The sequence below is a fragment of the Micromonospora sp. NPDC047812 genome, from assembly GCF_040704175.1.
GTDB lineage: Bacteria > Actinomycetota > Actinomycetes > Mycobacteriales > Micromonosporaceae > Micromonospora.
The window spans coordinates 56,011-112,935 of sequence record NZ_JBEYRY010000002.1 but is presented as its reverse complement, the minus strand read 5'-3'; the positions used below and the strand labels follow the sequence as shown (position 1 = coordinate 112,935).

50 protein-coding genes and 1 pseudogene (2 of these 51 cut by a window edge) are annotated in these 56,925 nt (G+C 72.3%); 33 read left to right on the top strand and 18 right to left on the bottom strand.

Translation table 11 applies throughout. The features are described 5' to 3' along the window. From AB0883_RS08195 to AB0883_RS08185, 3 genes are all read left to right on the top strand, one after another. Nucleotides 1-232 carry the 3' end of a septum formation initiator gene (locus tag AB0883_RS08195; protein ID WP_366640501.1) on the top strand. Its footprint begins 254 nt before the window's first position, so only the last 232 of its 486 coding nucleotides appear in the window; the start codon falls outside the window, past its left edge; its stop codon occupies nucleotides 230-232. Nucleotides 233-475: 243 nt separating this feature from the next. Continuing rightward, the gene (locus tag AB0883_RS08190; protein ID WP_121399025.1) at nucleotides 476-868 is read left to right on the top strand and encodes a cupin domain-containing protein; all 393 of its coding nucleotides are present in this window, start codon (nucleotides 476-478) and stop codon (nucleotides 866-868) included. Nucleotides 869-913: 45 nt separating this feature from the next. Then, complete coding sequence (locus AB0883_RS08185; RefSeq protein WP_366640499.1) at nucleotides 914-2,710, top strand: glycoside hydrolase family 15 protein; 1,797 nt, start codon at nucleotides 914-916, stop codon at nucleotides 2,708-2,710. A gap of 26 nt (nucleotides 2,711-2,736) precedes the next feature. Here the strand turns inward: AB0883_RS08185 and AB0883_RS08180 are convergent, their stop codons facing one another. Both AB0883_RS08180 and AB0883_RS08175 read right to left on the bottom strand, forming a co-directional pair. After that, complete coding sequence (locus tag AB0883_RS08180; RefSeq protein ID WP_366640497.1) at nucleotides 2,737-3,930, bottom strand: threonine synthase; 1,194 nt, start codon at nucleotides 3,928-3,930, stop codon at nucleotides 2,737-2,739. Nucleotides 3,931-3,946: 16 nt separating this feature from the next. Beyond that, a complete protein-coding gene (locus AB0883_RS08175; RefSeq protein WP_366640496.1) occupies nucleotides 3,947-5,008 on the bottom strand; it encodes a DNA polymerase ligase N-terminal domain-containing protein in 1,062 nt (353 codons plus the stop codon). 94 nt (nucleotides 5,009-5,102) lie between these two features. On the opposite strand from AB0883_RS08175, the gene AB0883_RS08170 reads away from it, so the two are divergent. The 3 genes from AB0883_RS08170 to AB0883_RS08160 all read left to right on the top strand — a co-directional run bounded on the left by AB0883_RS08170 (nucleotide 5,103) and on the right by AB0883_RS08160 (nucleotide 7,197). Then, nucleotides 5,103-5,891 (top strand): aldo/keto reductase, encoded by a 789-nt coding sequence (locus AB0883_RS08170; RefSeq protein WP_366640494.1) that lies wholly within the window; start codon nucleotides 5,103-5,105, stop codon nucleotides 5,889-5,891. 176 nt (nucleotides 5,892-6,067) lie between these two features. Continuing rightward, complete coding sequence (locus tag AB0883_RS08165) at nucleotides 6,068-6,232, top strand: hypothetical protein (protein ID WP_165947736.1); 165 nt, start codon at nucleotides 6,068-6,070, stop codon at nucleotides 6,230-6,232. Next, nucleotides 6,232-7,197, top strand: a complete 966-nt coding sequence (locus tag AB0883_RS08160) for an N-acetylmuramoyl-L-alanine amidase (protein WP_366640492.1) — start codon at nucleotides 6,232-6,234, stop codon at nucleotides 7,195-7,197. Before AB0883_RS08165 ends, AB0883_RS08160 begins: the two co-directional genes overlap by 1 nt. A 71-nt stretch (nucleotides 7,198-7,268) precedes the next feature. Here AB0883_RS08160 and AB0883_RS08155 read toward each other — a convergent pair whose 3' ends face one another. Beyond that, on the bottom strand, nucleotides 7,269-8,420 hold the full coding sequence (locus AB0883_RS08155; RefSeq protein ID WP_366640490.1) for a cellulose binding domain-containing protein: 1,152 nt from the start codon (nucleotides 8,418-8,420) through the stop codon (nucleotides 7,269-7,271). Nucleotides 8,421-8,724: 304 nt separating this feature from the next. On the opposite strand from AB0883_RS08155, the gene AB0883_RS08150 reads away from it, so the two are divergent. Both AB0883_RS08150 and ctaD read left to right on the top strand, forming a co-directional pair. Then, the gene (locus AB0883_RS08150; RefSeq protein ID WP_366640488.1) at nucleotides 8,725-9,834 is read left to right on the top strand and encodes an FAD-dependent monooxygenase; all 1,110 of its coding nucleotides are present in this window, start codon (nucleotides 8,725-8,727) and stop codon (nucleotides 9,832-9,834) included. Nucleotides 9,835-9,991: 157 nt separating this feature from the next. Continuing rightward, nucleotides 9,992-11,752: a cytochrome c oxidase subunit I gene (ctaD, locus tag AB0883_RS08145; RefSeq protein WP_366640486.1), complete on the top strand. Its 1,761-nt coding sequence runs from the start codon at nucleotides 9,992-9,994 to the stop codon at nucleotides 11,750-11,752. A gap of 330 nt (nucleotides 11,753-12,082) precedes the next feature. Here the strand turns inward: ctaD and AB0883_RS08140 are convergent, their stop codons facing one another. The 4 genes from AB0883_RS08140 to AB0883_RS08125 all read right to left on the bottom strand — a co-directional run bounded on the left by AB0883_RS08140 (nucleotide 12,083) and on the right by AB0883_RS08125 (nucleotide 17,937). Beyond that, complete coding sequence (locus tag AB0883_RS08140; RefSeq protein ID WP_366640484.1) at nucleotides 12,083-13,300, bottom strand: MFS transporter; 1,218 nt, start codon at nucleotides 13,298-13,300, stop codon at nucleotides 12,083-12,085. A gap of 65 nt (nucleotides 13,301-13,365) precedes the next feature. Then, the gene (locus tag AB0883_RS08135) at nucleotides 13,366-13,947 is read right to left on the bottom strand and encodes an isochorismatase family protein (protein ID WP_366640483.1); all 582 of its coding nucleotides are present in this window, start codon (nucleotides 13,945-13,947) and stop codon (nucleotides 13,366-13,368) included. A gap of 11 nt (nucleotides 13,948-13,958) precedes the next feature. Continuing rightward, on the bottom strand, nucleotides 13,959-15,245 hold the full coding sequence (locus AB0883_RS08130; RefSeq protein ID WP_366640482.1) for a nicotinate phosphoribosyltransferase: 1,287 nt from the start codon (nucleotides 15,243-15,245) through the stop codon (nucleotides 13,959-13,961). Between the two features lie 16 nt (nucleotides 15,246-15,261). Continuing rightward, a complete protein-coding gene (locus tag AB0883_RS08125; protein ID WP_366640480.1) occupies nucleotides 15,262-17,937 on the bottom strand; it encodes a LuxR C-terminal-related transcriptional regulator in 2,676 nt (891 codons plus the stop codon). Between the two features lie 244 nt (nucleotides 17,938-18,181). On the opposite strand from AB0883_RS08125, the gene AB0883_RS08120 reads away from it, so the two are divergent. The 10 genes from AB0883_RS08120 (at nucleotide 18,182) to AB0883_RS08075 (ending at nucleotide 26,001) form a co-directional block, all read left to right on the top strand. Next, nucleotides 18,182-19,681: a hypothetical protein gene (locus AB0883_RS08120; RefSeq protein ID WP_366640479.1), complete on the top strand. Its 1,500-nt coding sequence runs from the start codon at nucleotides 18,182-18,184 to the stop codon at nucleotides 19,679-19,681. 148 nt (nucleotides 19,682-19,829) lie between these two features. Then, nucleotides 19,830-20,120, top strand: a complete 291-nt coding sequence (gene clpS, locus AB0883_RS08115; RefSeq protein ID WP_366641679.1) for an ATP-dependent Clp protease adapter ClpS — start codon at nucleotides 19,830-19,832, stop codon at nucleotides 20,118-20,120. 2 nt (nucleotides 20,121-20,122) lie between these two features. After that, the gene (locus AB0883_RS08110; RefSeq protein WP_192581321.1) at nucleotides 20,123-20,617 is read left to right on the top strand and encodes a DUF2017 domain-containing protein; all 495 of its coding nucleotides are present in this window, start codon (nucleotides 20,123-20,125) and stop codon (nucleotides 20,615-20,617) included. Between the two features lie 53 nt (nucleotides 20,618-20,670). Continuing rightward, nucleotides 20,671-21,159, top strand: coding sequence for a M67 family metallopeptidase (locus AB0883_RS08105; protein ID WP_366640477.1), 489 nt, complete (start codon nucleotides 20,671-20,673; stop codon nucleotides 21,157-21,159). A 73-nt stretch (nucleotides 21,160-21,232) separates the two neighbouring features. Then, a complete protein-coding gene (locus tag AB0883_RS08100; RefSeq protein ID WP_121396341.1) occupies nucleotides 21,233-21,586 on the top strand; it encodes a MoaD/ThiS family protein in 354 nt (117 codons plus the stop codon). 14 nt (nucleotides 21,587-21,600) lie between these two features. After that, nucleotides 21,601-22,566, top strand: coding sequence for a PLP-dependent cysteine synthase family protein (locus tag AB0883_RS08095; RefSeq protein WP_121396340.1), 966 nt, complete (start codon nucleotides 21,601-21,603; stop codon nucleotides 22,564-22,566). A gap of 287 nt (nucleotides 22,567-22,853) precedes the next feature. After that, nucleotides 22,854-23,600: an MBL fold metallo-hydrolase gene (locus tag AB0883_RS08090; protein WP_366640475.1), complete on the top strand. Its 747-nt coding sequence runs from the start codon at nucleotides 22,854-22,856 to the stop codon at nucleotides 23,598-23,600. Nucleotides 23,601-23,665: 65 nt separating this feature from the next. Continuing rightward, nucleotides 23,666-24,394, top strand: a complete 729-nt coding sequence (gene rph, locus AB0883_RS08085; protein ID WP_366640473.1) for a ribonuclease PH — start codon at nucleotides 23,666-23,668, stop codon at nucleotides 24,392-24,394. A 52-nt stretch (nucleotides 24,395-24,446) separates the two neighbouring features. Then, nucleotides 24,447-25,064, top strand: coding sequence for an RdgB/HAM1 family non-canonical purine NTP pyrophosphatase (gene rdgB, locus AB0883_RS08080; protein ID WP_121396337.1), 618 nt, complete (start codon nucleotides 24,447-24,449; stop codon nucleotides 25,062-25,064). Between the two features lie 22 nt (nucleotides 25,065-25,086). Beyond that, a complete protein-coding gene (locus tag AB0883_RS08075; protein ID WP_366640471.1) occupies nucleotides 25,087-26,001 on the top strand; it encodes an AEC family transporter in 915 nt (304 codons plus the stop codon). Nucleotides 26,002-26,079: 78 nt separating this feature from the next. Here the strand turns inward: AB0883_RS08075 and hutH are convergent, their stop codons facing one another. The 6 genes from hutH to AB0883_RS08045 form a co-directional block, all read right to left on the bottom strand. Further along, nucleotides 26,080-27,615: a histidine ammonia-lyase gene (gene hutH, locus AB0883_RS08070; RefSeq protein WP_366640469.1), complete on the bottom strand. Its 1,536-nt coding sequence runs from the start codon at nucleotides 27,613-27,615 to the stop codon at nucleotides 26,080-26,082. Further along, nucleotides 27,612-28,811: an imidazolonepropionase gene (hutI, locus tag AB0883_RS08065; RefSeq protein ID WP_366640467.1), complete on the bottom strand. Its 1,200-nt coding sequence runs from the start codon at nucleotides 28,809-28,811 to the stop codon at nucleotides 27,612-27,614. Before hutI ends, hutH begins: the two co-directional genes overlap by 4 nt. Then, nucleotides 28,808-30,160, bottom strand: coding sequence for a formimidoylglutamate deiminase (locus AB0883_RS08060; protein WP_366641678.1), 1,353 nt, complete (start codon nucleotides 30,158-30,160; stop codon nucleotides 28,808-28,810). The genes hutI and AB0883_RS08060 overlap by 4 nt, the downstream gene beginning before the upstream one ends. A 118-nt stretch (nucleotides 30,161-30,278) precedes the next feature. Continuing rightward, the gene (locus AB0883_RS08055) at nucleotides 30,279-31,478 is read right to left on the bottom strand and encodes an allantoate amidohydrolase (protein WP_366640466.1); all 1,200 of its coding nucleotides are present in this window, start codon (nucleotides 31,476-31,478) and stop codon (nucleotides 30,279-30,281) included. A gap of 114 nt (nucleotides 31,479-31,592) precedes the next feature. After that, nucleotides 31,593-33,251, bottom strand: coding sequence for a urocanate hydratase (hutU, locus tag AB0883_RS08050; RefSeq protein ID WP_366640464.1), 1,659 nt, complete (start codon nucleotides 33,249-33,251; stop codon nucleotides 31,593-31,595). Nucleotides 33,252-33,268: 17 nt separating this feature from the next. Beyond that, nucleotides 33,269-34,120, bottom strand: coding sequence for a MurR/RpiR family transcriptional regulator (locus AB0883_RS08045; RefSeq protein ID WP_366640462.1), 852 nt, complete (start codon nucleotides 34,118-34,120; stop codon nucleotides 33,269-33,271). Between the two features lie 161 nt (nucleotides 34,121-34,281). Here AB0883_RS08045 and AB0883_RS08040 point away from each other — a divergent pair, with 161 nt between their 5' ends. The 10 genes from AB0883_RS08040 to AB0883_RS07995 all read left to right on the top strand — a co-directional run bounded on the left by AB0883_RS08040 (nucleotide 34,282) and on the right by AB0883_RS07995 (nucleotide 48,338). Beyond that, a complete protein-coding gene (locus tag AB0883_RS08040) occupies nucleotides 34,282-35,628 on the top strand; it encodes a hypothetical protein (protein ID WP_366640461.1) in 1,347 nt (448 codons plus the stop codon). Nucleotides 35,629-36,102: 474 nt separating this feature from the next. Beyond that, a complete protein-coding gene (locus tag AB0883_RS08035; RefSeq protein WP_366640460.1) occupies nucleotides 36,103-37,551 on the top strand; it encodes an O-antigen ligase family protein in 1,449 nt (482 codons plus the stop codon). Further along, a complete protein-coding gene (locus AB0883_RS08030) occupies nucleotides 37,538-38,977 on the top strand; it encodes a hypothetical protein (RefSeq protein WP_366640458.1) in 1,440 nt (479 codons plus the stop codon). Before AB0883_RS08035 ends, AB0883_RS08030 begins: the two co-directional genes overlap by 14 nt. Then, nucleotides 38,974-40,083: a polysaccharide pyruvyl transferase family protein gene (locus tag AB0883_RS08025; RefSeq protein ID WP_366640457.1), complete on the top strand. Its 1,110-nt coding sequence runs from the start codon at nucleotides 38,974-38,976 to the stop codon at nucleotides 40,081-40,083. The genes AB0883_RS08030 and AB0883_RS08025 overlap by 4 nt, the downstream gene beginning before the upstream one ends. Continuing rightward, nucleotides 40,083-41,234: a glycosyltransferase gene (locus AB0883_RS08020; protein ID WP_366640455.1), complete on the top strand. Its 1,152-nt coding sequence runs from the start codon at nucleotides 40,083-40,085 to the stop codon at nucleotides 41,232-41,234. Before AB0883_RS08025 ends, AB0883_RS08020 begins: the two co-directional genes overlap by 1 nt. Further along, nucleotides 41,231-42,061 (top strand): glycosyltransferase family 2 protein, encoded by an 831-nt coding sequence (locus tag AB0883_RS08015; RefSeq protein WP_366640453.1) that lies wholly within the window; start codon nucleotides 41,231-41,233, stop codon nucleotides 42,059-42,061. The genes AB0883_RS08020 and AB0883_RS08015 overlap by 4 nt, the downstream gene beginning before the upstream one ends. After that, nucleotides 42,058-43,230, top strand: a complete 1,173-nt coding sequence (locus AB0883_RS08010; RefSeq protein WP_366640452.1) for a glycosyltransferase family 4 protein — start codon at nucleotides 42,058-42,060, stop codon at nucleotides 43,228-43,230. The genes AB0883_RS08015 and AB0883_RS08010 overlap by 4 nt, the downstream gene beginning before the upstream one ends. A 509-nt stretch (nucleotides 43,231-43,739) precedes the next feature. After that, nucleotides 43,740-45,641, top strand: coding sequence for a S8 family serine peptidase (locus tag AB0883_RS08005; protein WP_366640450.1), 1,902 nt, complete (start codon nucleotides 43,740-43,742; stop codon nucleotides 45,639-45,641). A gap of 170 nt (nucleotides 45,642-45,811) precedes the next feature. Then, nucleotides 45,812-47,077, top strand: a complete 1,266-nt coding sequence (locus AB0883_RS08000) for a DUF1800 family protein (RefSeq protein ID WP_366640448.1) — start codon at nucleotides 45,812-45,814, stop codon at nucleotides 47,075-47,077. A 1-nt stretch (nucleotide 47,078) separates the two neighbouring features. Further along, on the top strand, nucleotides 47,079-48,338 hold the full coding sequence (locus AB0883_RS07995; RefSeq protein ID WP_366640446.1) for a DUF1501 domain-containing protein: 1,260 nt from the start codon (nucleotides 47,079-47,081) through the stop codon (nucleotides 48,336-48,338). A gap of 69 nt (nucleotides 48,339-48,407) precedes the next feature. Here AB0883_RS07995 and AB0883_RS07990 read toward each other — a convergent pair whose 3' ends face one another. Continuing rightward, nucleotides 48,408-48,854 (bottom strand): helix-turn-helix domain-containing protein, encoded by a 447-nt coding sequence (locus tag AB0883_RS07990; protein WP_366640444.1) that lies wholly within the window; start codon nucleotides 48,852-48,854, stop codon nucleotides 48,408-48,410. Between the two features lie 132 nt (nucleotides 48,855-48,986). On the opposite strand from AB0883_RS07990, the gene AB0883_RS07985 reads away from it, so the two are divergent. Both AB0883_RS07985 and AB0883_RS07980 read left to right on the top strand, forming a co-directional pair. Then, complete coding sequence (locus AB0883_RS07985) at nucleotides 48,987-49,859, top strand: aldo/keto reductase family oxidoreductase (RefSeq protein ID WP_366640442.1); 873 nt, start codon at nucleotides 48,987-48,989, stop codon at nucleotides 49,857-49,859. Between the two features lie 90 nt (nucleotides 49,860-49,949). Then, a pseudogene (locus AB0883_RS07980) lies at nucleotides 49,950-50,276 on the top strand (transposase); the annotation flags it as partial. 134 nt (nucleotides 50,277-50,410) lie between these two features. On the opposite strand, the gene AB0883_RS07975 reads toward AB0883_RS07980, so the two are convergent. After that, nucleotides 50,411-51,034, bottom strand: a complete 624-nt coding sequence (locus tag AB0883_RS07975) for a dTDP-4-dehydrorhamnose 3,5-epimerase family protein (protein ID WP_366640440.1) — start codon at nucleotides 51,032-51,034, stop codon at nucleotides 50,411-50,413. Continuing rightward, nucleotides 51,031-51,918, bottom strand: a complete 888-nt coding sequence (gene rfbA, locus AB0883_RS07970) for a glucose-1-phosphate thymidylyltransferase RfbA (protein ID WP_366640439.1) — start codon at nucleotides 51,916-51,918, stop codon at nucleotides 51,031-51,033. The genes AB0883_RS07975 and rfbA overlap by 4 nt, the downstream gene beginning before the upstream one ends. A gap of 86 nt (nucleotides 51,919-52,004) precedes the next feature. On the opposite strand from rfbA, the gene rfbB reads away from it, so the two are divergent. Together rfbB and rfbD are read left to right on the top strand one after the other, a co-directional pair. Next, nucleotides 52,005-53,018 (top strand): dTDP-glucose 4,6-dehydratase, encoded by a 1,014-nt coding sequence (rfbB, locus tag AB0883_RS07965; protein WP_366640438.1) that lies wholly within the window; start codon nucleotides 52,005-52,007, stop codon nucleotides 53,016-53,018. Next, entirely contained in the window at nucleotides 53,015-53,896 is an 882-nt protein-coding gene (rfbD, locus tag AB0883_RS07960; RefSeq protein WP_366640436.1) for a dTDP-4-dehydrorhamnose reductase, read from the top strand. Before rfbB ends, rfbD begins: the two co-directional genes overlap by 4 nt. Before the next feature lie 66 nt (nucleotides 53,897-53,962). Here the strand turns inward: rfbD and AB0883_RS07955 are convergent, their stop codons facing one another. Then, a complete protein-coding gene (locus tag AB0883_RS07955) occupies nucleotides 53,963-55,513 on the bottom strand; it encodes a sugar transferase (RefSeq protein WP_366640434.1) in 1,551 nt (516 codons plus the stop codon). Between the two features lie 111 nt (nucleotides 55,514-55,624). After that, nucleotides 55,625-56,674 carry an LCP family protein gene (locus AB0883_RS07950; RefSeq protein WP_366640433.1) on the bottom strand — a complete coding sequence of 350 codons (1,050 nt, stop codon included), beginning with the start codon at nucleotides 56,672-56,674 and terminating at the stop codon, nucleotides 55,625-55,627. Nucleotides 56,675-56,839: 165 nt separating this feature from the next. Here AB0883_RS07950 and AB0883_RS07945 point away from each other — a divergent pair, with 165 nt between their 5' ends. Beyond that, nucleotides 56,840-56,925, top strand: the beginning of a protein-coding gene (locus AB0883_RS07945; protein ID WP_366640431.1) for a class I SAM-dependent methyltransferase. It continues 748 nt past the right edge of the window; the window shows 86 of its 834 coding nt (coding positions 1-86); it begins with the start codon at nucleotides 56,840-56,842; the stop codon falls past the right edge of the window.

Here is a 56,925-nt window from a genome sequence, read left to right as displayed (position 1 = left end):
CGTGGGAGCACGTCGGGCCTTCGCCACGACGGGCGGCAGCGCGGTGGCCGAGTGCGGGCCGGGCGGGGTGCGGCTGGTCTCCTGGACGCCCGCCCAGGGCTACCGGGTCGCGGACGCGGAGCGGGGGCCGGACGACGACGTGGAGGTCGCCTTCGCCGGCCCGTCCGGGGAGGTCGAGCTGAAGCTGCGTTGCGTGGGCCTGGAGCCGGTGGCGGTCGAGGACGACGACTGAGCCGGGAACGAGCGCGCGGCGCCGTTCGGATCCCGGGGATCGGAACGTCGCCGCGCTCTGGCCGTCTCCCACCACCGCAGCCGTACGGCGGTACGCCGGCGGGGACCTGGCTCGACCGGCCACCGTGCGCCGGCTACTCACTCGATCCCCGCCCACCGGCAATCGAAACCCTGCACGAGTGGCGAATTCCACCATCTGCGAGTCCCGGCGTGGCGTCGGGCCGCAGCGGGTATGTGCGTCGGCATGGAGCATTTCACTATCGCGACCGTCGCCGAGAAGAGCCCGGATTTCCGGCGGGTGCTGTGGACCGGTGAGCACACCCAGCTGGTGATCATGACGATCCCGCCGGGTGGCGAGATCGGCGAGGAGGTCCACGAGGACATCGACCAGATCCTGACCTTCGTCAGCGGTACGGGCGAGGCCCAGGTGGCGGGGGAGAAGCGCGAGGTCGTGCAGGGCGACCTGGTGGTGGTGCCGGCCGGCACGAAGCACAACTTCGTCAACACCGGCCCCAACCCGCTGGTGCTCTACACGGTCTACGGGCCGCCCGAGCACGCCGACCAGGCGGTGCACCGGACCAAGGAGGAGGCCGACGCCGCCGAGGCCGCCGGCGAGGACGAGCCGCCCACCTCCTGACCGTCGGCGCCGCCTGAGGCGGCCGGAACGGGGTACCCGCAGCGGGTGGACCAACTGGCGATCTCCGACTACGGGTTCCTCTCCGACTGCCGTTCGGGCGCCCTGGTCGGTCGGGACGGCTCGATCGACTGGTGGTGCCCGGACCGGTTCGACTCCCCGTCGGTCTTCGGCCGCCTCCTCGACACCGAGGCCGGCCACTGGCGGCTGGCGCCCACCGCCGCCGGGCTTCCCGGGCACCGGGTCGAGCGGGCGTACGTGGCCGACACGCTGGTGCTGCGCACCGTGCACCACACGCCGGAGGGGAGCGTCGCGGTCACCGACGCGCTCGCCGCCGAGTTCGGCGCCCGTGGCCACCAGCTGGGGATGAACTCCCCGGCGGTGCTGCTACGGGTCGTGGAGGGACTGACCGGGCGGGTGCGGATGTCGCTCGACTTCCGCCCCCGTCCGGAGTACGGCCTGCTCACCCCGTACCTGCACGAGCAGGCCGACGGCGGGGTGCTGGCCGCGGCCGGCCCGGTGGTGCTGACCCTGCACACCGGTGGGATCCCGCCGCACGTCGACCGGGACCGGGTCCGGCAGGAGTTCGAGGTCTGCGCCGGGCAGGTGGTCGGCTTCGACGTGGCGTACGGGCAGGCGTACGGGACGGCGCCGGCCCGGCTGGAGCCGGTCGTCGCGCTCGCCGAGACGGTGCAGGCCTGGCAGGCCTACCGCGAGTCGCACCACTACGACGGCCGCTACCCGGAGCAGGTCCGGCACAGCGCGACCGTGCTCACCGGCCTCACGTACGCCCGCAGCGGCGCGGTGGTCGCGGCCCTCACCACGTCGCTGCCGGAGCGGATCGGCGGCGACCGCAACTACGACTACCGCTACTCGTGGCTGCGCGACTTCGCCATGACGCTGCGCGCTCTCTGGGTGGCCGCCTGCCCGTCCGAGGCGTCCCGGCTCTTCGCCTGGGCGGCCCGCTCGATCGGCCGGGTCGGCCCCGACCCCGTGCCGGTGCTCTTCGGCCTGGAGGGGGAGCGGGACGTCTCCGAGCACGAGTGCGCCCACCTGCGCGGCTACGGCGGCAGCCGGCCGGTACGGGTCGGCAACGACGCCTGGCGGCAGCGTCAGCTCGACGTGCCGGGCGAGGTGGTCTCGGCGGTCTGGCAACTGCGCGACCACCTGGGGGAGGCGTTCGACACGGAACTGCGCGAGATGCTGCTCGGCCTGGCCGAGCAGGTGGCCGCCACCTGGCACCTGCCCGACCGGGGCATCTGGGAGACCCGGGACACCGACCGGCACTACCTCACGTCGAAGGTGCTCTGCTGGGTGGCGCTGGACCGGGCGGTGCGGCTCGCGCCCCGGCTCGGCGACCGGGCCGACCCCCGGCGGTGGGCGAGGATCCGCGACGAGATCCGGGCCGCCGTGCTGCGCGAGGGCTGGCACGAGCGGACCGGCGCGTTCGGCGGCGCGTTCGGCTCGCCGGAGCTGGACGCCTCCGTGCTGCTGTTGCCGCTGGTGGGGTTCCTGCCGGCGACCGACCCGCGGATGCGCGCCACCATCGAGGCGGTCGAGCGCGGGCTGGGTGCCGGCGACGGGCTCGTCCGTCGCTGGGAGACCGACCCGGCGGGCTTCCTGCCCTGCTCGTTCTGGTTGGTGGAGTGCCTGGTCATGACCGGTGAGCTGGGCCGGGCCGAGGCGCTCTTCGAGCGGCTGCTCGGGCACGCCAACGACGTCGGCCTGTTCAGCGAGCAGATCGACCCGCGCTCCGGCGCGCAGCTCGGCAACACCCCGCAGGCGCTGTCGCACATCGGCCTGGTCAGCGCCGCCTGGCGGCTGACCGACCCCAGCACGGACTGACGGTGGTGCGGGGAGGGGCCGCCGGGTCAGGCGGGCAGCACCGGCACGTCGGTGACGTCCACCGTTTCCGGGTACTTGACGCCGGCCCCGGTGTTGAGCACCACCACGCGTTCGCCGGCCCGGATCCAGCCGCCGGCGCGCAGGTGCCGGGCGGCGGTCAGGCAGGCGGCCCCCTCCGGGCAGAGCAGCAGCCCCTCGCGGGCGGCGAAGTCCTTCAGGTCGGCCAGGATCTCGGCGTCGTCGACGGCGATCGCGGTGCCGGCGCTGGCGCGCAGCGCGTCGAGGATCAGCTCGTCGCCGAGCGGGGCCGGCACGGTGATGCCGAACGCCACGGTGTGCGCGTCGGCCCAGGGCCGCGCCCGCTGTTCACCGGCGGCGAAGGCGCGGACGATCGGCGCGCAGCCCGTCGACTGCACCGCGACCAGGCGGGGCAGCTTGTCCTCGATCCAGCCCAGCTCGCGCAGCTCGTGCAGCGCCTTTTGGATGCCGATCAGGCCGACCCCGCCGCCGGTGGGATAGATGATCACGTCGGGCACCTGCCAGCCGAGCTGCTCGACGATCTCGTACCCCATCGTCTTCTTGCCCTCGAGCCGGTACGGCTCCCGCAGCGTGCCGGCGTCGAAGATCGCGCCGCCGGAGCCGGCGACGAGCCCCGCGACGTGCCGCCCGGCGTCGCTGATCAGCCCGTCGACCAGGCGCAGGTCGGCCCCGGCGGCCACACACTCGCGCCGGCAGATGGCCGGGGCGTCCAGCGGCATGACGATGGTCGCGCCCAGCCCGGCGCGCGCGGCGTAGGTGGCCCAGGCCGCGCCCGCGTTGCCGTTGGTGGGCATGGCGATCCGCGTCACGCCCAGCTCGCGGGCCCGGCTGACGCCCACCGCCGCGCCGCGCGCCTTGAACGAGCCGGTGGGGGTCAGCCCCTCGTCCTTGACCATCAGGTCCGCGATGCCGATCTCCGCGCCGTAGGTCGGGGTGCGCAGCAGCGGCGTCCAGCCCTCGCCCAGCGTGGTCTCGTGCCGGGGGTCGGCCACCGGCAGCAGCTCGCGGTAGCGCCACAGGTCGGCCGGGCGCAGGGGGAAGCGTTCCGGGGTGAGCACCTTCGCCACCGCCGCCAGGTCGTAGCGGGCCAGCAGCGGGGATCCGCAGTCGCAGAGGTTGGCCAGCTTGCCGGCGTCGTGCTCCCGCCCGCAGCGCGGGCACTCCAGGTGCGTCAGGTACACGATGCTCCTCGCCGTCTCAGCTCGTGTCTCGGCCGGCGTCGATGCTCAGCCAGCGCCGGCTGCGCCCGCCCGGCTCGTAGACCGAGTCCAGGCGCTTCGCCACCACCCCGGGCAGCCCCTGCTCCCGGCCGGTCCGCAGCGCCTCCCGGCCGGCACCGGGGAACCACGGCGGAGTCTGCCAGTGCGGGCCGGCGAGCGCCAGACCGTCGAGCAGCTCCCGGCGCTGCGCGTACGGCAGGTCGAGGCTGGTCACGCCCTCCATCCAGAGCAGATCGAAGATCAGGTACTGGGCGTCGGGGGTCCGGCGTCCGCCGCGCGCCGGGCGGACCCGGCCGGCGCGGTCGATGCGGACCAGGACGCCGTCCAGCACGGCCTCCGTGGGCGCCAGATCCTCGGCCAGCTCCCGCAGCCAGGGGTACGTCCCGGAGACGTCATCGTCGTCCTCCGCGAGCAGCCGCAGCCGACCACCCGAGACGTACGCGACCGCGCGCACCCCGTCCCAGCGCAGCTCGTAGCCCCACTGGGCCTCGTCCCCGGGCAGCCTGGTCGCGCGGGTGGGGTGCATCGGGCGGACCAGCTCCGGCATGCTCGTCCAGCCCTCCGGGGGCGGGTCGGTGCGCCGGACCATCCAGTCCCGCCCGCTCCTGCCGCCGGTGGCGAAGAGGACGTACCGCCCCGAAGTGCGCTCGCCGTCGAGCACCACGACCACCTCGTCGTCGCGCCACTTCTCGCACCGGTAGGTGCCCCGGTCGTGGACGGTCATCTTCCCGCCGCCGTACTCGCCGGCCGGGATCTCGCCGTGGAAGTCGAGGTATTCCATCGGGTGGTCCTCGGTGTGCACGGCGAGGTGATTGCGACCGGTGTCGCGGGGCAGCCCGCGCGGCACCGCCCAGGAGGCCAGCACCCCCTCGTGCTCCAGGCGCAGGTCCCAGTGCAGGCTCCGGGCGTGGTGCTGCTGGATGACGAACCGGGCCGTGCCGTCGGCGGGCCGCTTCCTCCCCGGGGGGCGCTTCGGCACCGGCTCGGGGGTGCGCGCCGCGTCCCGTCTGCGCCGGTACTCCTCCAGCGGGTCAGCCACATCCGCATTCTCCGGCAATCCGCGCCGGCCCGCCGGCCGCCCGCGTGTCCGGTTCGGCGGGCATGTCGTGGGTCATCGGGGGTAAGACCGCGGCATGGACCACGAGGACCAGCCCACCGTCGCGCTCCCGGGCGAGGTGCGGATGCCCCTGCTCGGCTTCGGTACCTGGCAGGCCACCGGCCAGGCCGGGTACGACGCGGTGCTCGCCGCGCTCGACGCCGGCTACCGGCACGTCGACACCGCCACGATGTACGGCAACGAGGAGGAGGTCGGCCGGGCGGTCCGGGAGAGCGGGCTGCGCCGCGAGGACGTCTTCGTCACCACCAAGCTGCCGCCGGACCGGGTCGGACGGGAGCGGGAGACGATCGAGGCCAGCCTGACCGCGCTCGGCACCGACCACGTCGACCTGTGGCTGGTCCACTGGCCGCCGGCGAACCCCGGGGACAGCATCCCCGTCTGGCGCGAGATGCTCGCCGCCCGGGACGAGGGGCTCGCGCGCGCGGTGGGGGTGAGCAACTACAGCACCGGCCAGATCGACGAGCTGATCCAGGCGACCGAGGAGAACCCGGCCGTCAACCAGATCCGGTGGAGCCCCTCGCTGTACGACCGGCAGCGGCACAAGGAGCACCGGGACCGGGGAGTGGTGCTGGAGGGTTACAGCCCGTTCAAGACCAGCGACCTCGCAGATCCCGTGCTGACCCGCATCGCCGCCGCGCACGACGTCTCCCCGGCCCAGGTGGTGCTCCGCTGGCACGTCGACCACGAGATCGTGGTCATCCCCAAGTCGGTGACCCCGGAGCGGATCCGCGTCAACGCCGACATCTTCCGCTTCTCGCTGACCGCCGAGGAGATGCGCGACATCGACGCCCTCGGCAACCCCTGACGGACCCCTTCCGGCACCCGGACCGAGCCCCGGTCCGGGGTCCGTTGTTGCCAAATTCCTTCAGCCTGAATAGGGGCGATGAAGGGTATCGACATAGATGCTCGTGACGATATACCGTGCGCGTCACCAGTTCATCGATGAGTCGGAACCCCTCCGCCCTTGTCTGAAGGAGCGCCATGAACGCGTCACGACCCGCCCGCCTCCCCCGACGCGGGGTGCTGGGCATGTCGGCCCTGGTGGCCACCGCGGTGGCCGTAGCCGCCAAGCCCGCCACGGCGAGCGCCGCGCCGCTCGCCGCGCCGAAGGCCGAGTGCCTCGCCGACCTGCTCGGGGAGTCCTGATGGCCACCATTCCCTGGCTGGTGGACGTCCTGCGGGGGGCGGGCGTCCAGGTCGTGACCCACGGCGACTGGGTCAACCGGATGCGCCCAGGCGACTTCAACCCGATCGGCGTGCTCTGGCACCACACCGCCGCCACCTCCAGCGCCAGCAACCCGCACCCGGCGCTCAACATCTGCATCAACGGCCGGTCCGACCTGCCCGGCCCGCTGTGCCAGGCGCTGGTCGACTACCACGGCGTCTTCCACGTCATCTCCGCCGGGCGCTGCAACCACGCGGGCGTCAGCCGGGGCAGCGGGCCGATCCCCGCCGGCGACGGCAACACGCTGATGATCGGCTGGGAGATCGACTACAACGGCGTCAACCAGGAGATGACGGCGGCGCAGTACAACGCGTCGATCGCCGCCACGGCCGCCGTGCTCAAGCGGCTGGGCAGGGACGCCAGCTACGCCCGGGGCCATCGCGAGACGAGCACCACGGGCAAGATCGACCCGTCCTTCATCGACCTGAACACGATGCGCGCCGACGTCGCCGCGAAGATGGCGGGCGGCGGCACCCCGTGGAGCGCGGTGGTGGACAACTCCACCGCCGGGCGCTTCACCGCCAGCGCCAACTGGGGCACCTCGGCGTACTCCGCCCAGCGCTACGGGACCGACTACCGCTTCGCGGACCCGGTCGCCGCCAGCGACGCCGCCTGGTACAAGTTCAACGTCCCGACGACCGCGAACTACCGGGTCGACGCGTGGTGGCCGGCCGTCAGCGGCTACAACTCCGCCACGCCGTACATCGTGTCCACCACCACCGGGAACCGGACGATCATCGTCGACCAGCGGATCACCGGTGGACAGTGGCGCACCCTCGGCACCTTCACGTTGCCGGCCGGGGACGCCAACCGGGTCGCGGTCAGCCGGTGGAGCTCGGCCCCCGGCCTCGTCATCGCCGACGCCGTCCGGCTCACCCGGGTCTGATCCGGCCGGCCCTCTCACGCGCGACGTCCGCCGGGCACCGGGGTGGCCCGGCGGACGTCGCGTCCGGCGTCTCAGGAGCGCGTGCAGGCCACTCCGTTGAGGGCGAAGCTCGTCGGTGACGCGTACGCGCCGCTCAGCGTGCCCTGGTAGCCGAAGCTGGCCGTGCCGCCCGGGGCGAGCGAACCGTTCCAGCTGATGTTCCGCGCGGTCACCGCCGACCCGCTCTGGCTGACCGTGGCGTTCCACGCGCTGGTCACCTGCTGCCCGGCGGGCAGGTTGTAGGCCAGCGTCCAGCCGTTGACCGTGCTCGACCCGGTGTTGGTGATCTGTACGTCGGCGGTGAAGCCGTTGCTCCAGGAGTTCGGCGTGTACTTCACCGCGCAGCCCGAGCCGCCCGGCGGCGGGGTGGTCGGCGGGGGAGTCGTCGGCGGCGGGGTGGTGGGCGGCGGGGTGGTCGGGTTGCCGCCGCCGTTGACCGCGGCGCTGAACGAGGTCACGGCCAGCCCGGCGCCGCCCTGCCACGGCTCGAAGCCGGCCTGGATGCTGGTCAGGTACCAGGAGTTGGTGATCGCGCCCCGGTTGCGGGTGTCGTTGATGAACGCCAGCAGGTTGAGGTTGGCGCTGCTGATCGCCGACGGCGCCAGGTACGAGATGACGTTGTTCGAGCCGTTGCTGCCCCGCCACACCTCCCAGCTGCGCCCGTCGATGGTGGCGGTGCCGACCGGGGAGCCGATGGGCTGGATCGGCCCCTGCCGGTTGAGCCAGATCATGATCTCCATCTGGTTCACCCCGTCGCGCTTCGGCGAGGGGTCCAGCCAGATGTCGTACGAGGCGTTGTAGATCGCGTTGCTGACGTACCGGTAGGCGATGTTGCTCGTGGCGCTGCTGATCTGGCTGACCTGGATCGGCAGGTTGGTGCCGGGGGAGCAGTTGGTGTAGTGGCAGCCGAGGAAGATTGACGGGTACGCGGTGGGCGCGCCGTTGGTCGGGTTGCTGCCGTTCTGGGTGGTGATCTCGAAGCCGCTGTCGGTGACGTTGATGCACTGCTGGGCGGTGGTGCCCCAGCGGTTGTTCTGCACCACGTAGCGGCCCTGGATGGTGGTGGAGCCGTACTGCTCGCAGATCTGCGTGTCGGCGCTGGCGGTGCCGCCGAGGGCCACGGCGACGATCGAGCCGGTGGCGAGCAGCGCGGCTGCCGCGAGGGCCCGGAGTGGACGTTTCATGATGCTCCTTCGGCTTCGGCGCGGAACGCCGGACGGAGTCGGGCGGTGGACGCGGGAGCGCTCCCACAACTTCTTCGACACATTTACATCTCTGAAACCACAGCGCAACGGGCCTGGGGTATTGGAGAGGTAAGTGAGGTTTGTCACGCCCGGACCGGTCGGCGGGCAGGTGATCCACCGAAGCAGCGGCGACAGCCGCCGAGGAATGTTTCGTCTGGGACGATTGACTCTGGTGTGTGCCGATTGCGCCGAGTAGTGTCTTGCCTCCAACGCGTGCCGAACCCCTCCGGAGGCGTACACCACCATGGGTGGCTCTCCCCTGCGCATCCTCGTCGTCGGCGCGGGCATCGCCGGCCTGGCCGTGGCCCGGGCGCTGCGGATGGCGGGCTACCGCCCCGACGTCACCGAGAGGCTGCCCCCGGGCGAGAACACCGAGACCGGTCTCTTCCTGCCCGGCAACGCGGCCCGGGCGCTGTGCCGGCTCGACCTCCACGGGCCCGTACGCCCGCTCGGGCACGTCATCCACCGGCAGCGGTTCCTCGACGCGACCGGGGCGCCGCTCTGCGAGGTGGACCTCGACGCGCTCTGGTCCGGGGTCGGCGAGTGCCGGGCGCTGCCCCGGACGGAACTGCACCGGGTGCTGCTCACCGGCGCGGGCGGCGCCGTCCGGCACGGCACCGAGGTACGCGGCGTCGACCTGCTGCCGCACTCCGTCGGCGTCACCTTCGTCGACGGCACCGCCGCCGAGTACGACCTCGTCGTCGGCGCCGACGGGCCGCGCTCCTCGATCCGGGCGCTGGCCGCGCTCGGCGGTCCGCCCCGAGGAGCCGGCCAGGTCGTCTACCGCGCCGTGGTGCGCGACGGACCCCCGGTCACCGAGTGGACCGCCCTGCTCGGCCAGCGCGCCGGCTTCCTGGTCGTGCCGATCGGCGCCGGGCGGCTGCACTGCTACGCCGACGAGGCCGGTACCGCTGCGCCGGCCGACCCGGCGGCCCGGCTGCGCGAGCTCTTCGGCGACTACGGCGGACCGGTGCCGGCCGTGCTGGAGGCGCTGGACCGGGTGCACGTCGGGGTCACCGAGGAGGTGGAGCTGGGCTGCTGGTCGCGGGGGCGGGTGCTGCTCGTCGGGGACGCCGCGCACGCCACCGCGCCGACGCTGTCCCAGGGCGCGGCGATGGCGCTGGAGGACGCCGTGGTGCTCGCCGAGTCCCTCCACGCGGCCGGCGGCGACGTCGAGGCGGCACTGGCGGCGTACGAGAGTCGTCGTCGCCCGCGTACGCGATGGGTGCGGGACCGGACCCGGGACCGCAACCGGACCCGGGACGTGCCGCCGGCGCTGCGCGACCCGCTGCTGCGCGGGCGCGGCGACCGGATCTTCGGCGAGCACTACCGGCTGCTGCTCGGCCCGCTGTAGCGGCCGGCGGTCGAGGGCCCCGCGCGCCGGGGTCGCGCAGGCTACCCGACCACCCCACGCGGCGCAGCCACCTGCCGGGGACTATCCTCCTTGCGGATGACGGCCCGCAGATAACCAGCGCGTGCCGAGCGGGACAACCCAGAACCGGAGGCCACTCGTGACCACCGTCGCACCCAAGCCGGTCGTGACCCGGCCCTGGCCGGTCCGAGCGCCGGTCAAGGGGTCGGCCATCGCGCGGCTGCTGCGTACCACGGACGCGAAGCAGATCGGGATCATGTACATGGTCACCGCGTTCGCGTTCTTCATGATCGGTGGCCTGATGGCCCTGATCATGCGGGCTGAGTTGGCCCGGCCCGGGCTGCAGTTCCTGTCGCCCGAGCAGTACAACCAGCTGTTCACCATGCACGGCACGATCATGCTGCTGTTCTTCGCGACGCCGATCGTGTTCGCCTTCGCGAACTACGTGGTGCCGCTGCAGATCGGCGCGCCCGACGTGGCGTTCCCCCGGCTGAACAGCTTCGCCTACTGGCTGTTCCTCTTCGGCGGCTCGATGACCATGGTCGGCTTCCTCACCCCGGGTGGCGCGGCCGACTTCGGGTGGACCGCCTACGCGCCGCTGAGCTCCGTCGAGCACTCGCCCGGCGTGGGCGCGAACCTGTGGGTCGTCGGCCTGGTCATCTCGGGTCTGGGCTCGATCCTGGGTGCGGTCAACGTGATCACCACGATCCTGACCCTGCGCGCGCCCGGCATGACGATGTTCCGGATGCCGATCTTCACCTGGAACATCCTGGTCACCGGTCTCCTGGTGATCCTGGTCTTCCCGCTGCTGGCCGCCGCGCTGATGGCGCTGGCCGCCGACCGGCTCCTGGGCGCCCACGTCTACGACCCCGCGACCGGCGGGCCGATGCTCTACCAGCACCTCTTCTGGTTCTTCGGCCACCCCGAGGTGTACATCATCGCGCTGCCGTTCTTCGGCATCATCTCCGAGATCATCCCGGTCTTCTCCCGTAAGCCGATCTTCGGCTACAAGGGCCTGGTCGCCGCGACCATCGCCATCGCCGGCCTGTCGATGAGCGTCTGGGCGCACCACATGTTCTCCACCGGCCAGGTGCTGCTGCCGTTCTTCAGCTTCCTGAGCTACCTGATCGCCGTGCCGACCGGTATGAAGTTCTTCAACTGGATCGGCACGATGTGGCGCGGCCAGATCAGCTTCGAGACGCCGATGCTCTTCTCGATCGGCTTCCTGGTCACCTTCCTCTTCGGTGGTCTCACCGGCGTGCTGCTGGCCAGCCCGCCGATCGACTTCCACCTGCACGACTCGTACTTCGTGGTGGCCCACTTCCACTACGTGCTCTTCGGCACGATCGTGTTCGCCGTCTTCGCCGGCATCTACTTCTGGTTCCCGAAGATGTTCGGCCGGATGCTCGACGAGCGGCTGGGCAAGGTGCACTTCTGGCTGACCATGATCGGCTTCCACACCACGTTCCTGGTGCAGCACTGGCTGGGCAACGAGGGCATGCCGCGCCGGTACGCCGACTACCTGCCCGGCGACGGCTTCACGACGCTGAACATGGTCTCCACCATCGGCGCGTTCATCACCGGCATCTCGACCCTGCCGTTCATCTGGAACTGCTGGAAGTCGTACAAGGCCGGCCCGGTGGTCGAGGTCGACGACCCGTGGGGTCACGGCAACTCGCTGGAGTGGGCGACCAGCTCCCCGCCCCCGCTGCGGAACTTCGACCGGATGCCGCGGATCCGCTCCGAGCGGCCGGCGTTCGACCTCAAGTTCCCCGAGCTGGCGGCCGGCGGCCAGAGCCTGGCCGGCCCGCCGGAGGGCGGCGCCAAGCCGCTGACCAGCGAGTCCGACGGCGGCGCCAGCTACCGCGAGGACACCGCGAGCGACGTCGACCGACGCTGACGCTCCGCACCACGTACGACGGGCGCCACCCCACCCGGGGCGGCGCCCGTCGGCGTTACGAGAAGTACGCCCCGCCGCAGCGGAACCCGGCGCCGACGATCCGGACCGGGGCCGCCCTGACCTCCGCTGCCGCCCACCCGTCGCCCCTTGCCCAGCCCCACCGTGTCCAGCGCGGCTCCGCGCGGCGCGACTCTGTGCGGCGCGGCTCTGCGCCGCGCCGCTCCGGGGCAGCGCGACCCAGCCGTAGCCTGAGCGCGGACCTCATGATCGGTTGACGGAAAACCGGGTCAGAAGCGCCGGGCCAGAGGCGCGCCGGGTCGGGGCGGTCGGTCAGGTGGCGGGGGCCGGGACGAGTTCGGGGGTGGGCGGGAGGGTGGCGGCGGTACGGCGACGGCGCAGCTCGATCGGGAGCACGGCCAGCGCCACCAGCGCCCCGACCGCCCCGGTGACCGCGAATCCCCAGGCCGGCGCGGAGGCGTCGATGACGGCGCCCGCGAGGGGCGCGCCGACCGCGATGCCGACCGTGACCGCCGAGCCGTGCAGGCCCATGGCCTCGCCGCGTACGGAGGCGGGGACCAGCCGGCTGACCGCGTCCGAGGTGGCCGCGATGGTCGGCGCGCAGAGCGCCCCGGCGGGGAGCAGTGCCAGGCAGAGCAGCCACCAGTGCGCCCCGCCCAGCCCGACCGGGATGGTGCAGAGGCTGAGCGCGGCCATCAGGACCAGCGGCGAGAAGGAGCGGGTGACCGCCCCGTACGCGAAGCCGCCGACCAGCGACGCGACCGCCCAGACGGCGAGGACGGCGCCCGTCCACCCGACGTCGCCGCTCTCCCGCAGCACGGCGACCACGGCCACGTCGGTGCCGCCGAGCACCAGCGTGCCGGCGGCGCTGACCGCCAGCACGGCGAGCAGGCGCGGGGTGAGCCACGACCGGCGGGGCACCCTCGGCTGCGGCCCGGTCGGCTCGTTGCCGCCCCGGGTGGGCGGGTCGAGCACCCAGAACGCGACGCCGGCGGCGACGATGCCGGCGCCCACGAGGTAGAGCGTGGTCCGCGCGGAGATGGCGGTGACCGCCGCCACGGCCAGCGCGGGGCCGACCATGAACGACAGCTCCACCGCCATCGAGTCCAGCGCGTACGCGGGGCGGCGCCGCTCCGGCGGCACCATCGCGGCGATGGACTGCCGGACCACCGAGAAGATCGGCAGGGCGAGCGACCCGGCCAGGAAGGCGGCGGGCAGCAGCACCGGGTACGGCAGCATCGGCGCGGTGGACCAGAAGACGGCCTCGGCGATCCCGGTCAGCACGAGCACCGGCCGCAGGCCGCGCCGGTCGACCAGACGGCCGAGCAACGGGCCGCCGATCGCGGCGCCCACGGTGATCGCCGCGCCGACGAGCCCGGCCGCTCCGTAGCCGCGCCCGAGGTCGAGCACGACGTAGAACGTCAGGGTCACCCCGGTGGCGGTGAGCGGGACGCGGGCGAGCACCGACACCAGCAGCAGCGACCGGAGGCCGGGCAGGGCGAGGGCCTCACGGTAAGGCTTCATGTTCATGTCGGTGCGTACCTCCGCCGGACATCCTCGGCCGGGAGGTACGACACCGCCAACGAATTACGGCCTCATGCGGCCCTGATCACAGGCTCCCCGCGCAGGGTCACCCCGGCACCGTCCATCGCCCGCAGCGCGACGTCCGTGGTGGGCGGGGCGACGGCGGCGGTGAGGTCCAGCAGGACGGTGGTGGCGAAGCCCTCCCGGGCGGCGTCCAGGGCGGTCGCCCGTACGCAGTGGTCGGTGGCGATCCCCACCACGTCGACCCGGTCCACGCCGTGCCGGCGCAGCCAGTCGGCCAGGCACTCGCCGTCGTCGGCGTGCCCCTCGAAGCCCGAGTACGCGGCGGCGTGCTCGCCCTTGTGGAAGACCGCCTCGATCCGGTCGGTGGCCAGCTCCGGGTGGAACTCCGAGCCGGGGGTGCCCACCACGCAGTGCCGCGGCCAGGAGTCCACGAAGTCCGGCGGGTCGCCGAAGTGGGCGCCCGGGTCGACGTGGTAGTCCTTCGTCGCGACCACGTGGTCCCAGCGGTCCGGCTCGGCGGCGAGCAGCCGGGTGATCCCGGCCGCCACGCCGGCCCCGCCGCCCACGGCCAGCGAGCCGCCCTCGCAGAAGTCGTTCTGCACGTCCACGATGATCAGTGCGTTGCCCACTGGTGCTCCTTTCAGTCGGCCGGGACGACCGTGACCGGGATGGCCGGGTCGCCGGCGGAGAGCTTCAGCCCCTCCCAGGGGATGGAGATCAGGCACTGCCGCAGGTGCTCCCGCGACTCGTCCAGACTCGGCCGCTCGACCGGCTCGCCGCCGGCCAGGAACGAGTGCTGGAGCAGCCGGTCGTTGGGCCGGGGGTCGGGCACGCCCTGCGGCACGACGATCTCCTCGGTGGCGGTGCCGGTCGGCTTGTGCCGGCGTACGGCCACCTTCCGGCCGCCGATGGTGGCCTTGTGCTCGGAGCGCTTGACCACCGGGCGGCCCTCGACCTCGACGAGCTTGTAGACCAGCCCGGCGGTGGGCGCGCCGGAACCGGTGACCACGGCGGTGCCCGCGCCGTACATGTCGACCGGCTCGGCGGCGAGCGAGGCGATGGCGTGCTCGTCGAGGTCGCCGGAGACGATGATCTTGGTCTCGGTGGCGCCCAGCGAGTCGAGCAGCTCGCGGGACTGCTGCGCGATCACCGCCAGGTCGCCCGAGTCGATCCGTACCGCCCGCAGGTCGGGCCCGGCCACCGCGATCGCGTTGCGGATGCCCTGGCTGATGTCGTACGTGTCGACCAGCAGCGTGGTGTCCTTGCCCAGCGTGGCGACCTGCGAGGCGAACGCGGCCCGCTCGTCCTCATGCAGCAGCGTGAACGCGTGCGCGGCCGTGCCGGCGGTCGGGATGCCGTAGCGCCGCCCGGCGGCGAGGTTGGAGGTGAACCGGAACCCGGCCAGGTACGCGGCCCGCGCCGCGGCCACCGCCGCCTCCTCGTGCGCGCGCCGGGAGCCCATCTCGATCAGGGTCCGCCCGCGGGCGGCGGTGACCATCCGCGCGGCGGCGGCGGCGACGGCGCTGTCGTGGTTGAGCACGGAGAGGATGAGCGTCTCCAGCACCACGCACTCGGCGAAGCCGCCGGAGACGGTGAGGATCGGCGAGTTGGGGAAGAACAGCTCGCCCTCGGCGTAGCCCTCGACGTCGCCCGTGAAGCGGTAGTCACGCAGCCAGGCGGCGGCCTGCTCGTCGACCACCCCGGTGCGCCGCAGGAAGTCGACCTCGTCGGCGTCGAAGCGGAAGTCGCGGATCAGCTCGATCAGCCGGCCGGTGCCGGCGACCACGCCGTAGCGCCGGCCGGCGGGCAGCCGGCGGCTGAACACCTCGAAGACGCAGCGGCGGTCGGCGGTGCCGTCGCGCAGGGCGGCACTGACCATGGTCAGCTCGTAGTGGTCGGTCAGCAGCGCGGGGCGAAGGGTGCTCACCTCCCCAGCCTAGGGTTCACCCGCTCTCGCCGCCCTCGTGGCCCGGGATCGCCCGCAGGGCGGCCCGTAGCTCCGCCCGCCCGGCGACGCCGAGCTTGCCGTAGATGCGCTGCAGGTGGTTCTCCACCGTGCGGGCGGAGAGGAAGAGCCGCTCGGCGATGGCCCGGCTGGTCACCCCGTCGGCGGCGAGGCGCGCCACCTGCCACTCGCGTTCGCTCAGCGCCGGGGAGCCGGCCTGCAACGCCGGGGTACGGATCAGGTCGCAGCGGCCGAGCAGCGCGGCGAGGCGTTCCCGGGCCGTGGCCGCCGCCGGGGACCGCCGCCGGCGCAGCCGGTCCAGGGCGGTGGCGGTAGCCTCCGCCGCGTAGACGGCCAGGTCGAGCGCGTCGAAGCTGTCGGCGACCGCCAGCAGTTCGTCGGCGGAGCCGCCCGCGGCGGCCCGGGCGTGCCGGGCGAGCAGCGGGGGCAGCAGCCCGTCGACCCGTTCGGACAGCTCGGTGAGCCGCTGCGCGACGGTGCGCCGGCTGCCGTCGGAGCAGGTCGGGCCGAGCGGCGCCGTCGCCTGGTCCAGCCGGACCAGGTCGTGCAGCACGTGCACCTCGTGGCCGGCGAAGCCGTCCGCGCGCAGCCGGTCGGCCAGCCCGGTCAGGTGCTTGACGGCGCCGGACACGTCGCCACCGGCGGCGAGCACCGCGCCCCGGGCCTGCTCCAGCCACGGGTACAGCACGGCCATGCCCGGGGCGTGGGTGCGGTCGGCCTCCGCCATCGCCTCGGCCGCCTGCGCGGCGTCGCCCCGCAGCGCCGCCGCCTGGGCCCGCTCGGCCTGGGCCAGTCCCGCGTAGACCCGGCTGGTGGCGAGCACCGCGCAGGCGCCGAGGCTGGTCCGCAGCGCCGCGTCGCTCTGGCCGCGCAGCCGGGCCGCGTACGCCTGGAGGACGGCCAGGTAGCCGGTGCCGAGCCGGAAGTCGCCGGCCCCGGCCAGGTCGGCGAACTCGTCGGCCACGATCGCGTCGATGCCGGCCAGGTCGCCGGCGAGCGCCAGCCGGGTCCCCCGGGCCAGCTCCAAGGCCAGTTGCAGGTACGGCATGTCCGCCCGCCACCGACCCGCCTCGGCCTGCACCTGGTTGATCGCGGTGGCGCTGCGGCGCAGCTGCCCCTGCGCGGCCTGAAGGTGGGCGATGGTGCTGCGGGCCAGCTCCCGGGCGGCAACGCTCGCGGCCGGCCGGTCCAGCACCGTCTGCCCGAGCCGCAACGCGATGCCGGTGTCCAGCCGGTGCAGCCGCATGATGCCCTCGAAGGCCAGCACCCGGGCCTGGTCGGCGGAGTCCGTGAGGGTCGACCTGCGGGCGGCGATCTCCTCCACGGTGGACTCCCGGCTCAGGCCCCAGTAGCTGACCATGCCCCGCACCGTCAGCCAGCGGCTCAGCCGCCGGTCGCCCTCGATGTCGCCCGAGACCGCGTCGAGCACCCCGATCGCCTCGTCCGGCCGGTCGGCGAACATCAGGATGGTGGCCAGCAGCTCCGCCGCGTCGAAGCCGCCGCCCGCGTCGAGCGCCGCGCGGGCCAGCCGGGTCGCCAGCGGTACGTCGTAGCGGGCGAACGCCTGCCGGGCCGCGTCGAGCAGCAGGGCCGGATCCTGCGCGGTGCCCGAGTCGAGCCGCCAGACGGCCACCCGGAGCAGGTCGTCGCGGCGTCGCTTGCCGGCCAGCTCCAGCAGCTCGGCGAGGCGGGCCTGCAACCGTCGCGTCCGGCTGACGGGGCAGCGGCGGCGCATCACCTCGCCGTAGAGCGGGTGGGCCAGCCGCACGTTCGCCCGGCGGTCGTCGTGTTCCACGGCGATCAGCCCGCGTTCCTCGGCGGTCTCCACGTCCACCGGGTCGGCGGCCTGGTTGAGCAGGTGCAGGCCGAGCGGTTCGCCGAAGGCGACCAGCTCCACCACCCCGCGTACGTCCGGCGTGAGCTGGCCGATCCGGACGTCGATCAGGTCGGTCAGGTTGGGAGCCAGCTCCAGCCGGCCGGTCCACTTCCAGATCCCGTACGTGCGGGTCAGCTCCCCGCGGTCGGCGGCGAACACCAGCTCGCGCAGCAGCAGCGGGTTGCCCTCGGAGAGCCGGCCCAGCCGGTCGGCGGAGGTGGCGTCGACCGGTCCCTCCAGGATCCCGGAGAGCAGCCGCGTGGTCTCGGCCGGCGGCAGCGGCTTCAGCTCGACGTGGTCGACCAGGCCGTCGGTCCACAGGGCCCGGATCGGCAGCGGGAGCTGCTCGCCGTCGCGCGACGTGCCGACGACCGTGGCGTTGTCGGACCGGGCCACCAGGTGCACCAGCGCCGCCGACGGCGGGTCGAGCAGGTGCGCGTCGTCGACCGCGAGCACGATCCGGCGGCCGGCCGCCTGCTGTTGCAGCACGTCCACCGCCCAGCGCAGGATGCCGGCGGGGGAGAGGCCCTGCGGCTGCTCGGTCGGGAGCACCTGGACGAGGCCGCCGAAGGGGAGCGCCGCGGTGGTGGCGCTGGCCGCGATCGACCAGACGGCGTACCCGTCGCGGGGGAGGGCCGCCATCCCCTCGCGCAGCAGGCGGCTCTTGCCGATGCCCGCGTCGCCGCTGAAGAAGATGCCCCGCCCCTCCGTGCCGGTCACCGCCGACAGCAGACGGTTGAGCTCATCCGTTCGGCCGACGAACCCCCACCGACTCATCGGGGCAGCATATCGACCGGAATCCGTCCGCGTGCATACCGTCACGCACCGAAGTTGAGTAATCTCGTGGTTACCCCTGAGTATTCGAAGTGTTCGGTCCGGGGGCCTGGTCGCCCGTACTCTTCCGGCATCCGGGTGCCGCCACCGGACGATTCCATGCGGCCGGCCGCTGCCGGTCGCCTGCCACGGGAGGCCGCTTTCGATGAAGCCCGGTCCTCTCCCTGCCGTCGACAGGCCCGACGACATGGCCGGAGCCGCAGAGCTGCCCCGTCGGGACCGGCTGCCCGTCCGGCTCGGGGTGACCGAGCCCCGCCCGGAGGAGCCGCTGGCCGTGATTGGCGTCGGCCCGGCCGGCGCGGGGCGGCGCGAGGTGCTCGCCCGCCTGCTCCAGCTCGATCCGGCCATGCTCGCCGTGCCCGCCGGCAGTTGGCTCGTGGTGCGCCACTCCCAGGTGCCGACGCGGGCCGCCTACGTGCCCGGCTACCGCCAGCCCCACTCCTACGGGGCCGACCGGCTGGCCGCCGGGCCGGCGCTCGCGCGCCCGCCGCGCCGGGTCGAGCTGAGCCTGCCCGAGCCCCTGCTGCGGCACTTCAGCCTCGTCGACACGCCGGACACCGGCACCCTCGGGGTGGCCGGCGGTCAGCTGCTGCTCGACGCGGCTGGCCGGTCCGGGGCGGTGCTCTTCGTGATCGCCGCCGACCAGGCCTTCACCGCGGTCGAACTCCACCTGCTCGCCGACCTGGCCCGCGCCGGCGTCAAGGTCGCCTTCGCGGTCACCCCGGGCGCGGGCGGCTGGGCCCCGGTGCCGGAGGGCGCGGCGACGACGGAGGGCACGGGGGCGTCCGTCGGGTCGGCTCAGGCGCCGGTGGATCCGGTCGCGGTCACCGTCGAGGCGCACCGGGCGGCCCTGCTGGCCGCCGTTCCCGGGCTCGCCGACGCCCGCTGGTTCCCGCTCGACGCCGCGGCTGACGGGGCGGACCTGCGCCGGGCCCTGGTCGGCTGGGCCGCCGACGAGGGGCTGCGACGGGCGAGCGCCGAACCGCCGGTGCTGCCCGGGGCGCACGGCCGGGTGCCGGTGGTGGCCGACCCGGGCGGCTGGTCGGAGCAGCTCGACCGGCAGGCCCGGTCGTCCTCCCGGCGCATCCGCCAGCACCTCGCCCTGGAGGTGGCGAACATCCACCTCCGCGTGGTGCAGGAGATCGTCTTCGGGGTCGGCTGCGCCGGCCTGCCGCAGCTGCTCGACCGGGAGATGGAGGCGCTGTCGCTGCTGGCCACCGCCCAGTGCGACGAGGCGGTGCGCGGGCTCCTGGACGAGGCCGCCGGGCGGGTCTTCGGCGCGCCGCTGCCGGCGGGCGTCCGGCGGCGCCTCTACGCCCCCGTGCGCTGGGGCCTGACGGAGCACCGGGGCGAGCACGAGCTGGACCGCGTGCTGCTCGTCACCAGCACCGGCGGCGTGGCGGGGCTGACGGGGGCCGGCGCGACCGACACACTGGCGAGCTACCCGGGCGTGGCGCGCGTGGAGGTGCTCCCGCCGGTGGCCGTGGCCCTCTCGGGCGGCTGCTGGCAGCACTGGCGCAGCCCCGGCAACCACGATGCCAACGCCGCCCGAGCCTGGGCGCAGCGCGCGCTGCGCGAGGTCGAACTGGAACTGTCCCGGGAGGTGTCCCGGCGGTTCGAGGTGGTCCGCCTCTCGCTGGACGGGGTGCTCTCCGATGCTGTCGACCACGGCATCCTGCTCGCCTGAGGGCGATCCGGTCGCCCGCGGCGTCGGCACCGCGCCGAGGCCGCCGCTCGCCACCGCCGATGCCCTTGACCAGGCCGGACGCGGCGATCCGCGCCGGGCCGGCGTTCCGGTTCCTCGGTTCGGCGAATCCGGTGGCACGATGGGGGGCATGGCGGCTCCGCAGGTTGCACCTGTCGAGACGTCGGACACCGATGAGGTGCCGGCGTCCGACCGGCCGTGGGTGACGATCGTGTGGGACGACCCGGTCAACCTCATGACGTACGTGACCTGGGTCTTTCAGAAGCTCTTCGGCTACAGCCGCGAGAAGGCGGAACAGCTCATGCTCGACGTGCACCACAAGGGTCGCGCCGTGGTCTCCAGCGGCGCCCGGGAGCGGATGGAGCACGACGCGTCGCAGTTGCACGCGTACGGGCTGTGGGCGACGGTGGACCGGTCGTGAGCATGTTCCGTCGCCAGGGCGACCGCTACGTCGTCACCTTCGCCGTCGACGAGGTGCGGGTGCTGCGGAAGGTGGCATCCGAGGTGGTCGGGCTGCTCACCGACGGCTTCGACCACACCGACCCCGTGGTGGGCCGGCTCTTCCCCGAGGTCTACCCGGAGGACCCGTCCGGCACGGCCGAGTTCCGCCGCTACACCGAGGGCGACCTCAAGACCGCCAAGATCGACCAGGCCGGCGCGATCCTCGCCTCGCTGCCCGACGAGGCCGGCGGCGAGGTGCGCCTCGACGCGGAGGCGGCCGAGGCGTGGCTGCGGGCGCTCAACGACGCCCGGCTGGCGATGGGCGTCCGGCTGGAGATCAAGGACGGCACCGACCTGGGCGAGGAGCTCGACGACGCGGTCGCCGAGGACCCGACCTCCAGCCGGGTGTTCCAACTGTCGGTCTACGCGTACCTCGGCTACCTCCAGGAATCCCTGCTCAACGCCTTGATCGACTAGGCGTGACCGCCGCCACCTTAAGGTCGCGGCGGGTACGCGTTAGGCTGGACCACGTGCTGAGCATCGACCGGTCGATCGTCGACGCGATCGTCGCCCACGCCCGTCGGGACCACCCCGACGAGGCGTGCGGCGTGGTCGCCGGTCCCGCCGGCAGCGACACCCCCACCCGGCACATTCCGATGGACAACGCCGCCCGTTCCATGACGTTCTACGAGTTCGACTCGATGGAGCAGCTGCGGGTGTGGCGCGAGATGGACGACCGGGACGAGGAGCCCGTCGTCATCTACCACTCGCACACCGCCACGGAGGCGTACCCGTCCCGCACGGACATCTCGTTCGCCGGTGAGCCCGGCGCGCACTACCTGCTGGTCTCCACCCGCGACGCCGACACGGAGGAGATCCGCTCCTTCCGGATCGTCGACGGCGTGGTGACCGAGGAGCCGGTCCGGATCGTGGACGCGGGGGTGGACCCGCACGCCGTGCAGTCCTACATGTTCGGGCAGAGCCCGGCGACGGTCGACTACGAGTGTTCCGGCCGCTGATCCAGCGCCGTCACACCCGTCCACGTCCCGTCACCTTCCGGCACGCCCGACCATCATCGAGGAGCACGACATCATGGCCATTGAGGTTCGCATCCCCACCATCCTGCGCAGCTACACCGGCGGCGCGAAGGTCGTCGAGGGCGCCGGCGACACGCTCGCCGACCTGCTCGCCGACCTGGACTCCCGGCACGCCGGCCTGAAGGCCCGGCTGGTCACCGACGCCGGCGCGCTGCACCGCTTCGTCAACGTCTACGTCAACGACGAGGACGTCCGCTTCCTCGGCGCGCTGGACGCCAAGCTCAACGACGGCGACAGCGTGACCATCCTGCCGGCCGTCGCCGGGGGCGCGTTCGGCTTCGCCGCGGCCGCCGCGATCGCCCAGCACGGCGCCGCGGTCGCCGCGCGGTCGGCCGCCGCCGCCCGCTGACGGCGGCGGTCACCATGGCGCGGTACGACAGCCTCCTCGACGCCTGCGGGGGGACGCCCCTGGTCGGGCTGCCCCGGCTCTCGCCGACGGTGCCCGCCGGGGCGCCGCCGGTGCGGCTCTGGGCGAAGCTGGAGGACCGGAACCCCACCGGCAGCATCAAGGACCGGGCGGCCCTGTTCATGGTCCGGGCGGCCGAGGAGGCCGGCCGGCTCCGGCCGGGCGACACCATCCTCGAACCGACCAGCGGCAACACCGGCATCTCGCTGGCGATGGTGGCCAAGCTGCGCGGCTACCGGCTGGTCTGCGTGATGCCGGAGAACGTCTCGACCGAGCGGGTGCAGCTGCTCCGGATGTACGGCGCGGAGATCATCTTCTCGCCGGCGGCGGGCGGCTCCAACCAGGCGGTGGCCACCGCCAAGCAGATCTCGGCCGAGCACCCCGACTGGGTCATGCTCTACCAGTACGGCAACGACGCCAACGCCCGGGCGCACTACGAGACCACCGGTCCGGAGCTGCTGCACGACCTGCCCACGATCACGCACTTCGTGGCGGGTCTCGGCACCACCGGCACGCTGATGGGCACCGGACGCTACCTGCGCGAGAAGGTCGACGGCATCCAGGTCGTCGCGGCCGAGCCGCGCTACGGCGAGCTGGTCTACGGGCTGCGCAACATCGACGAGGGCTACGTCCCCGAGCTCTACGACGCGTCGGTGCTGTCCCGCCGCTTCTCCGTCGGCACCCGCGACGCGGTGCTGCGGACCCGGCAGCTCGTCGAGGTGGAGGGCATCTTCGCCGGCTTCTCCACGGGGGCGATCCTGCACGCCGCGCTCGCGGTGGCGCACGAGGCCGTCCGCGCCGGCCAGCGGGCCGACGTGGCCTTCGTGGTCGCCGACGGCGGTTGGAAGTACCTCTCCACCGGGGCGTACGGCGGCACCCTCGCCGACGCGGAGGAAGCCCTGGAGGGCCAGCTCTGGGCGTGACGTCCCGTGGCCGGGCCGCCGACACGCGTCGGTGGCCCGGCCGCCCCGTCACGGCTTCCGGGACGCGGCCGGTCCACTCACCCAGCGCTACCGGCGGACGCCGTCTCGTCACGGGATCCGGACGGGCGGCCCGGGCGGGTGTCACGTTGGTGACAACTTCCCGTGGATGACTCTTGTCGTCGCGCGGGCGCGCGTAGGCTGCCCTGCGTGGCGTACGCGTCGGTAGAGATCATCCACAGCGGGACCGTCGGCGCGGAAACTACGCATAGCTACAGTGAGACAACTCGATGCGACTGACCGTCCTGGGCTGCGCGGGCAGTTTCCCCGGTCCCGAGTCTCCCTGCTCGGCCTACCTCGTCGAGGCCGACGGTTTCCGGCTGCTGGTCGACTTCGGCTCCGGGTCGCTGTCCAACCTCCAGCGCTACGCGGGGCTGCACGCCCCGGACGCCATCATCCTCACCCACCTGCACTGCGACCACATCCTCGACGCGGCGTCGTACGTGGTGGTCCGCCGCTACGCCCCGGACGGCCCCTACCCGTCGCTGCCCGTCTACGCCCCCGCCGGCGCACCGGACCGGCTGGCCGCCGCGTACGGGCAGGAGGACAGCACGGTCGAGGACGTCTACCAGTTCTACGCCCTCGAACCCGGCACCTTTCCGATCGGCCCGTTCGCGGTCACCGTCGACCGGGTGAACCACCCCGTCGAGACGTACGGCGTCCGGCTGGAGCACGGCGGCCGGGTCCTCTGCTACTCCTCGGACACCGCACCCTGCGACGCGCTGCTGCGACTGGCCCAGGACGCCGACACGTTCCTCTGCGAGGCGAGCTACCTCGACGGCGTGGACAACCCGCCGGACCTGCACCTGACCGGCCGGGAGGCCGGCGAGGCGGCGACCAAGGCCGGGGTGGGCCGGCTGCTGCTCACCCACCTGGTGGCCGCCTGGGGCAGCGAGGCGCACACCGTGGAGTCGGCCGGCGCCGCCTTCGACGGGCCGCTGGAAGTCGTCCGGCCCGGCGCCAGCTACGAGATCTGACCGGCCGGCGCCCGGGGCGGGACACCCCGGGGCGCACCGATCGGGGCACCGCATAGGGTGCAGGGATGGCACGACCTGACGGGCGGCGACCCGACGAACTCCGACCTGTGACGTTGACCCGGGGCTGGAGCACCCATCCGGAGGGCTCGGTGCTCGTGGAGTTCGGCGGCACCCGGGTGCTCTGCACCGCCAGCGTGACCGAGGGCGTGCCCCGCTGGCGCAAGGGCTCCGGGCTCGGCTGGGTCACCGCCGAGTACGCCATGCTGCCCCGGGCCACCAACACCCGCTCCGACCGGGAGAGCGTGAAGGGCCGCGTCGGCGGGCGTACGCACGAGATCTCCCGGCTGATCGGCCGGAGCCTGCGGGCGTCCATCGATCTCAAGGCCCTCGGCGAGAACTCGATCGTGCTCGACTGCGACGTGCTCCAGGCCGACGGCGGCACCCGTACCGCCGCGATCACCGGCGCGTACGTGGCGCTGCACGACGCGGTGACCTGGCTGGCCGGGCGCAAGGCGCTGGCCGGCAAGCCGGAGAAGGTGATGCACCGCTCGGTGGCCGCGATCAGCGTCGGGATCATCGACGGCGAGCCCCGGCTGGACCTCGACTACACCGAGGACGTCGCCGCCGAGGTCGACATGAACGTGGTGTGCACCGGCACCGGCGAGTTCGTCGAGGTGCAGGGCACCGGGGAGGCGGGCGTGTTCGCCCGCGCGCAGCTCGACGCCCTGCTCGACCTGGCCGTCGCCGGCTGCGTGGAACTGGCCGAAGCCCAGCGGAAGGCGCTCCTCCCGTGAGCGCGAGGAGTGAGCTTGCGAGCCACGCAGTCGCGAACAAAGGTGGATTCAGATGAACAAGGTGCTGCTCGCCACCCGTAACCGCAAGAAGCTCGTCGAGCTCCAGCGGATCCTCGACGGCGCGCTCGGCGCGCACCGCGTCGCCCTGATCGGGCTCGACGACGTCGAGGAGTACCCGGAGCTGCCCGAGAGCGGCCTGACCTTCGGCGAGAACGCGCTGATCAAGGCGCGGGAGGGCTGCCGGCGCACCGGCCTGCCGACGATCGCCGACGATTCCGGGCTCGCCGTCGAGGCGCTCAACGGCATGCCGGGGGTGTTCAGCGCCCGCTGGGCCGGCCGGCACGGCAACGACGAGGCCAACCTCCAGCTGGTGCTGGACCAGATCGCGGACCTGCCCGACGAGCACCGGGGCGCGTCGTTCGTCTGCACGGTGGCCCTGGTGCTGCCCGGCGGCAAGGAGCACCTGGTCGACGGCCGGCAGACCGGCCGGCTGCTCCGGTCGCCGCGCGGCGACGGCGGGTTCGGCTACGACCCGATCTTCCTCGGCGACGGCCAGGACCGCACCAACGCCGAGCTGACGCCGCAGGAGAAGGACGCGGTCAGCCACCGGGGCAAGGCGCTGCGGGAGCTGGCCAAGCTGGTCGCCAAGGTGCTGCCGCCCGCGAGCTGACGGACCCGCCCCGGTGCCAGGGGTGCTGACGGGTTTCGCCGTCATCGTCACCGTCATCGCCGTCGGCTACGCGCTCGGCCGTGGCGGGGTGCTGGGGCCGGACGCGGCCACCGTCCTCTCCCGCGTCGCGTTCTTCGTGGCGACTCCGGCGCTGCTGTTCGAGACGGTGGCCCGGGCCGACGTGCCCGCGGTCGTCTCGTCCGCCCTCGTCGTCACGGTGGTGAGCACCACCGCCGTGGCGTCGGTGTTCGTCGCCGTCGCGAGGCTCTGCTGGCGCCGCTCCGTCGCGGACGCGACGGTCGGCGCCCTGGCCTCGTCGTACGTCAACGCGGCGAACATCGGCATCCCGGTCGCGGTCTACGTCCTCGGGGACGCCTCGTTCGTCGCGCCCGTCCTGATGTTCCAACTGGTCGTCATGACGCCGGTCGCGTTCGCCTTCCTCGAGGCGGCCACGGCGGGCCGCAGACCGTCGCTCGGCACGGTGGTGCTCCAGCCGGTCACCAACCCGGTCACCATCGCGTGCGCGCTGGGCGTCGGGGCCAGCCTGACCGGCTGGCTGCCGCCGGAGCCGGTCCTGCGGCCGATCGAACTCGTCGCGGCGATGGCGGTTCCCGCCACACTGATCGCGTACGGCCTCTCCCTGCACGGCGCGCCGCGGCCCGGCACCGGCGACACCGGGCGGGACGTACGGCTCGCGGTCGTCCTCAAGACGGTGGTCCAGCCCACCGTCGCCTATCTCGTCGCCCGCTTCGCGATGGGCCTGCCGCCCAACCTCGTGCTGGCCTGCACGGTCACCGCCGCCCTGCCGACGGCGCAGAACGTCTTCGTCTACGCGATCCGCTACGGCCGGGGCACCGTCCTGGCGCGCGACTCGATCCTGCTGTCGACGGTGGCCGCCGTGCCCGTGCTGGTCGGCGTGGCGGTGCTGGCGGGCTGATACCGCCGCGGGCGACGCGGTACGGCCGCCCGCGCGGCACCCCGGGCCACCGCGGCGCGACGGTGGCCCGGGGTGTCGTCAGTCGAGGGGCCCGATCTCGCGTTCGATGGCGGCGCGCAGCTCGGGCCCGGCCAGCACGTCCCGGGCGGCCTCCATCAGCGGGGCCAGGAAGACGTCCGGCCCGGGTTCCCCGGCGATCCCGCCGAGCGCCGCGACGGCCGCCCGGCCGGCCGGCGACGGGTCGAGCGGGGCGCGCAGCTGGAGCCCGCGTACGCCGGCGAGCAGCTCGACGGCGAGCAGGCTGGTCAGGTTGTCCAGCACGGTGCGCAGCTTCTTGGCCGCCGCCCAGCCCATCGAGACGTGGTCCTCCTGCATGCCGCTGGTGGGCAGCGAGTCCACCGACGCCGGGGCGGCGAGCCGGCGGTTCTCCGCGACGATCCCGGCCGCCGTGTACTGGGCGATCATCAGCCCGGAGTTGACCCCGGCGTCGGGGGAGAGGAACGCCGGCAGCTCCCGGGACCGGGTCACGTCGAGCAGCCGGTCCACCCGGCGCTCGGCGATCGCGCCCACCTCGGCGGCGGCGATGGCCAGGAAGTCCGCGGCGAAGCCCAGCGGCGCGCCGTGGAAGTTCCCGGTCGACTCGACGCGGCCGTCGGGCAGCACCACCGGGTTGTCCACCACCGAGACCAGCTCCCGGCCGGCCACCGTGCGGACGAAGTCCAGCGTGTCCCGGGCCGCGCCGGCGACCTGCGGCGCGCACCGCATCGAGTACGCGTCCTGCACCGCGTGCGCGAGGTCGTCGCGGTGCGAGTCCATCACCCGGGAGTCCTGTAGCAGCCGGTGGATGTTCGCCGCCGAGGCAGACTGCCCGGGATGCGGCCGGATGGCGTGCAGCTCCGGCAGGAACGGCCGCTCCGAGCCGAGCATCGCCTCGATGGCGAGGGCGGCGGTGACGTCGGCCATCGTGAACAGGTGCGCGGCGTCGTGGATCGCCAGCAGCAGCATGCCGAGCATGCCGTCGGTGCCGTTGATCAGCGCCAGCCCCTCCTTGGCGGCCAGCCCGATCGGCGCCAGCCCCGCCCGGCGCAGCACGTCGGCGGCGGGCAGCCGCTCGCCGGCCGGGCCGAGCACCCAGCCCTCGCCGAGCAGCACCAGCGCGCAGTGCGCCAGCGGCGCCAGGTCGCCGGAGGCGCCCAGCGAGCCGTGCTCCGGCACCCACGGCGTCACGTCGTGGTTGAGCAGGTCGACCAGCGCCTCGGCGACCAGGGGCCGGACCCCGGAGCGGCCGAGCGCCAGCGAGCGGACCCGCAGCAGCATCATGGCCCGGACCACCTCGCGCGGCATCGGCGCGCCCACCCCGGCGGCGTGCGAGCGGATCAGCGCGTGCTGGAGCTCGGCCCGCCGCTCGGGCGCGACGAAGGTGTTCGCCAGTGCGCCGAAGCCGGTGGAGACGCCGTAGACCGGCCGGCCGGCGGCCTCGATGCCGTCGACGATGGACCGGCTGGCGGTCATGGCGTCGACGGTGGCCGGGTCGAGGACGACCTTGGCGGTGCCGCGCGCGACGGCGAGCACGTCGGCGGGGGAGATCCCGGTGGGCAGGATGGTGACGGTCATTGGGGCACTCCGTTGCGCAGGACCTGGCGGATCAGTGGCACACCGGGCCGGTAGGCCAGGTGCAGGTGAGACGGGGCGTCGAGGATCATCAGATCGGCCCGGGCCCCGGGCCGCAGCACCCCGACGTCGTCGCGGCGCAGCGCCCGCGCGCCCCCGGCGGTCGCGGCCCAGACGGCCTCCGCCGGGGTCATCCGCATCTCGCGTACGGCGAGCGCGACGCAGAACGGCATCGACGAGGTGTACGACGAACCGGGGTTGCAGTCGGTCGCCAGCGCCACGATCGCGCCGGCGTCGAGCAGCCGGCGGGCGTCCGGGTAGGGCGAGCGGGTGGAGAACTCGGCGCCGGGCAGCAGGGTCGCGACGGTGGTCGGCTCGAATCCGGAGACCCACGTCTCGCCGGTCGAGGCCAGCGCGTCGACGTCGGCGTCGGTCAGGTGGGTGCAGTGGTCGACGCTCGCCGCGCCCAGCTCGACGCCGAGCTGGACGCCCGGCCCGGGGCCGAGCTGGTTGGCGTGCACCCGCACGCCCAGACCGACGGCCTGCCCGCAGGCGAGGATGGCGCGGGCGTGGTCGACGTCGAACGCGCCCCGCTCGCAGAAGACGTCGATCCAGCGGGCGTACGGCGCGGCGGCGGCCAGCATCGGCCCGCAGACCAGGCCCACGTAGTCGTCGGGGCGGTCGGCGTACTCGGCGGGGACCACGTGGGCGCCGAGGAAGGTGGTCTCCTCGCTGACCTCGGCGGCGATCGCCAGCGAGCGGGCCTCGTCGGCGACGGTGAGGCCGTACCCGCTCTTGATCTCCATGGTGGTGGTGCCCTGCCGCATCGCCTCGCCGCGCAGCCGGCGCACGGTGGCCCGCAGCTCGTCGTCGGTGGCCGCCCGGGTCGCGCCGACGGTGGTCCGGATGCCGCCACCGGTGTACGGCTGCCCGGCCATCCGGGCGGCGAACTCGGCGGCCCGGTCCCCGGCGAAGACCAGGTGGGCGTGGCTGTCCACGAAGCCGGGGAGCACGGCGGCGCCCCCGGCGTCCAGGCGCCGGTCGGCGGCCGGCGCGTCGCGGGACGGCCCGATCCAGGCCACCCGCCCGTCCTCGACCAGCAGCGCGGCGTCGCGCCGGATGCCCAGCGGGCCGCCCTCGTCGCCGGGCGGGTCGTTGGTCACCAGCTCGCCGATGTCGTCGACCAGCAGACTGCTCATGAGGTCACCTCCTCGATCGCCGCGGTCAGTTCGGCCGGCACGTCGACGGTCAGGTGCCGGCCGTCACGCACCACCGTCCGGCCGTCCACCACGACCTGCGCGACGTCGGCGGCGCCCGCCGCGAACCACACCCCCACCGGCGGTACGCCGGCCGTGCGCGGGGTGTCCAGCCGCACGGTCACCAGGTCGGCCCGCGCCCCCACGGCGATCCGCCCGGCGTCGCGCCAGCCCAGCGCGGCGTGACCGCCGACGGTGGCCGCGTCGTGCAGCTCGGCGGGGCCGAAGTGCCCGCGTCGGCGGGTGCGCAGCCGCTCGTCCAGTTCGACCGCGCGGGCCTCCTCGAAGAGGTCGATCACGGCGTGGCTGTCGCTGCCCAGGCTGAGCGGCAGGCCGACGTCGGCCATCCGCCGGGCCGGGCCGATCCCGTCGGCCAGGTCCCGCTCGGTGGTCGGGCAGAGGCAGACGCCCGTGCCGGCGTCCCCGAGCAGCGTGAGGTCGCCGCCGGTCAGGTGGGTGGCGTGCACGGCCGTGGTGTTCGGGCCGAGCGCCCCCCGGTCGGCGAGCAGCCGGGCCGGGGTGCAGCCGTGCGCGGCCCGGCAGGCGTCGTTCTCGGCGGGCTGCTCGGAGAGGTGCACGTGCAGGGGTGCGCCGCGCCGGTCCGCCCACCCGGCCACGGTGGCGAGCTGCCCGGCGGGCACCGCGCGCACCGAGTGGATCGCCGCGCCGACCCGGGCGTGCTCGTCGGCGGGCCGGAACGCGTCGACCCGTTCCGCCCAGCGCAGCGCGTCGCCGTCGCCGAAGCGTCGCTGCGGTCCGGCGAGCGGCTCACCGTCGACGGTGGCGGTCAGGTAGCAGGTGTCCAGCAGGGTGATCCGGATCCCGGCGTGGGCGGCGGCCTCGACCAGCGCCGCACCCATCGCGTTCGGGTCGGCGTACGGGGTGCCGTCCGGGCCGTGGTGGACGTAGTGGAACTCGCCGACGCAGGTGACGCCGGCCAGCGCCATCTCGGCGTAGACCGCCCGGGCCAGGGCCAGGTACGAGTCCGGGTCGAGCCGCTGCGCCACCGCGTACATCCGCTCGCGCCAGGTCCAGAAGTCGCCGCGCCCGCCGTGGGTGCGCCCGCGCAGCGCCCGGTGGAACGCGTGCGAGTGGGCGTTGGCGAGCCCGGGCAGGGTCAGGCCGGGCAGCCGCTCGGCATCGGCCATCACCTCGACCCCGGCGGGCGGCGTGCTCCCGGCCGTCAGCGGGGTCACACCGGTGATCCGACCGTCGGTCGTCTCGATCAGCACGTCGGCGGTGGGCTCGGCGTGGTCGGGCAGCCAGGCGTACTCGGCGAGCCAGCGGGTCACGGTCATCTCGTACGCCCCCTGTCGAACTGAACCGTCTGCGACATCAGTCGATCACCGCGGGTGCGAATCGGCTGCGACATCAGCCCGACAGGCCGCCGACGACCTCCCCGGGCCGCGCTCACCGGCATGCCAGCTCCTCCACCACCCGGGCCAGGGCGGTGACCCCGGCCGCGCAGTCGGCGTCGCTTGCCGACTCCGCCGGCGAGTGCGACACCCCCGTCGGGTTGCGCACGAAGAGCATCGCCGTGGGCAGGTGCGCGGCGAGCACCCCGGCGTCGTGCCCGGCCCCGGTCGGCAGCACCGGCGCGTCGAGCAGGGTCGCGAGCCGGTTGGCCAGCCCACCGTCGAAGGCGACCAGCGGGGTGGCCGACTCCTCCGTCAGCGCCACCTCCGTACCGTCGCGGCGGGCCCGCTCGGCCGCCTTCGCGCGCACCGCGTCGACCAGCCCCGTCAGCGTCTCCGGCTCGGCGGCCCGGGCGTCCAGCCAGCCGGTCACCTTCGACGGGATGGCGTTGGTGGCGTTCGGCTCCACCGCCACCCGGCCGACGGTGGCGTGGGCGCCGCGCAGCCGCGCCTCCTTGTTGGCCGCCAGCACCGTGAAGGCGTACGTCAGCATGGGGTCGCGGCGGTCGGCCATCCGGGTCGTACCGGCGTGGTTGCCCTCGCCGGTGAACTCGAAGCGCCAGCGGCCGTGCGGCCAGATCGCGCTGGCCACCCCGACCGGCGCGCCGGCGTCGACCATCGCGCGGCCCTGCTCGACGTGCAGCTCGACGAAGGCGGCGAAGCCGCCGAGCAGCTCGGGCCGGGCGCCCGCCGGCCGGGCGCCCAGCGCCTCGGCGAAGCTCACCCCGCCGGCGTCACGCAACCCGGCCGCGCGGTCCACCGCGATCTCCCCGGCGAGCAGCCGCGACCCCAGGCACGGTACGCCGAACCGCGCGCCCTCCTCCTCGACGAACGCGCCGACCACGACGGGGCGGGCCGGCGCGACGCCCGCCGCGCGCAGCTCGTCGACGGCGAGGAACGCGCTGACGATGCCGAGCGGCCCGTCGTACGCGCCGCCGTGCGGCACCGAGTCGAAGTGGCTGCCCGTCAGCACCGCGTCGCCGGCCTCGGGCTCGCCCCACCGGGCGAACAGGTTGCCGTTGCCGTCGTCGGTGACCGGCATGCCCCGGCGGTCGGCCTGCTCGCGGAACCACTCCCGCAGCCGCAGCTCCGGCTCGGTCAGCGCGTAGCGCAGGTAGCCGCCGCTGCCCTCGTCCCGCCCGACCGGCGCGATCTCGTCCCACAGCGCCCGGAACCGGCCGGCGAGGTCGCTCACGCGGTGCCTCCGTTGTTCGCGACTGCGGGGCTCCGCTGCGCTGCACTCCTCGCGCTCACGGGGTGCCTCCGTTGTTCGCGACTGCGGGGCTCCGCTGCGCTGCACTCCTCGCGCTCACGGGGTGCCTCCCTCCGCCATGGGCACCCGCACGCCCGTGGCCTCCGCGACCTCGCGGGCGGCGTCGTAGCCGGCGTCCACGTGCCGGATGACGCCCATCGCCGGGTCGTTGGTGAGCACCCGCTCGATCTTCTGCCCGGCCAGCGCCGTGCCGTCGGCCACGCAGACCTGCCCGGCGTGGATGGACCGGCCGATGCCGACCCCGCCGCCGTGGTGGATCGACACCCAGGACGCCCCGCTGGCCGTGTTGACCAGCGCGTTGAGCAGCGGCCAGTCGGCCACCGCGTCGGAGCCGTCGGCCATCGCCTCGGTCTCCCGGTACGGGCTGGCCACGCTGCCGCAGTCCAGGTGGTCGCGGCCGATCACCACGGGCGCCGACAGCTCGCCGGAGGCGACCATCTCGTTGAACCGCACCCCCGCCTTGTCGCGCTCGCCGTAGCCGAGCCAGCAGATCCGCGCCGGCAGGCCCTGAAAGGCGACGCGTTCGCCGGCCATCCGGATCCACCGGGCCAACGACTCGTTCTCCGGGAACAGCTCCAGGATCGCCCGGTCGGTGGCCGCGATGTCGGCCGGGTCGCCGGAGAGCGCCGCCCACCGGAACGGGCCCTTGCCCTCGCAGAACAACGGCCGGATGTACGCGGGCACGAAGCCGGGGAAGTCGAAGGCCCGCTCGAACCCGCCGAGCTTCGCCTCGCCCCGGATCGAGTTGCCGTAGTCGAAGACCTCCGCACCGGCGTCGAGGAACCCGACCATCGCCTCGACGTGCTTCGCCATCGACGCCCGCGCCCGGTCGGTGAACTCGGCCGGCTTCGCCGCCGCGTAGTCCCGGGCGTCGGCCGGCTCCACCCCCTCCGGCAGGTACGACAGCGGGTCGTGCGCGCTGGTCTGGTCGGTGACGACGTCGATGTCCACGCCCCGGCGCAGCAGCTCCGGGAAGACCGTGGCCGCGTTGCCGACCACGCCGACGCTCAGCGCCCGCCGGTCCCGCTTCGCGGCCAGCGCCCGCTCGACGGCGTCGTCCAGGGAGTCGGCGACCTCGTCGAGGTAGCGGTCGTGCACCCGCCGGTCCAGCCGGCTGCGGTCCACGTCGACGACCAGGCAGACGCCGCCGTTCATGGTGACCGCGAGGGGCTGCGCCCCGCCCATCCCGCCGCAGCCGGCGGTGAGCGTCAGCGTGCCCGCCAGGGTGCCGCCGAACCGCTTGGCGGCGACGGCAGCGAACGTCTCGTAGGTGCCCTGGAGGATGCCCTGGGTGCCGATGTAGATCCACGAGCCGGCGGTCATCTGCCCGTACATGGTCAGGCCGAGCTGTTCGAGGCGGCGGAACTCCGGCCAGGTGGCCCAGTCACCCACCAGGTTGGAGTTGGCCAGCAGCACCCGGGGCGCCCACTCGTGGGTACGCATGACGCCCACCGGCCGGCCCGACTGCACCAGCATGGTCTCGTCGTCGCGCAGGTCGGTCAGGGTGCGTACCAGCGCGTGGTAGGACGGCCAGTCCCGCGCCGCCTTCCCGGTGCCGCCGTAGACCACCAGGTCGTCGGGACGCTCGGCCACCTCCGGGTCGAGGTTGTTCATCAGCATCCGCAGCGCGGCCTCCTGGGGCCACCCACGGGCGGTGCGTTCGGTGCCGCGTGCGGCGCGGACGGACTGGGTCATCTCGGCTCTCCTCCGGGTCATCCGAGGAACAACTGGCGGCGGGCGGCGGAGGCTTCGAAGGCCTCCAGCCGGCGCTGGGTGTCGGTCGGGGTGGCGTCGCAGATGGCCTGGAGCAGCACCATGGCCAGGGTCATCGGCGCGGTGTGCAGGTCGAAGACGAGCTGCGCGCCGACCGCGGCGGGCAGCACCACGTCGGCGTGCTCGGTGGCCGGGCTGACCGGCGAGTCGGTGATGGCCACCACGGTGAGGCCGGCGGTCCTGGCCTCGCGCAGCGCGTCCAGGGTCTCCCGGGGATAGCGGGGCAGCACGAAGGCGAGCAGGGCGCCGGCCCCGGCCTCGGCGGCCTGTTCGAGGCGGTCGGTGAGCAGGCTGCCGCCGTCGTCGAGCACCCGCACGTCGGGGTGCACCTTGGCGGCGAAGTAGGCGAAGTAGGCGGCCAGCGGGGCGGCGGCGCGCAGGCCGAGCACCGGCAGGGGGCGGCTGGCGGCCAGCAGCCTCCCGGTCTCGGCGATCCGGTCCCGGTCGGCGAGCTGCCCGGCGAGGCGGTCGAGGTTGCCGATCTCGGCGCGTACCGCCTGCTGGAGCTCGTTGCCCGCGTCGGTGGCGTCGCCCGGGGCGCCGGCGGTCAGCTCGCGGAGCCGGCGGCGCAGCGCGGGGTAGCCGTCGTGGCCGAGCGCGACCGCGAACCGGGTGACCGACGGCTGGCTGACCCCCGCCAGCTCGGCGACCTCGGCCGCCGACAGGTACGCCGCGGCCGGCGCGTGCTGCACGAGGCAGTGCGCGATGCGGCGCTGGGTGGGGGTGAGCCGGACCCCCTGGAACAGGTCCAGCACCCGCTCGGTGGGCGCCATGACAGCTCCCTCATTCATGGGGTGACTGTATGCATGAAAACTTTCACAGGGCAAGCCCGCCCGATGCAGCGCCCGTGGTGCGGGGCCGGCGGAGGCCTGTCGGGCCTGCGACGGGCGGGCGGAGGCGCTGGCGCCGCCTCTGTAGGATCCGCACGGCGGTTGAGCAGAGGAGTTGGCGCATGCAGCCGGCAGGTCCCTACAGGTTCACCCACGTGCTGGGCGGCTCTCCGGTGGGTAAGGCGTGGGCGGCGATCGACGAGCAGGGGCGCCTCGTCACCGTGGCCGTCCTGGACGCCGCCGTCGCCGCGGCCCCCGGCTGGCGGGAGGCGTTCGTCGGGATGACGAACTCGCTGGCGCAGGCGGCGGACCCCCTGCCCTACGCCTACGCCGACTTCTCCGCCGCCGCGCCCTGGGTGGCGTACTCGGCGGAGGTCGGACCGGGGGCGGAGAAGCTGCTCCGTGCACTCGGCGTGGAATACACCCCGGACCCGACGGCAGCACGGCCTGTCTCCGGGGTGCCCCAGCCGGTCAGCGGCTTGCCTCAGCCGGTCAGCGGGGTGACCCATCCCGTCTCCGGTGTTCCGCAGCCGACCTCCGCGCCCCCGCACCTGCCGTGGGCGATGCACGCAGGCCCGAACCCCACCCAGCCGGTGTCGTCGGCCCCGCACCCGGCCTCGGGCCCGCCTGCGCCAGGCTGGGACGCGCCGACCACCGCGATGCCGGCGCGGCCGGTCGCCGAGACGCCCCAGTCACCCGCCGCCGCCCAGGCTCCCGCGCCGGCCGGCATCCCGCCGTACGATCCGCTCGCCGCACCTGCTCGCCGCATCGCGCCTTCCAAGACGCGACGGCGCCGTACCGGGCTCTGGGTCGGGATCGTCGCACTGGTGTTGGTCCTCGTCGGCGGTGCGGGTGCCTTCGCCTGGATCGGGCGCGGGGATACGACCGAGCCGACGGCGAACCCCTCACCCACCGGCGTGGTCCCGTCCGGCACCTCGGGCTGGTCGCCTTCCGCGCGTCCACAGCAGCCGGGCATCGAGCCGCCACGGCCGGGGGACTGGCCCAAATGGCAGGTCTTCAGCAGGAGCGATGCCGTACGGACGCTGAACCCGGACGGCCTGGGCTTCGAGTTCGTGGCACCGGCTGACTGGACGTGCACTCCTGGCGGCAGCACCGAGGGGCAGGTCAAGTACAACTGCGGTGCCTCGATCGGGGACAACGCGGAGGTCGGCGGCGAGCTGATCGTCCGTAACTGTCCTGACTGCGGCGAGGAGCAACGCGACGCCCTGCGCAAGGCGGAGGAGGCGTGGGGACTCCAGTGGCGCAGCGGCGGGCCGTACGTCGTCCTGGCCGAGACCGTGAAGCTGAACGGCGCCAACAAGTACGGCATCGTCGTGGTCGCCTTCTGGCGCTCGGAGCCGGACGGCGCGATCGACCGTCAGCTCGTGCTGCGCATGACCGCCCCGGAGGACTGGATCGACGTCATCCGGCGCGTGGTCAACTCCATCCGTGACAACGCCGAGTTCTGATCTGCGTCTGGACCTGCCGGAGAGACCGTGGACGTCGAGCGGTCTGCCTGGCTGAGGTTCATGTTGGCGCCTTGGCGAGAGAGGTGATCGGCGAGTCGTAGGATACGGATCGGCTCCTGCCTGCTTGCCGCAGGATCTGCGGTGCCGGCGACAAGTCGCAAGCCACAAGAAGTGGAATTCGGCCGTTCAGTCAGGTATGTGCGGAACGCCCCCGCGATCACCGGACACACGGTCGGTGCCATGTCCGGCACAGCCGGCACGCAGGTGGGAAGGTCTCGCGCGCGGGCCCGGGACCTATGGTTCGTCGCTGACACCCACCTCTATGATGAGCGCGCGAAGTCCCGCTTCGGCCCCGGACCGATCCGTCATCGGCTCTGGATCCCGCCCTGGAGGCGTGAGCGAAACCCCCGCACGGCGGCACGACCGGCGCAGCCGTGGCAGCGACTGGCCGACCAAGGCTGATACGGAGATGTCATGTTCACCGGTACGGCCAGTGGTCATCCCCAGGGTGATCCACGCCATGCCCCGGCGACATGGCACAGCGGCGGTCAGCAGCCAGTTCGGACATACGTCGACCCGGCTGCCGGCCCCAACGGAGAGAACCGCGGAGCCCGTGGGCCGGGCCGCCATCGGGGCCCGAGCCTGGTTGTCCAGCTGACCCGGGCCGGCCGGTCGATCGCCGCGGGGCTGCGGTCCGATCCGGATCAGCGCATCGTCGCCGCCTTGGCGCTCCTGGTGGCGACACTCGGACTGGTGCCGATCGCCCTTGCTCCCGCCGATGTCGTCATCTACGCCGGTGTGTCGACCGGAACGCCGACGCTCTACTCGTACACCATCGCGATCGCTGCGGCGCTCGTGCTGGTCACGATGCACACGCGTCGTCGACTCGTCCGCGCCCTCCTCCTGTGGGTGCCGTTTCTCGGTTGGCTGGCCCTGTTCGCCGCCTTCCACTGGGACGCGTCCCCGCGTACCGTGAGTGGCCTGCTGCACTTCGGTCTGGCGGCGATCGTGTTCGCCATCGGCGCCACGGCCGAGCGCGCGGACCGGCGGCACTCGATCCTGCTCTGGGCCTTCGCGGCCGTGGCGTGGCTGCAACTCTTCGCGATCACCGCGGCGGTGCTCGGTTTCCCGCTGCGACGCGTCTCCGGCCAACAGGCGCTCGACGTGCTCGGGCGGGCCACGGGCCTGACGAGCCATCCGGGCGAGCTGGCGAAGCTGTTGTTCTTCTGCGGCCTGTGCGCGCTGACCCTGCCGCAGCGGACGGTGCGGGAACGATGGGTGGCCTGGACGACGCTCGGTGTCGTCCTCATCGGCGTGTCCCTCACCCAGAGCCGCACGGTTCTCGCAGCCGTGGTCTCCATGATCCTCTTCTTCATGTTGCTCGAGCTGATGACCGGGCGGTGGCAGAAGAAGTACTTCGTGGTCGTCGGCCTTACCGGTGTGCTCGGCGTGGCGTCGCTACCGTGGCTGATCGAGCGATTCCTGGCGGACCCCGGTGGGGGCTCCCGTCAGCACCTTCTTGGGGTCGCGGGGGAAGCGATCCGCGCGCATCCCTGGGCCGGGGTGGGACCGAACAGCTACGTCGCCGTCGTCGGTGCCTCGGATCCGCTGACCGCGAGTGGCGTGCCCGTACACAACGTGTTGCTGCTGAGCGCCGCCGAGGTGGGCATCGTCGGCGCGCTGCTCCTCTGGCTGCCGTTCGTGTGGACCGCGACGGCGGCCATTCGCTCCGTCTTCCGTACGCGGACCTCGGAACTGGCACCCAGGGTTCTGGTCAGCGCCCTGCCGGCTCTCGTCCTCATCGGCATGACGGGCTGGGGACTGATGCAGGGGCCCTACTTTCTGATGTTGGCGCTCGTAGCGGGCTACTTCCATGCCCGGACGCGGTTCTCGGCGGTTGCGACCGGCAATGGTCGCGACTGAGGCCGGGGCGCCGGCGGGGCGGCGCACGTCGCTGACGGTCGCGTCGGGCCTGCTGGGGCTCTCCACCCTGGCGACGCGGTTCACCACCCTGGTGGTCATGGCGTTGCTGACCAGGGGCGCCGGCGTCGAGGCCGTCGGCTTCTACGGGATGGCCACGCTTTCCGCGTCCTTCACCGCCGCCGCGCTCTCCCTCGGTCTGCCGACCTACCTGACCAGGGAGGCCGCCGCGGGGACGGTCTCGCCGCCCGTGGTCGCCCGGATCCATGGCGGCCGCTTCGTCGTGCTGATGTCGGCCGCCGCCGTCGCGTACGTGGTGATCGGCGTGCTTCTTCCCCCGGAAGCGCAGCTCGCCTTCTTCCTGGTCTTCGTCGCCAGCCTCTTCGAACAGTGGAACGAGACGGCGTGGGTCCTCATCCGGGGCACGCGTTCGGCCTGGGCCGAACCGCTCACGAACACCTCCACCGGCCTCCTGCTCATCGGCGCGTGCGCGGTCGACGTGTGGCTGACGGACGGGCTCACCCTCGGTGAGGCTGCCGTCTACTTCCTGGTGACGTCGGTCCTCCGGTCGACGGCTGCGGTACTCGTCGTGCGGATCCTGCCGTCGCTGCGCGCTTCCCGGGGTGCCCGCTCGGCCCACCACATCAGGCTGGCGCTGCCGTACTTCGCCTCCGACCTTCTCGGTCTCTTCTACTTCCGCGGCGACGTCTTCATCCTCGCGTTCTTCGTCACCGCCGTGGAAGTCGGAGAGTACGTCTCGGCCGCGGCCATCATCGGACCGGCGGTCCAGGTCGCGGCGTCCATGGGCCTCGGCGCCCTCGCCTATGCCGCGCCGAAGGGAGCTTCCGGGACCGCCCAGGCGAACGACCCGCTCACGATCTTCCAGTTCTTCGGGCTCGCGGGCCACGGTGCCGCCGGCGTCATTTTCATCGGCCTTCCGATCGCGACCGTGGTGCTCTTCGGTGACCAGGCGGGGAACATTCCGGAGCTCGCGATGGTGCTCACCCTGTTCCTCGCGCTGCGATTCGCCAACTTCGGTCTGTCCGCCACCCTGCTCGCCCGGGGCCGTGCCGCCAGCCGGTTGATGGTGCTCGTGCTGAGCATCTGCGGCAGCGTGGGATTCAACCTCGCGCTCGACGGCAGGTACGGCGCCTACGGAGCCGCCTGCGCGATGGTGCTGAACGAGCTTGTCGTGGCCGGGTCGCTGCTGTGGTTCCTGCGGATCAAGGAACTGGTGTGGCCGGTCCTCATCTCGTTCGGAGCTGTCGCGGCGGCGGCATGGGCGCTCGCCGGACTGCTGACCGTGATGGGATCCGCTCCGGCGTCCGCCACTCTCGGGGGCGTCATCCTTGCTCTGACTACCGTCAGATTTCTCAGACAACGGAGGGCCGCAGGCAGACTGCGGGCTGCAACGACGGAGGACATGTGAGGGTCGGAATAGTCGGGTGGTTCGGATCGGACAATCTCGGAGACGAGATCCTCCTCCACTCGCTCATCACCTGCGTCCGCGACGTCAAGGAGAACGCGTCCTTCGTGGTCTTCTGCCCCAACCCGGAGCGGGTCGCCGAACTCCATGGCGTGCAGACGGAGCACATGCCCGTACTGCGGGCTCGTGGTGCCTCCGAACGCCAGGTCGCGGTGCAGCGCGCGATCAAGTCGTGCCAACTGCTTCTTCTCGGCCCCGGAACGGTCTTCCAGGAGCGTTCCCCCAACCTGTCCTGGCCCGGCACCCTGCCGATGTTCGCCCGGATCATCGCGATGGCCAAGCTGGCGGGAACGCCCGTCGCCACCGTCGGCGTCGGCGTGCGCGAGGGGGGAACGCCGATCGGTCGTCAGATGCTGCGTCTCATGGGCGCGTCCTGCGTCGCGGTGGGTGTGCGCGACGAGCGAACCGCGTCGCACTTCGGCTCCGGCGCAGAGGTCATCGGCGACATGGCGTACACCCTGCCGCTGCCCGAGCTGGATCGGGTCGACTCCGGCCGTCGCTTCGCGCTGTCGATGCGACCGCTCGCGCCCGACCTCGAGGGCTCGCTGCTGGCGGCGCTCACCGGATGTGCCGGTCGGCTCCGCCAGGAGGGATGGTCGGGCACCTTCCTTCCGATGGCCTTCGGCCGGGGCGCACACGGCGAGGACGACCGCGTCATCTACGAGCGCGCCTTCCGCGACCTCCTGGAGCTGGACTCCACCCCGTTGGACGGCAGCCGGCCTCTCGTCGGAGCGCTCCGCGACTGGTTGCAGTCGCTCGCCACGAACCAGCTCGTCCTCGGCACCCGCCTGCATGCCGCACTCCTCGCCGTGGCGATCGGCGTTCCGACGGTGGCCATCGCGTACGAGCGGAAGGTCCATGACGCCTTCGTCGACCTGGGGCTCCGCGAGTACCTGGTGCCACCGGACGTCGACGCGGACACGCTCTACCGCACGGCGACCGCGGCTGCCGCGTCCGCCGAGCAGTTCCGGGAGGCCGCCCAGCGGGTCGCGGCCCAGGGACGCATCGCGCAAGGGTTCGTCACGGCGCTCGTGAAGCGGCTGGGCTGATGCGCGTTCTCCTGCTCACCCCGTTCGCGCCCAACGCGCACCACTACCATGCTGCGGCCGACACGATCGTGCAGCTCACCCCGCGGTTGGCTGAGCACGTCGACCTCTTCGTCTACTCGCCGGAGCACACGGCGCCGTCGGAGCCGGACGATCTGAAGTACACGTTGTTGCCCGCCACCGTCACCGCTCGTCCGAGTCACCGGGACCGTCTCCGGCTGGAACCGGCATGGCTCCGCCAGGCGTGGCCGCGAGAAGCGACCCGGGAGGCCGCCGCGCTCATCCGCCGGATCCGGCCTGACGTCGTGCACTCGGAGTACCTGCAGTCCGCCGAGGTCGTCGGGATCAGCCCCGCGTCGGTGCTGGGCCTGCACGACATCACCGAGAAGGTGATGCTGGAGTCCTACCGGGCGTCGTCCGGCCTGGAACGGCCGTACCGTCTCGTCGAGCTGCTTCGGACGCGACGGTTCGAACGCGCCGCGATCCGCCAGGCGGCCGCCGTCATCACCCTGTCCGACGCCGACTTCGCGGTCGCCGCCGCACGCAACCCGAACACCGTGCTCGCCCGGCCGGGCATCCACGTCGGCGACCGGTCCTGGTCGCCGCCGCCAGCGACGGAGCGACCGCGACTGGTGTTCGCCGGCGCGATGTGGCGACGCGCGAACGCGCTCGTCGCCCAGTTCCTCGCGCGCGAGGTGATGCCGCTGGTGTGGCGGAGCCTGCCGCAGGCGGAACTCAGAATCGTCGGGGCGGAGCCCTCCGCCGACGTGGTCGGCCTCGGCGAGAGCGACAGCAGGGTGGTGGTGACGGGTGCGGTGCCCGACCTCCGGTCGGAGATGCTCGACGCCCACGCCGTCGTCGTGCCGTCGATCGTGGGCGGCGGAGTGCTGATGAAGGTGGCACACGCCATGGCCCTCGGCTGTCCCGTCATCACGTCGGATGGACCGGCCGCGTCCGTACGCGGTGACGCCTCGATGTTGTACACCGCGTCGACGGCCGACGAGATCGCGGCGGCAGTCCGGGCCGCGGTCGAGTCACCCGACGACGCCGCGCAGCGCGGTCGGCGTGCCCGCGCACACATCGAGCGGACGTTCCGTTGGGACGACACGGTCCGCTCGTACCTCGACGCCTACGGGATTGCGAGTCGACAGTGAAAATCGCAGCCATCATCGTCTCCTACAACTCGGCCCGGGAGCTTCCCCTGAGTCTGGGCTGCCTGGGCGCCCTGCCGGTGGACGATGTCGTGGTCGTGGACAACTCCTCCACGGACGACAGCGTCGAGGTCGCGAAGTCCTTCGGGTATCCGGTCATCTCGCTGCCGAACGTGGGCTTCGGCAAGGCGATCAACGCCGCGGCGGAGACTCTTCCCGACGCTGACGCCTACTTCCTCCTAAACCCCGACTGCCACATCAACCCCGAGTCGTTCGCGCACCTCGTGGAGGCCCTGCGGGCCGACCCGAAGCTGGGCGTGGTCGCGCCGCTGATGCGATACCCGGACGGGCGCTTCGGAATCTCGGCGGGGCCCGAGCCGAGCATCGCGAAGGAGTGGCTGGCGGCGCTGAAGGTCGACCATCTCGTGCCGAGGCGACTGAAGCAGTACCTGGCTCGGGCGACGCCCTTGCGCAAGAAGTTCAAGATGCTCGAATATCTCGATGTCGAACCGACCGGCCAGGTACGCGAAACCGCCTGGGTCTCCGGGTTCTGCATGCTCGTACGGGGTGAGGCGTTCCGGTCCATCGGTGGCTTCGACCCCCGCTTCTTCCTCTACTTCGAGGACGTCGACCTGTGCACGCAGTTGCGCGCCAGTGGCTGGGGTGTCGCGTCGGTCGGGACGAGTGTCGCCGAACACAAGGAGAGCACCAGCACCGGCGCGGTCGGCAAGAACCCCCTGTACCGGTCCGGCATGAATGTCTATTTCGCGAAACATGGCACGCGGGGTCAGCGACTCCTCGCGTCAGCCCTGAGGAGGCTGCCGATTTGAAGATTCTGTTTGTGGCGCCGTGGATCCCGGCATCGGTCCGCCCGCGCAGCCTCGTGATCCTGGAGATGCTCGCCGCCGAGCACGATGTCCGCTTCCTGGGGCTGGTGCACGACGAGGAGGAGGCGCGGCTGGCGGAGCTCCTGCCGGTCAAGCAGCGCACCCTCGTCCCCAACCCACGCGTCGGTTCCATGCTGCGCTCCGCGCGGGCACTCGGCACCGGGGTCTCGTTGCAGACGGGGTACGCGAGCCCGAAGGCGCTCACCGACGCCCTGCGGCGGGAGTTGGACGACTTCCAGCCGGACGTCGTGCACCTCAACGTCTTCCGTACCGTCCACCTGGTCGAGGCATGTGGCTCGACGCCGGTCATCGTCGACCTGGACGAGTTCCGCAGCGAGTACTACGAGCAGCTCGCCTCGCACGGGCCCAGCCCCGCCTGGCGGGCGTTGGGCCGCGTGGAGGCACCCCGGATGCGGGCCCGGGAGGACAAGTTGGTCGGCATGGGGGTTCCCCTGATGCTCTCCGCCCCGTCCCTGCCCGGCCAGGAGCGGCCCAACACGTTCCTCGTCAGAAGCCCCTGCGACTTCTCCGTGCAGCGGCAGGCGGGCCCGATCGCACCGACGGTCCTGTTCGTCGGTCGGCTCAGCTACGAGGCGAACGTCAACGGCCTGATGTGGTTCGTGCGTGAGTGCTGGCAGGGCATTCGGGACGCCGTCCCGGACGCCCGGCTCCGGATCGTCGGCACGGACCCGCCCAAGGCGGTGCAGGAACTGGTCGGAAACGGCATCGAACTCCACGCCAACGCGCCCGCGGTCGAGCCCCACTACGCGGATGCTGCCGTCGCCATCGCGCCGATCTTCCGGGGCACCGGCGTCCAGCTGAAGCTCATCCAGGCGATGTCGGCTGGCGTTCCGAGCGTGACGACCAGCATGGTGGCCGACCGCGCGGGTGTGGCGGACGGTGTCCACGTCCGCGTTGCCGACGACGGGGCTGGCTGGATCGCGGCGGTCAGTGAGCTGCTGTCCGCGCCCGAGACCGCCGCGCGACTGGCCGCCAACGGACGGGAGTGGGTGGCGGCACACCACAGCTCGGCGGCGGTTCGCCTGCAGTTGCGGGCGGCGTACGCCTCGCTTTCCACCGGTGCGCAGATGGACGGCACGCCCGGTCGGTGAGCCGAGCCAGCGGACGCTGGATGATGACGCTGCGCGCCGGCGGGCCTGGACCCGCCGGCGCGCGGCGTCCGGCCGCGACCGTGGCACCGGTCGGCGGCCTGCCACGGTGAGTCGTCGGTGCCGGTTGCGCGAACAATAGGCAGCCTCTCGCATTCTGAGTGGAGCACGGTGGTAATCACCCGTCTTCTTCGGTCCGCCACCTGGTAATAGCGGCGGGGGCTTTACCCCTTGGCTTTCGCCACCAGATGGTCCGAACGGCTGAGCCGCCGATGACGTTGATCGACGAAGATGGGCTGCGTCTGTGCCGAAGGGCAACGCCGTCCATTGTCAATGGACGTTCATCCCACGGGGAGTCTGGCGTGTATCAAGTTCGTCGAGCTTGTCGGTCGGTCGTGGCGGGGCTCGCGCTCGCCGCTGTCGCGACCGCGGCAACCATGTCCGGCGGGGGTGCCGCGTCCGCGGCTCCGCCGGACGACAAGAAGGTTGCGGGGATCCTGGGTGCCGCCGACATGGGGGCCATCAAGGACAGTTACATCGTGGTGTTCAAGGACGGCAAGGCCACCCCGGCCGAGGTCGGTGCGAACGCCACCGCGTTGACCAAGCGGTACGGCGGCACGGTGTCGCGCACGTACACGCGCACGATCCGGGGTTTCGCGGCGCGCATGAACGAGGCGCAGGCGAAGCGGCTGGCCGCCAGCCCCGAGGTGGCCTACGTTAAGCAGAACCGCAAGGTGTCCAAGAGCGACACCCAGTTGGACACGCCGTCGTGGGGGCTGGACCGGCTGGACCAGATCTTCGCGCCGATGAACAAGCGGTACACGTACCCGAACACGGCGAGCAACGTGCACGCCTACGTCATCGACAGCGGCATCCGGATCACGCACCAGGAGTTCGGCGGGCGGGCCAGCGACGGCTACGACTTCATCGACAACGACCCGGTCGCGAACGACTGCGACGGGCACGGCACGCACGTCGCGGGCACCATCGGCGGCACCAACTACGGTGTGGCCAAGGCCGTGCAGCTGGTGGGCGTGCGGGTGCTCGACTGCGAGGGCAACGGCACGGAGGCCGGTGTCATCGCCGGCATCGAGTGGGTCACGGCGAACGCGGTGAAGCCGGCGGTGGCGAATATGAGCCTCGGCGGTGGAGCCAGCACCGCGATCGACGCCGCAGTGGAGGCGTCCATCGCCTCCGGGATCACCTACGCCGTCGCCGCCGGCAACAGCCAGGACGACGCCTGCTCGTACTCGCCGGCCCGCGCGGCCTCGGCGATCACGGTGGGCGCCACGGACGAGGTCGACTTCCGCGCCTCGTTCTCCAACTACGGGCCGTGTGTGGACATCCACGCGCCGGGGCACCACATCCCGTCCTCGGTAATCACCAGCGACACCGCGATCGGCAAGTACAGCGGCACCTCGATGGCCAGCCCGCACGTCGCTGGCGCCGCCGCGCTGCTGCTGTCGGCGAACCCGTCCTGGGCGCCCACCCAGGTGCGTAACGTCATCGTCTACGGCGGCACCCGGCGGGTCGTGCGGAACACCGCCGCCTACAACACCAGCGACGTGATGCTGCGCATCGGCACCACCGCCGTGCCGCAGGTCACCGGCCTGCGGTCCCTGACCAACGGCAAGAACGTCTCGGTCGGCGCCGGCGGCACCCAGCCGCTGACCCCCACCCAGCCCATGAACCAGATGGGCGACTCGGAGAAGTTCACCGTGATCGACGCCGGCAGCGGCTACATCGCGCTCGCGTCCTGGGCCAACGGAAAGCACGTCACCGCCACCGCCGGCGGCACCGCCGCGCTGTACGCCAACAGCAGCACCATCACCGACGCCCAGCGGTTCCAGGTCGTCATGAACGGCGACGGCACCACCAGCCTGATTGCCAAGATCAACGGGAAGTACGTCACCGCCCCGTCCGGCGGCACCCTGCCCCTCGTCAACAACGCCACCACCATCGGTGTGGCCGAGAAGTTCATCTGGGCCTCACCCGCTGCGGTCGTCGTGCTGCGAGCAACCGTCAACGGCAAGTTCGTGACGGCAGCGGACGCCGGCAAGAGCGCCCTGATCGCCAACTCCACCACCGCGACCAGCGACTGGCAGAAGTTCGACATGCTCGACATGGGCGGCGACGCCGTCGCATTCCGCTCCCACGTCAACAAGCGCTTCGTCAGCGCGCCGTCGGGCGGTACCCGGCCGCTCATCGCCAACGCCACCACGATCGGCGCGGAGCAGTCCTTCTGGCTCTTCCACTGGGGTGACGGCAACCTGCTGTTCCAGTCGCAGACCAACTACAACCTGGTGCAGGCGCCGAACAGCGGCAGCTCGCCGCTGATCGCGAGCTTCGATCCGTTCGTGGCCGATCCGGGCCCGTCGACGATGTTCACCTACGAGGTCCTGAAGGTCGGCTGAACACCAGCGACTGAGGGCCCGTCCTGACGTGACGGATCCAGTGGGCCGCCGAGACACGTGCGATGCGCGTCTCGGCGGCCCATCCGCGTCACAGCGACACTGCGGGCCTGACCGGCTGGTACCGGGCCCCGGGGTCCGCCCGCACCAGGGGCTTCGCATACATTTGCTGCATGGCCGACGCCTCGTTGCTACTTCGCCGCGCCGGCTTCGGTCCCACTTCCGCCGAGCTGGCTGCCGCGAAGAAGGCAGGGTACGAGGCGACGGTCGCCGCCCTGACAGCGCCGACAGCGCCGGACGTGGGGTCCCTGAAGGCTCCCGTGCCGGGACTCGGCCCGGATCCCTTCGCCGGGTTGTCGAACCCCACTCCCAGCCAGCGGAGCAAGGGGGATGAGGAGCGGCGGGAGCAGACGAAGCGGATCACCCAGTGGTGGCTGGATCGTCTCACTGTCGCAGACCACCAGACCCGCGAGAAGCTGTGGTTCTTCTGGCACGGGCACTGGGCCACCTCGGTCCGGAAGGTGATCCGCCCGCAACTGATGCTCGTGCAGCACAAGACGCTGCGCAGCTCGCTCGACTTCGCGACGATGGCACACCGGATGATCACCGACCCGGCGCTCATCTACTGGCTCGACGGGCAACTCAACACGCGGACCGCGCCCAACGAGAATCTCGGCCGCGAGTTGATGGAACTCTTCATGCTCGGCATCGGCAGGTACACCGAACGGGACGTGAAGGAGGCCGGCCGTGCGCTGACCGGCTGGAAGATCGACTACGACCGCGGGCGCGCGTACTTCAGTCCCGCCTCGCACGACGGCGGCAGGAAGAGCATCCTCGGCGTCACGAAGGACTTCGACGCCCACTCGCTGGTGGATCTGCTGCTCAACCACGAGGCATGCCCGGGGTTCATCGCCGAGCGGTTGTGGTTCCGGTACGCCTCGTCGGCCGACCTGATCCCGATGTCCACCCGCGACAACATGGTTCGCGCGTTCCCGGACTCGATGGCGATGCTGCGGAAGCTCTTCGAGGACGACGCGTTCCAGGCCAGCGCCGGCAGGCTGGTCAAGCAGCCCACGGAGTGGTTCGTCGGCGCGATGCGGCAGTTGGGTCTGCGACCGGGGAGGCTGTCCGACGAGATGCTGACGTACGCCCTCAACGCCCTGGAGCGAATGGGGCAGTTGCCGTTCGCGCCCCCGAGTGTCGAGGGATGGGCCGCAGGAGCGGAGTGGCTGACGGTCGGGGCGGCGCAGGTCCGCCTGAACCTTGCCGGTCGGATCGCCCAGCTGGTCCCGGCCCAGCGGCTGACTCCGGAAGACGTGGCGCACGTCCTGGCTATCGAGACGTGGACCAACAGGACGTACTCGGCCCTGAAGGGCACTACCGATCCGCAGCGCCTGCTGACCCTCGGGTTGGTCAGCCCGGAATATCTGGTGACGTGACATGGACGCATTGACCCGGCGCAGGTTCCTCCTGGCTTCCGGCGCCGTCGGCGGCAGCGCCATCGCCGCCGGGGTAGGGGGTCTGGGCCTGGCGGACCTCCTGCGGACCGCGAGCGACGCGTCTGCCGGGGAAGACCACCGGAAGACGCGCAAGTTGGTCATCGTCACGCTGTACGGCGGCAACGACGGGCTCAACACGGTCGTCCCCTACGCGGATCCGGCGTACTACGCGGCCCGACCTGAGCTGGCCTACGAGCCTGATCGGGTGCTGCGGATCGACGACTCGCTCGGGTTGAATCCGGTGATGAAGGGCCTGAGCCGACTGTGGAGCGGGCAGCGCCTGGCTGTCGTTCTCGGGGCCGGATATCCCAAACCCGACCGCAGTCATTTCCGGTCCATGGACATCTGGCAGACCGCGTCACCGAGCGATCCGGCCACCTCCGGCTGGGTCGGTCGATGGTTGGACGGCATCAAGGCCGCGCCAGAGGCCGCGGTGAGCTTCGAGCCCATGCTCCCGCCCCTGCTCGTGGGAGAGACCCGTACCGGGGCCTGTGTGAGTATCGGTGGGCTCAAGTTGCCGGCCGGAGTCACCACCGAGATGATCGGGGTGCTCGGGCGGCGGGAGCCGAACGAATCCGAGATGCAGGCACGGGCTGCGGACGCCTATGCGAATCTCATCAAGATCGACCAGCTCATCCGGGGCGCCGAAGCGGTGGACGCCCGGGCGGACCTCCCCGCCGAACCGGACATCGCGGCGACGGGCACGGGTGGGGCGAACCTCCTTTCCGAACAGCTCTCCCGGGTGGCTCACTGCGTCGAAGCTGGGGTCCCCACCCGCGTGTATTCGGTGAGCCTCGGTGGGTTCGACACGCACGCGGCGGAGAGGCCCGGCCACGAGCTGCTGTTGCGCCAGCTCGACCAGGCGTTGACCGACTTCGCGGGCAGGTTGGCGCAGACCGAGGCCGGTCAACGGGTGAGCGTGGTCGTGTACAGCGAGTTTGGTCGGCGGGTCCGTGCGAACGCCTCCGACGGCACCGACCACGGAACTGCCGGGCCCGTCTTCGTTCTGGGTCCGCAGGTCGCGGGCGGACTCTACGGGGAGCAGCCGAGCCTGACCGACCTGGACGACGGCGACCTCAAGGCGACGACGGACTTCCGGGACGTCTTCGGCACGCTGCTGGCCTCGGTGTTGGACGCGGACCCGGCACGCTATCTCGGCGGGTACGAGCCGAGAATGCTGCCGTTCCTCCCGCGCGACTGAAACCGGCTCTTCGCAGTCGAGGGTGTAGCGCCGAGAACATAGCGCTGTTGGACGGTTGGACGTGAGTCGTCAGGAGGTGCGAGAGTCGTAGTTCTCGCGGTTTGCGAGGACCTCGGCCATGTGTGTCTGCGCCCAGTTTCTGAGCCCGCGCGTCATGTGATGAAGCGAGAGGCCGAGGTCGGTCAGCTCGTAGGAGACGGTGACAGGGACGGTTGGCGTCACGGTACGGGTGAGCAGGCCATCGTGCTCCAGCGACCGTAGCGTCTGGGTCAGCATCTTCTGGCTGACCCCGGCCAGAAGACGAGAGATCTCGGAGTAACGCATCGCCTTCGGAGCGTCTGCGTGTGCTGCACCGGGCTGGCCAGGGTTGTTGTCGCCGCCCAGCGCACACAGGATCAGGACGACCCACTTGTCCGAGATTCGGTCGAGCAGCTGCCGGCTGGGGCACCCTGCCAGGAACGCGTTGTACTCCACCTTGGCCTGAGCCCTCTTCTGGGCCGCCTTCACCGTCGTCACTGATCGCACCTCTCACCGATGGTGGGTTACGCACTCCAAAGTGCCTACTTCCCGACAGGGAGTTTCTCTCCAATGCTGATGCAGGGAGGCAGCAGGCGCCACCCCCAAGTTCGCACGACGAAAGGCAACAGGATGAGCACACCCTCCTTCTCTCTTCCCGGCGGCACCTGGACTCTGGGTGACCTGACCGTCACACGGTTCGGCTACGGCGCCATGCAACTGGCCGGCCCGTGGGTCATGGGGCCGCCCACCGATCGCGAGGGTGCCCTGGCCGTTCTGCGTGAAGCGGTCGACCTCGGTATCACCCACATCGACACCAGCGACGCCTACGGGCCGCGCGTCACCAACGAGTTGATCCGCGAGGCACTGCATCCCTATCCCGAGTCGCTGCACATCGTCACCAAGGTGGGCGCGACCCGCGACGAACAGGGTGGCTGGCCCACGGCCCGGCGACCCGAAGATCTGCGCCGCCAGGTCCACGACAACCTCAAGTCCCTCCGGCTCGACGTACTCGACCTGGTCAACCTCCGACTCGGCAACGCCGAAGGTCCCCAGCCCGGCTCGCTCGCCGACGCGTTCGCCACGCTCGTGGAACTCCAGCAGCAAGGCCTGGTCCGCCACCTCGGGGTCAGCAACGCCACCGAGGAGCAGGTCACCGAGGCACAGAGCATCGCGCCGATCGTGTGCGTGCAGAACATGTACAACCTCGCCCACCGCCACGACGACAAGCTCATCGACCGGCTCGCCACCGAAGGCATCGCGTACGTGCCCTTCTTCCCCCTCGGGGGCTTTACCCCGCTTCAATCCTCGGCTCTCTCGGCGGTCGCCGCTCGACGGGAGGCGACACAGATGTCCGTCGCGCTTGCCTGGCTGCTGCAGCGATCACCGAACATCCTGCTCATCCCCGGCACGTCATCGACAGCGCACCTGCGCGAGAACATCGCCGGCGCGGGACTCTCCCTCTCGCATGAGGACTTGACCGAGCTGGATGACATCGGCCGCTGAATGCCCCGTAGCCGAACGGCCCACAAGCCACGACCAAAGCCACCATTCATGTTTCGGTCCCGGTCGCCTTCGCGCGGCCGGGACCGAAGCCACCAGCGGATGATCGCCGTTTACCGCGAACCCGATCGGAGCAAGGGCCGAGAGCTGATGGTGAAGTTGATCGAGTCGGTCAGCCAAGGCGTCCCGAGCGCGTTGAGCGAGATCATCACACTCGGCCGGACGCTGAAGAAGCGAGCCACCGACGTGCTGGCCTACTTCGAACACCATGGCACGTCCAACGGACCGACCGAGGCCATCAACGGACGGCTCGAACACCTCCGCGGCTCCGCCCTCGGATTCCGCAACCTCACCAACTACATCGCCAGGTCCCTGCTGGAAACCGGCGGCTGCAGGCCACGACTACACCCTGGATTGTGAAGAGCCCTGAAACCTGGCCCTGGTGAGCGCCCTGCCGGGCGCCCGGCGACGATCACCAGGCCCGCAGCGGGCGCGACGCCGCAGACTGGCCCGCCCACCCGCCAGGGACGCTCGTCACCGTCAGGCGGAAGCGGCTATCTTCCGCCGCAGGCGGGGTCGGCTCCCAGCCGCTGGCTGGCGGTGAACGCGCGGCAGGTCTGGTAGTCCGGCAGCAGTCCCGATTCCCGCGCCTCGGCCAGGCTCGGCGCGGCCGCGTCCCGGGCCGACAGCTGCGGTGACTCCGCCGGCCAGTCGATCGCCAGTTCGGGGTCGAGGGGGTGCACGGTGTGCTCAGCGGTGGGGTTGTACGTGGTGGAGCAGAGGTAGCTCAGGGTCGCGTCGTCGGTGAGGGCACAGAAGCCGTGGCCCAGCCCCTCGCTGACGTAGACGGCGCGCCGGTCGACGTCGTCGAGGCGGACCGCCTCCCACTGCGCGAAGGTCGGCGAGCCCACGCGGAGGTCCACGACCACGTCGATGACGGCACCGCGTACGCAGGTCACGTACTTGGCCTGGCCGGGTGGCACGTCGGCGAAGTGGATGCCGCGGACCACGCTGCGCGCGGAGACCGACAGGTTGCCCTGGGCGAGTCGGAGTGGATGCCCGACGGCGGCAGCGAGCTGGTCGAAGCGGTACCACTCCATGAACAGCCCGCGCGGGTCGCCGTGCTGCTTCGGGTTGATCTCCCAAGCCCCGTCGATGCTCAGCGGTCGGATCTTCATCGGTAGGCTTCCCCGGGATGGCGTTCGGCGAGCAGGCCGAGCAGGTAGTCGCCGTATCCGCTCTTGCTCAGGGACTGGGCGAGCGTGCGGAGGTGGTGGTCGTCGATCAGGCCGGCCCGCCAGGCGACCTCCTCGACGCATCCGATCTTCAGGCCTTGGCGTTCTTCGATGACCCGCACGAACTCGGCGGCCTGCATCATCGAGGTGAAGGTGCCGGTGTCGAGCCAGGCGGTGCCCCGGTCCAGCACCGTCACCGACAGCTCGCCCCATTCGCGGTAGGTCTCGTTGACCGCCGTGATCTCCAGTTCGCCACGGGCGCTGGGGGTCAGCTTGCCGGCGATGTCCACCACGCGGTTGTCGTAGAAGTAGAGGCCGGGCACGGCGTAGCGGGACCTGGGGCGGGCGGGTTTCTCCTCGATCGACAGCACGCGCCCGGCCGGGTCGAAGTCGACCACCCCGTACTCTCCAGGGTTGGCCACCGGGTAGGCGAAGATCCGCCCACCGACCAGGTCGCCGTGGCCGGGGAGCTGCCGGCCCAGGCCGACGCCGTGGAAGATGTTGTCGCCGAGGATGAGGGCCACCGACTCGTCGCCGATGAAGTCCGCGCCCAGAAGGAACGCCTGCGCGATCCCCTCCGGGCGGGCCTGCGTGCGGTACTCCAACCGCAGGCCCCACTGGCTGCCGTCACCGAGCAGCCGCTGGAACTGGGACTGGTCCTCCGGCGTCGTGATGATCAGGATCTCCCGCACCTCTGCCATGATCAGGGTGGAGAGCGGGTAGTAGACCATCGGCTTGTCGAACACCGGCATCAGCTGCTTCGACACGGCACGGGTGATCGGCCACAACCGGGACCCGGTGCCACCGGCGAGAAGGATTCCGCGCACCGGGGGAGACTACCCGCACCGGCGGGCGCCTGAGAACGGGCTCGCTGCACCGGTTGTCCTGGGGTTTCGCGTACACTCTCCGACCCGTGAGGATCCTCGTCACCGGCGGTGCCGGCTTCATCGGGTCGGAGTACGTTCGGATGCTGCTGGGCGTGCCCGGTGGTGACGCCGCGAGGGTGTCGGCCGTCGAACCCTCGGCGGTGACCGTGCTCGACGCGTTGACGTATTCGGGCAACCTCGCCAACCTCGCGCCGGTGGCCGATGATCCCCGGCTGCGGTTCGTGCACGGGGACATCCGCGACGCCGCCGTGGTCGACGAGGTCGTTCCCGGCCACGACGTGCTCGTGCACTTCGCCGCGGAATCCCACGTCGACCGGTCGATCGACGGCGCCGCCCCCTTCGTCACCACGAACGTGCTGGGCACCCAGAACCTGCTCGACGCCGCGCTGCGGCACGGCACCTCCCGGTTCGTGCACGTCTCCACCGACGAGGTGTACGGGTCCATCGCCGAGGGCTCCTGGACCGAGGACTGGCCGCTGGCGCCGAACTCGCCGTACTCGGCCTCCAAGGCCGGCTCCGATCTGCTGGCGCTGGCCTACCACCGCACCCACGGCATGGACGTCGTGGTCACCCGCTGCTCCAACAACTACGGGCCGTACCAGTTCCCGGAGAAGGTCGTCCCGCTGTTCGTCACCAACCTGCTCGACGGCGGCACCGTGCCGCTCTACGGCGACGGCGGCAACATCCGGGACTGGCTGCACGTGCACGACCACTGTCGGGGCATCGCACTGGTCCAGGAGAAGGGCCGCGCCGGCGAGGTCTACCACATCGGCGGCGGCACCGAACTCGCCAACGTCGAACTCACCCGCCGGCTGATCGAGGCCTGCGGCGCCAGCTGGGACCAGGTCGTGCCCGTCGCCGACCGCAAAGGCCACGACCGCCGCTACTCCCTGGACATCAGCAAGATCAGCACCGAGCTCGGGTACGCCCCGAGCATCGACCTGGAGCGCGGCCTGGCGCAGATTGTGCAGTGGTACCGGGACAACCGGGCCTGGTGGGAGCCGCTGAAAGCGGGCACCAAGCCGCTGGTCGCCCCGTGAGCCGGCTGCTGGTCACCGGAGCTGGCGGCATGCTGGGCAGGGACCTGGTGGCCGTCCTGCGCTCCCGAGGTGACCTCTCCGTCAGGGCCACCACGCGCGCCGAGCTCGACATCACCGACCCGCAGGCGGTGCGAGCCGCCGTCGCCGGACACGACATGGTGATCAACACCGCCGGATGGACCGACGTGGACGGGGCCGAGGCGCAGGAGGAGGCCGCCACCGCCGTCAACGGCCACGCCGTCGCCCACCTCGCCGCAGCCTGCGCCGCAACCGGCGCGCGGATGATCCACCTGTCCACCGACTACGTCTTCTCCGGCGACGCCACCGAACCGTACGCGGAGGACGCCAGCACGTCCCCGGTCAACGCGTACGGGCGCAGCAAGCTCGCCGGGGAACTCGCCGTCAGGCGCATTCTTCCCGACAGCGGTTACATCGTGCGCACCGCCTGGCTCTACGGCGAACACGGGCCGAACTTCGTCGCGACCATGCTGCGGCTGGCCGCCCAGCGGGAGCACCTCGACGTGGTCGACGACCAGCGGGGGCAGCCGACCTGGTCGTACGCGCTGGCCGAGCAGCTCGTCGCGTTGGCCGACGCGGCGCTCGCCGGCCGCGCAGCCCCCGGCGTGTACCACGGCACCGCATCGGGCCAGACCACCTGGTACGGTCTCGCCCGCGCCGTGTTCACCCTCCGCGGCCTCGACGCCGACCGCATCCGACCGACCACCAGCGACCGGTACCGGCGCCCGGCTCCCCGTCCCGCGTACAGCGTCCTGGCCCACGACCGCTGGGCGGCGGCAGGCCTGCGGCCCCTGGCGGACTGGCGCTCGGCCCTCACCCAGGCGCTGGACACCGTCCACCGTGGAATCGCCGACGCGTGATCCTGCCGACTGGAGCAGCGGCCGGCGGTGGCGCGGCCGGTCGAGTCCGGCGTCGGCCGTGCCTGGTCAGCGACCCCCACCGCGGAAGACCTCGGACACCGTCCGGATGAGCACCTTGGCGTCGAGCCACAGCGACCAGTTCTCGATGTAGTAGTTGTCGAACCGCGCCCGGTCGGAGATCGGGGTGTCGCCGCGCAGGCCACTGACCTGCGCCAGCCCGGTGAGCCCCACCGCGACCCGGTGGCGCATGGCGTAGTTGGGGTACTCGGCGGAGAACTTCTCGACGAAGTACGGCCGCTCGGGCCGCGGCCCGACGACGCTCATGTCGCCCCGCAGGATGTTCCAGAGCTGCGGCAGCTCGTCCAGCGACGTGCGGCGCATGAAGCGGCCGATCGGTCCGACCCGCTGGTCGTGCGCGATCGACCAGTTCGTCTGCGACTCGTGCTCGTCGACGGGACGCATCGAACGGAACTTGATGATGTGGAACGGCTTGCCGTGGCGGCCGATCCGCTCCTGGTAGAAGAAGATGCCCGGGCCGCCGTCGAGGAGCGTCGCGATCGCACAGAGCAGGAGGACGGGGCTCAGCAGCAGCAACGCCGTGGCGGCGAAGAGGATGTCCGACGCGCGCTTGAGCGCCCACCGGGGCCCGGACAGGGTGATGTCGCCGACCTTGACGATCGGGATCGCACCGATGTGGTCGCCGTGCGAGCGGGAGCCCCAGAGCCGTGGCACGGCCCACAGGTCGCAGCTCGCGCTGCGTGGCTGGCGGAGGACCTCCATCAGGGTCAGCTCCGGGCAGCTCGGGTCCGCGATGATGAGCACGTCGCACTCGACCATCCGGACGAGCGGTTCCAGTTGGTCCAGGGTGCCGATCAGGGGGAGCGCCGCCGGCACGTGCGGGGGCGTGGAGTCGACGCAGCCGACGAAGCGCAGCCCGTACTGGGGGTAGCGGCGCAACAGCCGGGCCAGTTCCACGGCGATCGGCCCGCTGCCGATGATGATGGCGTTGTGCTCCACCCACCGTCGCTTGCGGGCGATGGTGGCGAACTCCCGCGAGAAGACACGACCGACGAGGACCAGCCCGGCCGCGATGAGCACCCCGCGGGCGAACCCGCCCACGTACTGCTCGGAGTCGTGACGCAGCGCCGCGAGGATGGTGACCACGGCCGCGGACGCGAGCAGCCGCCCGCAAAGGCTCGGCAGCTCGTCGAGGATGCTCACGTGGCGACGGGCCCGGTAGAGCCCGCCCGCCGCGAAGATGGCCACCGTCAGGCCGGCCATGGCCAGCGTCCCGCGCCAGTACTGGAGAGTGATCAGCAGCGGCGCCAGCAGGGCGGCCACGTCGACGGGCGCCGTCATCATCCAGGCCCGCAGCCCCCGGGTGCGGGTGGACGCACGGGAACTCGCGTACGGCAGCACCGCCGTCACGTCGAGGCCGGGGCGGGGCGCGCCGTCGCTCGCCTGACCGCCTGCCGGCGGCGCGGAGGTGGGCAGCGGTCCGGTGGCACGGCCTCCGGCGTCGGCCCCGCCGCGCGCCTCCGCCCTGATGCCCTGCGCCGCCATGTCGTCGCGCTGCGGTGTGGTGGCGTGGTGGCCCATCGCCTGTTGCCTGGACATGGTCGGTCCTTCCCCCGTTGACTGCCCCGGCGGCGCGCGGCAGCTTCGAGGCGAACGAAGGATACGACCGGTCCGCGCGCGTCACCAGAGCCGGGACGGCAGTACGACCTCCTACTTTCCGGCGTTCAGGATCTCCGCCACGGCGTCGCGGCGGACCGCGTCGTAGAAGGACCGGGCCTTTTCGGTGTTCGCGAACACGACGCTCTCGCTACCCACCCGACCCGTGCCCTTCGTCGGGCTGGTGATGAAGCGCAGGTTGTTGCCGCGCAGGCCGCGCAGGTCGGTCGCCATGCCCAACAGGGACATCTTCTCGTCCACCGACACCGCGTTCGACGTCGCCTTGACGAAGGAGTTCAGCTTCCCCGGGTTCGTGACGATGCCCCCGGAGACGGCGCGGTCCAGGATCGCCCTGATGACCTGCTGCTGGTGCCGGATGCGGGCGAAGTCCCCGTCCGGGAACTGCTTGCGCTGGCGTGAGTAGTCGAGCGCCGTCTCGCCGTCCATCCGCTGCACCCCCTGACGGAAGGTGCGGAACGGGGGGTGGATCGAGGTGAAGGTCTTCTCCGCGTCGATGTCGATGCCGCCCAGGGCGTCGATGATCTCCTTGAAGCCGGCGAAGTCGACCATCATGACGTGGTCGATCCGCACGCTCGTGAACTTCTCGACGGTCTGCACCATCAACGGCACGCCACCCCACGCGTACGCGGCGTTGATCTTCGCGTCCCGGCCGCCCTGGCTGCCGTCCTTCGACCGGGGCACGGAAACCCAGGTGTCCCGGGGAATCGAGACGAGCTGGGCGCTCGACCGGTCCTTCGGCAGGTGGGCGAGGATGATCGTGTCCGTGCGGGAGCCCGACGTGCTCTCCGGGTCGCGGGTGTCGCTGCCCAGGATCAGGATGTTCATCGCGCCCTTGGCCACCGCCTGCGGGCGCCCCGCCTCGGGCACGTCCGCGAAGGCGTCGACGCGTTCGATGTCCGACTCCACCGAACGCAGGTAGAGCCCGCCGGCGATCAGGCCGCCGCCGCCGAGCAGCGCCACCACCAGCAGGCTGATGAGGGCGATGCGTCGCCACCGGCGACGAGGCTTCGCGTGCTTCCCCGGCTGGGGTCCCGTCTGGTCGGCGACCGGGTCCCGCTCGACGAACTGTTGTGGAACTGGCATGGCGGCGATGCTACTTATCCGCGAGGGCGTGCGCGTACCCTCATCCGGCTGGTGACGGCCCCCGTCCGTGCCGACCCGTCCCATCCCGTCGCACACCGCCCACCCCACCCGGGCCAACTGAGCTTTCCCCTACACCTGCGCGCCTCCGGCTGGTAGAACCCTTCCGTGGACGCAACGAAGCTCCGACGGGCCATCGCCCGCACCCCCCTCGCCCCCGTCGCGGCCTTCCCCAAGCGCCTGGCCCGCGTCGC

What these genes read in the sequence shown, in the direction of transcription:
- AB0883_RS08190 (WP_121399025.1), top strand. Translation starts at nt 476, where the DNA reads ATGGAGCATTTCACTATCGCGACCGTCGCCGAGAAGAGCCCGGATTTC.
- AB0883_RS08170 (WP_366640494.1), top strand. Translation starts at nt 5,103, where the DNA reads ATGGACCACGAGGACCAGCCCACCGTCGCGCTCCCGGGCGAGGTGCGG.
- AB0883_RS08165 (WP_165947736.1), top strand. Translation starts at nt 6,068, where the DNA reads ATGAACGCGTCACGACCCGCCCGCCTCCCCCGACGCGGGGTGCTGGGC.
- AB0883_RS08160 (WP_366640492.1), top strand. Translation starts at nt 6,232, where the DNA reads ATGGCCACCATTCCCTGGCTGGTGGACGTCCTGCGGGGGGCGGGCGTC.
- AB0883_RS08155 (WP_366640490.1), bottom strand. Translation starts at nt 8,420, where the DNA reads ATGAAACGTCCACTCCGGGCCCTCGCGGCAGCCGCGCTGCTCGCCACC.
- AB0883_RS08150 (WP_366640488.1), top strand. Translation starts at nt 8,725, where the DNA reads ATGGGTGGCTCTCCCCTGCGCATCCTCGTCGTCGGCGCGGGCATCGCC.
- AB0883_RS08140 (WP_366640484.1), bottom strand. Translation starts at nt 13,300, where the DNA reads ATGAACATGAAGCCTTACCGTGAGGCCCTCGCCCTGCCCGGCCTCCGG.
- AB0883_RS08125 (WP_366640480.1), bottom strand. Translation starts at nt 17,937, where the DNA reads ATGAGTCGGTGGGGGTTCGTCGGCCGAACGGATGAGCTCAACCGTCTG.
- AB0883_RS08120 (WP_366640479.1), top strand. Translation starts at nt 18,182, where the DNA reads ATGGCCGGAGCCGCAGAGCTGCCCCGTCGGGACCGGCTGCCCGTCCGG.
- clpS (WP_366641679.1), top strand. Translation starts at nt 19,830, where the DNA reads ATGGCGGCTCCGCAGGTTGCACCTGTCGAGACGTCGGACACCGATGAG.
- AB0883_RS08110 (WP_192581321.1), top strand. Translation starts at nt 20,123, where the DNA reads ATGTTCCGTCGCCAGGGCGACCGCTACGTCGTCACCTTCGCCGTCGAC.
- AB0883_RS08100 (WP_121396341.1), top strand. Translation starts at nt 21,233, where the DNA reads ATGGCCATTGAGGTTCGCATCCCCACCATCCTGCGCAGCTACACCGGC.
- AB0883_RS08095 (WP_121396340.1), top strand. Translation starts at nt 21,601, where the DNA reads ATGGCGCGGTACGACAGCCTCCTCGACGCCTGCGGGGGGACGCCCCTG.
- AB0883_RS08090 (WP_366640475.1), top strand. Translation starts at nt 22,854, where the DNA reads ATGCGACTGACCGTCCTGGGCTGCGCGGGCAGTTTCCCCGGTCCCGAG.
- rph (WP_366640473.1), top strand. Translation starts at nt 23,666, where the DNA reads ATGGCACGACCTGACGGGCGGCGACCCGACGAACTCCGACCTGTGACG.
- rdgB (WP_121396337.1), top strand. Translation starts at nt 24,447, where the DNA reads ATGAACAAGGTGCTGCTCGCCACCCGTAACCGCAAGAAGCTCGTCGAG.
- hutH (WP_366640469.1), bottom strand. Translation starts at nt 27,615, where the DNA reads ATGACCGTCACCATCCTGCCCACCGGGATCTCCCCCGCCGACGTGCTC.
- hutI (WP_366640467.1), bottom strand. Translation starts at nt 28,811, where the DNA reads ATGAGCAGTCTGCTGGTCGACGACATCGGCGAGCTGGTGACCAACGAC.
- hutU (WP_366640464.1), bottom strand. Translation starts at nt 33,251, where the DNA reads ATGACCCAGTCCGTCCGCGCCGCACGCGGCACCGAACGCACCGCCCGT.
- AB0883_RS08045 (WP_366640462.1), bottom strand. Translation starts at nt 34,120, where the DNA reads ATGAATGAGGGAGCTGTCATGGCGCCCACCGAGCGGGTGCTGGACCTG.
- AB0883_RS08040 (WP_366640461.1), top strand. Translation starts at nt 34,282, where the DNA reads ATGCAGCCGGCAGGTCCCTACAGGTTCACCCACGTGCTGGGCGGCTCT.
- AB0883_RS08035 (WP_366640460.1), top strand. Translation starts at nt 36,103, where the DNA reads ATGTTCACCGGTACGGCCAGTGGTCATCCCCAGGGTGATCCACGCCAT.
- AB0883_RS08030 (WP_366640458.1), top strand. Translation starts at nt 37,538, where the DNA reads ATGGTCGCGACTGAGGCCGGGGCGCCGGCGGGGCGGCGCACGTCGCTG.
- AB0883_RS08020 (WP_366640455.1), top strand. Translation starts at nt 40,083, where the DNA reads ATGCGCGTTCTCCTGCTCACCCCGTTCGCGCCCAACGCGCACCACTAC.
- AB0883_RS08005 (WP_366640450.1), top strand. Translation starts at nt 43,740, where the DNA reads ATGGGGGCCATCAAGGACAGTTACATCGTGGTGTTCAAGGACGGCAAG.
- AB0883_RS08000 (WP_366640448.1), top strand. Translation starts at nt 45,812, where the DNA reads ATGGCCGACGCCTCGTTGCTACTTCGCCGCGCCGGCTTCGGTCCCACT.
- AB0883_RS07995 (WP_366640446.1), top strand. Translation starts at nt 47,079, where the DNA reads ATGGACGCATTGACCCGGCGCAGGTTCCTCCTGGCTTCCGGCGCCGTC.
- AB0883_RS07985 (WP_366640442.1), top strand. Translation starts at nt 48,987, where the DNA reads ATGAGCACACCCTCCTTCTCTCTTCCCGGCGGCACCTGGACTCTGGGT.
- AB0883_RS07975 (WP_366640440.1), bottom strand. Translation starts at nt 51,034, where the DNA reads ATGAAGATCCGACCGCTGAGCATCGACGGGGCTTGGGAGATCAACCCG.
- AB0883_RS07955 (WP_366640434.1), bottom strand. Translation starts at nt 55,513, where the DNA reads ATGTCCAGGCAACAGGCGATGGGCCACCACGCCACCACACCGCAGCGC.
- AB0883_RS07950 (WP_366640433.1), bottom strand. Translation starts at nt 56,674, where the DNA reads ATGCCAGTTCCACAACAGTTCGTCGAGCGGGACCCGGTCGCCGACCAG.